Raw genomic sequence first — 57,671 nt, 5'->3', positions numbered from 1 at the left:
GGAGATGTTGTCGGGGAAGCCGCCCGGCCGGTACGACGCCCACTTGTCCTTGTTCGTGGTCACCAGATCCCACCAGAACTGAATGTCCTTCGTGGTGATCGGCTTGCCGTCGGACCAGGTGTTGTCCTTGAGCGTGATGGTCAGCGTCTTCCCGCCGTCGCTCACCTCGGGCGGCTCGGCCAGCGAGCGCTCCGGGTTGATGTTGTCGGGGCTGGATCCGTCGAGCTTGTAGCTGTACAGCTTGCGGTACAGGGCGGTGCCGAAGATGTCGTTCTCGCCCTGGGTGAAGCCGGGGGCCGAGATCGGCAGGATCCAGTTCGGCGTGCGCAGGGCCACGGTCACCGTGTCCTTGGCCTGTGCGCCGCCCTGCTGCGTGCTGCCGCCTTGCTGTGAGCCGCTGCCCGCGCTGCAGGCGGTCAATCCGAGCCCGACGGCCACCACGCCGCACACGATGCGGGTTCTCGTCCCCATGGTTCTCCTCGTCGAGACGTGGACGTGCCCTTCAAGGGCTCTTCTGTCCTTCAGTTCGGAGAATGTATAGAGGGACAAGTAGTAAGTCAATGCGAAAAATCAGCTTTGTTCGGCACACTTATTTCGAGGTAGAGTCCGCGACGGCGGCATCTTCCGATGATCGTCTTCGTGCTCGATGATGAGCATCCGTGGTGCTCGTCTGGGAGGAGAGGCATGTCGGACCCCGCTAGTCTGCGTGAGCAGGCCCTGAGCCTGCTGGCCAGCGGCAAGGCCGCTTCGCGCGCGGATCTGGTGGAGACCCTCCAGGTGGCTCCCTCGACGGTCTCCAGCGTGGTCCGCCGCCTGCTGGAGGAGGGCACGATCCTCGAGGAGGGCGTGGGCGTCTCCACCGGCGGCCGCCGTCCGAGGATTCTGCGGCTGCGCCAGGACGGAGGCGTGTTCGCGGTGGCCGAGCTCGGGGGCCGCCACGCCCGCGTCGGCCTCTGCTCCCCCTCCGGAGCTCTGCTGGCGGCCGAGGAGTTCGCCGTCGACATAGGGGCGGGGCCGAAGGCGATCTTCGACAAGGTCGCCGCGGCCTTCGACACCGTCAGGACCGCCCACGCGCCCGGCCGCCGGCTGCTCGCCGTCGGCATGGCCCTGCCGGGACCGGTGGACTTCCCGCACGGCCGGCTCATCGGCCCGGCCCGCATGCCGGGCTGGAGCGGGTACGACGTCCAGAACGACCTGCGCCGGCGCTTCGAGGTCACCGCGGTCGTCGACAACGACGCCAAGGCCGCGGCGATCGGCGAGCACGTCACCCGGGGGGAGGCCGGCGACATGATCTACATCAAGGCCGGCACCGGCATCGGCGGCTGCCTGATCAGCTCCGACCAGATCTACCGCGGCGGGCGCGGCCTGAGCGGCGACGTCACCCACGTGCGCGTGGCCGACAGCGGCGAGCGCGAATGCTCCTGCGGCAGCCGCGGCTGCCTGGAGACCGTCGCCAGCGGCGCCGCACTGGTGCGCGAACTGGCCGGGCGCGGCCTGCCCGTGGCCAGCACCCGCGACGTCATCGACGCCGTCGACAACGCCGACCCGGCCGTCGTGACCCTCGTCCGCCAGGCCGGCCGGCTGCTCGGCGTGGCCGTGTCGGGCCTGGTCAACTTCCTCAACCCCGACCGGGTCGTCCTCGGCGGCGTACTGTCGAGCCTGGACGTCTACGTGGCGGCCGTCAAAGGCATGCTCTACGAACGTTGCCTGCCCCCGCTGACCCAGTCGTTGTCCATCGAGGCGAGCGTCGCCGGCCCCGACGCGGCCCTGATCGGCCTGGGCCACCTCCTCCGGGAAACCGCCGAAATCCGCCCTTCCTAGAAAGCCTGTGCAGTGTCCCTGCGTATCGCCGTCTGCGGCATCCACATCGAGTCCAGCACCTTCTCACCTCACCTCAGCAACACCGCCGACTTCGAGGTCACCCGCGGCCAGGCCCTGCTCGACCGGTACGGCTGGCGCGGCGACCCCTGGGCGGCCGAGGTGGAGTGGGTGCCCCTGGTCCACGCCCGCGCCCTGCCGGGCGGAGCGGTCGAGCCCGCCGCGTACGACGCCTGGCGGGCCGAGATCGTCGAGGGCCTGGCCGAGGGCCCGTTCGACGGCGTGCTGCTGGACTTCCACGGCGCGATGAGCGTCGTGGGCCGCCAGGACGCCGAAGGCGACCTGATCACCGCCATCCGCTCCGTCATCGGCCCGGAACCGCTGGTGTCGGCGGCGATGGACCTGCACGGCAACGTCTCCGAGACCCTGTTCGACGGCTGCGACCTGCTGACCTGCTACCGCACCGCGCCCCACGTGGACGTCTGGGAGACTCGCGAGCGCGCCGCCCGCAACCTCGTCACCGCGCTCAGAGCGGGTGGCCGGCCGCACAAGACGCTGGTCCACGTGCCGATCCTGCTGCCCGGCGAGATGACCAGCACCCGCGTCGAACCGGCCCGCGGCCTGTACGCCCGCATCCCCGAGGTCGAGTCGAGGCCGGGCGTGATCGACGCGGCCATCTGGATCGGCTTCGCCTGGGCCGACGAGCCCCGCTGCACCGGGGCCGTCGTGGCCACCGGCACCGACGCCGCCGCCACCGAGCGGGCGGCGCGCGAGCTGGGGCAGGCGTTCTGGGACGCCCGTGACGACTTCGCCTTCGTCGCGCCCACGGGCTCCATGGACGAGTGCCTGGACGTGGCGCTGAAGGAGGGCGCGCCCCGGCCGTACTTCATCAGCGACTCCGGCGACAACCCGGGCGCGGGCGGGGCCGACGACGTCACGTATGCGCTGGAGCGCATGCTCGCCAGGCCCGAGATCCGCGACGGCTCGACGCGTGCCGTCTACGCCTCCCTGTTCGACCCCGAGGCGGTGGCGCGCGTCGGCCACCTGCCGATCGGCTCGCCGGTCAGCGTCCGCGCCGGTGCCCGGCTCGACACCCGGGCACCGGGACCGGTGCTGCTGGAGGGCACCCTGGAGGCAGTGGCCGACGACCCCGACGGCGGGCGCGTGGTGAGCGTGCGGGTCGGGGGGCTGAGCGTGTTCCTCACCTCGCGGCGGATGCAGTACCGGCTGCTCTCGTCCTATGGGCGGCTGGGGGTGGACGTCGGCGGCGTGGACGTGGCCACGGTCAAGATCGGATACCTGGAGCCTGAGCTGTTCGAGGCGGCGGCCGGGTGGATGCTGGCGCTCACGCCGGGGGGTGTGGACCAGGATCTGCGGCGGCTGCCGTACCGGAACCTGCGCCGCCCGATCTTCCCCCTGGACCGCGACGCCACCTTCGGCTGAGCCCGCAGGCTCAACCGTGGGGCCAGCACATCCTGGAGTGGAGGCGAAGGGACCGGCCGGGCGGGAGCGGCGGTTCCAGCGACTCGTCCAGGGGAATCCCGGTCCAGTCGATGGACGTGGTGTCCTCGTCGAGACGCTCGTTCAGGTCGGGCCGCCTGCAGCAGGTGGATGTGTGGATCCTGTACGGGCATGGGGCGGATTCTGTCATCGAGTCGTGGCGATTCCCGGGGAACGCGATCATCGAGGGCCGCTTGCCGAAAGGCCGCAGGAGGCCTTCGGACGCTTCGTCAGGCGACGATGTCGAGGGCGTCGATCGAGACGGCCGGGCTGACGGTCAGGAAGGGACGCTCGTCGCCGTCGTCGAGGTCGGTGGTGACGAGCTGCCCAGGCGCGGAGCCGGGGCGGACGACCCGGCCGGCGCTGACGGCGAGGTAGCCGTCGAAGGTGCGCCGGGTGAAACGGCGCTCGCCGCCCGTCCGCACGTCGATCAGGATCAGCGGGCTTTCGTCGTCGGGCTCCGGGTAGACGATCAGCTCGTGGCCGGAGGCCCAGACGGAGTGCGGGCCGGGCAGGGCCACGCGTTCAGCGTAGGCGGCGAGCTCCTTGCCGGTGCGGTCGAGGACGACGGTCGTCAGGACGTCGTCCAGCGTGAGGTAGGTCGCGGCGAGCAGCAGCCCGTCGGGCGACCAGCTGATCGAGGCCTCCTCCCAGTAACCCTCGGCCTGCCAGAGCCGCTGCCGGGTGCCAGTGCCAGTGCCCCCGTCGGTGCCGGTGCCGGTGTCGATCAGCTCGATGCCGGCGAGCTCGTCGCCGACGCCGGGGATGCCGGGGCCGCCGGACAGGTCGGCCAGGACGGCCAGACGGGTGCCGTCCGGCGAGAGCGCCGCGCGCAGGTAGTCGTCGGAGGCGAACTCCTGGCGGGCCCCGGTGGCGAGCGTGTGCAGCACGACGCGCGGCGGGCCGGCGCCGTCGTCCTGGCGCGCGGTGAGCACCAGCCGGGTGCCGTCGGACGACAGCGACACCGTCTCCGGCGCGAGGTGCGCCGGCAGGCCCGGGACGGTGGCGAACGTGTCGCTGTCGGCGTCCAGCACGATCACGTCGGTCCCGCCCGGCCCGGTGGCGGCGAGCACCATGCGGGCCGCGCGCACCGGCCGTGCGGCCGGCGCGTCGAATGCGATCTCCCATGACCGGTCGACGACCACGACACCTCCTGTTGCTGATCTGGTGCGCAGCCTAGTCAAAGATCACCCGGAAAGGGAGGTGGCGATCTCTACCGCTAAACGATCTTTTAGGTGTACGGTCCCGCTGCCAGTCTTATGTCCTCTTTATTCGGGGTGACCGCTTGAGGCGTCTTCGTCTGTTCATGGTGGCCGTGCTCGTGGCCGGGTTCCTCGTTCCCATACCCGACTTCTTATTAGCCAGGTGGGCGGAGGCGGCCACCGCCTGCTCCCCCAACAGCAGCGACTGGTCCAACGGCCGTAGCGGCCAGAAACGCTGCGTCTTCAAGCACATGTACTCCACGCGCCGCCGCATCAACGAGGCGTGCCTGCGCGACCGTCCGGTGCTCGGCACCCACATCTACCAGCAGCCCAACGAGTGCAGCCCGTCCGGCGGCATCGAGGCCATCGGGCAGGCCCGGGCCATCAAGTACCTGAGCGACCAGCTCGGCCGCAGCGGCGGGCTCATCGACCCCGAGATCCAGTGGGAGCCGACCCTCAGCGGCGGCAGCGACCGGCCCGACATCATCTACTACGACCGCGCCGGCAACAACTGGGGCCAGGTGATCGAGGCCAAGGTCGAGGGCAACCCCGACTACTCCGGCTGGGGCGGGCAGGTCGTCCGGTACGTCGGCGTACTGACCAATGACGGTGTCAGGAACGTCACCGCCGGCACGGTGCTCAACCGCTGGGGCAGCTACGACGACTGGTTCCAGGTCTACAGCAAGAACCCCTCCTGCAAGGTGGACGGCAAGGACGGATACCAGCTCTCCACGTACCGGGCGCTGTCGCCCGTTCCCGGCCTGCTGCACATCGAGGAGGTGAAGAAGGAACGCAAGTGCGAGGAGAGCAAGCGGCAGCCCCCGCCGGGCAGCCCGCCCGCCGAGATTCCCGAGGTGGACGAGGACGACGACGACCGCGACTGGCCGATCTCCCCGGGCCTGCGCCAGCTGATCGACCAGCTCACCAGGCCCGGCAACGACTCCGACAACTCCGGCGACTCGCAGAACAACGACGTGGCCAAGTACGGCAGCGCCGCGGCCGCCGCGGCGGCGCTGACCGCCTCCATCATGGTGTTCCTGCGCAGCCCGCAGGGCGCGCTCTTCCTGCGCGCGGCCGGCTTCGCCACCATCGAGATGGCGCTGGCGCTCGGCGTGGGCGCGCTGGTCGTCCTCATCCTGTTGTGGTACTTCTCCGAGCACGGCGGCCTGGTCAAGGGCGAACCGCACTTCACCACCCTGGACGGCCTGGGCTACGACCTGCAGTCCGTCGGCGAGTTCGTCCTCGCCAGCAGCGAGAGGCACGGCCTGGAGATCCACGGCCGGCTCAGCCCCGCCAGCGGCGGCCGGGACGTGTCGGTGATGTTCGACGCCGCGATGGAGGCCGGTGACCACAAGGTCGAGTTCCACGAGGACGACCTCTACGTCGACGGCCAGAAGCTCACGCTCGGCGCCGGCAAGATCCTTTACCTGGGCAAGGAAGCGTTCGTCCTGCGTAAGGACGGCAAGTGGCTGGTCATGTTCGACGGTCTGGAAGGGCCCGTCCTGTCCTGGAGGCGGGGCGCCGCGGGCCTCTACCTGCCGCCGTCCGCCGACAGCGACCTGGAGGGCCTGCTCGGCAACGCCGACGGCGACCCGAAGAACGACCTGAAGCTGCGTGACGGCACCCAGTTGCCCGCCAACGCCACCCCGACCCAGCTGCACACCGACTACGCCAACTCCTGGCGGCTGGACGACACCGAGTCGCTGTTCACCTACGGCCCGGGCGAGAGCACCGCGACGTTCACGGACCTGCGCTTCCCCTCCCGCATCGTCACGATCCACGACCTGACACCCGAGCAGATGCAGCTCGCCTCGGCGCAGTGCGAGGAGAGCGGCGTCGCGCCGGGCGTGCCGTTCAACGACTGCGTCCTGGACATCGCGCTGACCGCGGACACCTCGTTCGCCGAGGCCGCCGCCGAGCAGAAGACGGTGAGCATCGACCCGGCGGCGCAGGCCGTGGACGTCAACGGCGACCTGACGATCGACTTCGAGGGCACGCTGGGCAAGAACACGCTGCCCTCGCGGGTGTCGGCCGACCCCGCGGTGAGCTCGTTCGCCGGGCCGTTCAGCGGCGGCGACTCCTACCGGTTCTTCGTGCAGTCGTTGCCGCTGCACAAGGCCGGCACGCTGAGCTTCGACCTGCTGGCCGTCGGCGACTGGACCTCCGACTCCGACACCGAGACGATCAAGGTCGAGACCGACCGCGACGACCCGCACACGATCACGCCGGGCGAGCTGACGCCCGTCGCGTCCGGCACGCTGGCGAACGGCCTGCCATGGGCGAAGTACCGCGTCACGGTGCCGATCACGCACAAGAACAGCCAGATCGAGGTCAAGGTCTCGGCCACCGGCATGGCGGGCCTGTCCAACCAGGCGTACGGGCTCGACAACGTGGCGCTCGACCTGGAGGTCACCCCGCCGCAGACGTTCCCGGTCTCGCTGCCGTTCACCGTTTCCGACGGCGTGCCCGGCGAGGGCGCGGGCAACCTGGAGGGCGAGGTCGCGGTCGACGAGTACCGGTTCACGCTGGACCAGCCGGCCTCGGTCTTCGTCAACGCGCAGGAGTGCCCCGGGTCCGGCTTCGGGCTGCGGTGGGAGCTGGCAGACGCCGCTGGCGCGAGTGTCGCCACCTCCTACCTGTGCGGCGCCAAGCGCGTGGACGGGCTGCCCGCCGGCGCCTACCGGCTGCGCGTGTGGCCGTGGAACGACGTGTTCGGCCCGTACAAGCTCAGCGTGAACACGCTGGGAGCCGACGTCACCGCCACCGCGGCGATCGACGGGCCGCAGGTGCCGCTGCGGATCACCGACCCGGGCCAGCGGGGCACCTGGACGTTCACGGGTACCGCGGGCCAGAAGGTCTCCGCCGAGCTCGCCGACGGCACGCTGACCTCGCTCAGCGACGCCACCCTGCAACTGCGCGGGCCCGACGGGCAGGTGCTGTCGCAGGATTCCTGCGGCGCGGCCTGCTACGTCGACACCGAGACGCTGCCGGTCACCGGCACGTACGCGATGGTGTGGGACCCGAAGGACGACAAGACGGGCTCGATCGCACTGCGCCTGTACGAGGTGCCCGCGGCGGTCACCGGGACGGTCGCGATCGGCGCGCCGTCCACGCTGACCACCACCGTCCCGGGGCAGAACGCGTCCTGGTCGTTCGCCGGCACGGCGGGCCAGCGGGTCGCGTTCGCGATCAGCGGCCTGGCCGGCACCGCCAGCGCCTCGATCACCAAGCCGGACGGGACCCGGCTGTTCGGCTCCACCCACTGCCCGAAGACCTGCGCCTTCGACACCGTCACGCTGCCCGCGACGGGCACGTACACGCTGCTCGTCGATCCCACCGACGTGCACACCGGGCCCGTCACGGCCAGTGCGATCGAGGGAGACGTCGTCGGCGCCCTGACCGTCGGCGGCGCGCCGGTGCGGCTGACCACCACGGGGCCCGGCCAGCGGGCGTACTGGACGTTCGCCGGCACGGCGGGCCAGCGGGTCGCGTTCGCGCTGACGGACGGCACGTTCAGCGGCGCGTACGCGTCACTGCGCAAGCCGGACGGCACGGACCTGGTCCGCTCCACCTGGTGCAAGACGTCGTGCGCGTTCGACACGATCGCGCTGCCGGAGGACGGCACCTACACCCTCGTCCTGGACCCGACCAAGACCGCTGTGGGCTCCATCAGCGCGCAGGTCAGTGAGGGCGACGTCACGGGCACGATCACCGCGGGCGGTGGCCCGGTCAAGCTGACCACGACCGCCCCGGGACAGGCCGCCACCTGGTCCTTCGCCGGCATGGCGGGCCAGCGGGCCGCGTTCGCGCTGACGGACGGCACGTTCAGCAGCGCGTACGCACTGGTGCGCAACCCGGACGGAACGGAGCTGTTCGAGCGCACCTTCTGCAAGCCGTCGTGCGCGTTCGACACGGTGTCGCTGCCGGCGGACGGCACCTACACGGTGGTGCTCGACCCCACCGGCACGGCGGTGGGCTCCATCTCCGCACAGGTCACCGTGGGCGACGTCAAGGCGGCGCTCACGGCGGGCGGCGAGGCGGTCAAACTGACCACGAAGGGCCCGGGGCAGAACCCGACCTGGACCTTCGACGGGACGACCGGGCAGCGGATCTCGGTGACCTTCTCGGGCGGCACGTTCTCCAGCGCGTACGCGTCGCTGCGCATACCGGACGGCTCGGTCCTGGTGCCGGCCACGTTCTGCCCGAGCTCCTGCTACTTCGACACGACGGTGCTGCCGGAGGACGGCACCTACCAGGTGGTGGCCGACCCGGCCGGCGTCCAGACCGGCTCGATCTCGGCCCAGCTCAACATCGTGCCGCCGGACGTGACCGCGCAGATCACCGTGGGCGGTCCCGCGTCCACGCTGACGACCACCATCCCCGGGCAGCGCGGCCTGTGGACCTTCGCCGGGACGGCGGGGCAGCGGGTGTCGTACGACTTCACCGGCTCGACGTTCACGCTCTCCTCCGACGCCACCGTCAAGGTCGGGAAGCCGGACGGCACCGACCTGATCGCCGACACCAACTGCGGCACCGGGTGCCTGCTGGAGCCGCTCACCCTGCCGGCGACCGGCACGTACCAGGTGGACCTGCGGCCCAAGGGCGCCAAGACGGGCGCGCTGACGCTGCGGGCGTACCTGGTGAACGACGTCACCGCCGCGATCGCGATGGACGGCGGCACCTCGACGCTGACCACCACCACCCCGGGACAGAACGGCACCTGGACCTTCACCGGGACCGAGGGCCGCTACGTCAACCTCGCGTTCATGAACGGGACGTTCTCCAGCACCTCCGACGCCGCGGTCTCGGTGCGCGGCCCGGACGGCACCGTCCTGCGGGAGGACACCTCCTGCGGCAAGCTGTGCGTGCTGGACCCGCTCACCCTGCCGGCGTCCGGCACGTACACGATCCTGTTCGACCCGCGCAAGGCCCTCGCCGGCTCGCTGACCGCGCAGCTCACCGAGGGCGACGTCACCGGGACGACCTCGGTCGGCGGCCCGGCGTCCACGCTGACCACCGTCGGCGCCGGGCAGAAGGCCGTCTGGACGTTCACGGGGACGGCGGGGCGGCGGGTGTCGTACAACTTCACCGGCTCGACCCTCACCAGCACCTACGACGCCTACGTCGCGGTACGCAAACCGGACGGAACCGTTCTGATCGACGACACCCCGTGCGGGAAGAACTGCCTGCTGGACCCGGCCGTGCTGCCGGTGAACGGCAGCTACACGGTCGAGTTCCGGCCGCAGGACGCCACGACCGGCTCGATCACCCTGCAGCTGTACGAGGTCACTCACCTGAGCGCGAACGTCACGCTCGGCGGCTCCGCCTCCACGCTGACCACCACCACTCCGGGCCAGAACGGCACCTGGTCGTTCACCGGGACGGCGGGGCAGCTCGCGTCGTTCAACCTCACGGGCGGGAACTTCGCCGGCTCGGCGGACGCCAAGGTGTCGGTGAAGAGGCCGGACGGCACCACGCTGGTATCGGCCACCTCCTGCGGCAAGAACTGCTTCCTGGAACCGGTGGCACTGCCCGTCACCGGCACCTACACGATCGAATTCGACCCGCAGGACGACAAAACCGGCAAACTAACCCTGGAGGCGTACGCGGTCACCCACCTGCTCGGCTCGGTCACCGTCGGCGGCGCCGCCTCGACGTTCACCACGACGACCCCCGGCCAGAACGGCACCTGGTCGCTCGCCGGGACGGCCGGGCAGGTGGTGTCGTTCAACCTCACCGACGCGAACTTCACCGGCACCACCGGTGCGCGGGTGTCGGTGAAGAAGCCGGACGGCACCACGCTGGTGTCGGCGACTTACTGCGGCAAGAACTGCTTCCTGGAGCCCGTGGCACTGCCCGTGACCGGCACCTACACGGTGGAGTTCGACCCGCAGGACGAGAGGGTGGGCAAACTGACCCTCAGGGTCCACGCGGTCCGCGACCTCGCCCCGGCCGCCGTCACCATCGGCGGCACGGCGGTCACGCTGACCACCACGACCCCCGGCCAGAACGGGAGCTGGACCTTCACCGGCACCGCCGGGCAGCAGGTGACCGTCACCTTCACCGGCACCAGCTTCTCCGCCGCCGCCGACGTCCGGGTCGGCCTGCTGAAGCCGGACGGCACGGCGCTGGGCAACTCGCCGAGCTGCGGACGTAACTGCACCATCGCGGCGACGACGCTGCCTGTCACGGGCACGTACACGATCGTCTTCAATCCGCAGGGCGACAAGGTCGGGTCGCTGACCGCGAAGGTGGCGGTGCCGTGACGAGCTGAACCGCTCAAGGGCACGGCCGGAACCGCTCCGGCCGTGCCCTTTTCGCACCGCCCCGCCGCTTGACGGCAGCTCAGACCACGTCACTTCATATCATTCCGCGCCGGGCGGGGTGAGGCTCGGGAACTCTCGGACGCGGCCCGCTGAGGCTCACGTGTTCCCGGGCGCCGGCCGCCACACGAGAGCGCGCCGCGAACCGTCGGGGGCCACGGCCCATCCGGTGATCTCGCCCCGTGCGTTGACGGAATTGGCCATCGTGGCGATGCCGGTCGCCGGGTCGGGCAGCAGGGCCGGCGCCGCGCCGGGGCCGGTCCAGACCGCCGCGTGGGCGACGGTGCCGGCCTCCGTGCAGGTGTGCGTGCCGGCGATCACGTCGTCGTCGTTGACGGCCTTGGGCGCGGCCAAACCGCCGGCGTCGGGCAGGCGCCGCATGCCCTCTTCAGCGCTCCAGATGTAGCCGCCCGCGAGCACGCCGTCCGCGCCGAGCGCCGACTGGCCGACGATGTCGCCGTCGCCGTTGATCCCCTCGGCCTGGCTCCACTGGCCGCCGAGCGTACCGAGCTCGGTGATGACGCCGTCCTCCCAGAGGAAGGCCTGGTGGGTCCGCAGGCTCGCCGGGCCGGGTGGTTCGAGGCGACGCTGGGTCCCGGCGATCTGCCCGGCCGGGTTGACGGCCGCCGCCTGGCTGCCGGCGACGGCGGCGAGGTCGGTCCTGACACCGTTCTGGATGCGGAACGCCTGGTAGCGGGCCGTGCCATCGGGCAACCGGTACCGATATTCGCCCACGATGACACCCGCGCCGACGTCGTGGACCAGGGTGGGGATGCTGCCGAAGGTGCCGAGGTCGGTCATCGTCCCAGCGCGCCAGTGGAAGGCGTGACCCTTCTCCGTCGCCGTGTAGCTACTGCCGACGACGTTGCCGTCCTCGTCGAGGGCGCCGGCGTAGGCGTGACCGCCGCCGAGGCTGCCCAGATCGATCACCTGCGCGCCGTCCCAGACCGTCGCCCGCTGTTCGCCGGTCGCGCTCACGCTGGAGCCGGCGATCTGTCCCACGTCGTTGATGTCGAGCGCGCTCCCGGTGACGCCCAGGTCGGTGACCTCCCACTGGTCGGTGATCGCCGGGCAGCCGTCCGCCGCGGCCGGGCCCGCGCCCGCCGCCTGCCCGGCCATGAGGAGGATGCTCGCCAGAATGGTCAGGTTCGTGCGTGTGGATCCCATGTTCACCCCGCCGCGGTTCGATGAGCCAGCAAAACGATCACCAACGTATGTGCGCGATCATCGGCTGCCAAGGCATGAAGGGGAACGTCACCGTCCGTTCGTACGCGATTTCATGTGTCCGGTGCCGGAAGTGCTGTGGAGGGTCCAACCTGGTCTTCCAGGCTTCGCTCTCGTGCTGTTTCGACTTCTGTTGAACGCCACTTCGACCAGCGTCGCCCGCATCGAGGTCTGGTACCTCGATGCGGGGGGCGGCAGGCCGTGTCGCTGCTCTTGCGCCGTTCCGTTCGAGATCAGATCCGGGCAGGATGGCCGCCATGCAGGACTGCATGCTGGATTTCGCCGAGTACGTCCGGGAGTTGTTACCTGGGGAATTCGCCGAGCCGTTCATCGCCCTGGCTCGTCCGGCCGTTCGGTTGTCGATCACCGAGGAGGGCGAGGTCGTGGTCGGCCGGCTGGGCGGCCTGCCCCGGCTGCCGAAGGGGGTGCCGTGGCCGCGCGTCGGGGATTCCGCGATGCGGTTCCTCGCCGAACTGGACTGCGCGGCGCTCGCACCGTACGAATCGGACCTCGACCTGTCCGCCGCAGGCACGCTGTTGTTCTTCGCCACCTGGGACTGCACGGCCGCGCAGGTGATCCCGCTGTGGTGCGCGCCTTCGGGAGTCTGGACGCGGCCAGAGAACTGGTGTGGGACCGCATGGTGTACCCGACGATGAGGACCTCGACGACGAAAACCCCGACATCGGGGACGGTGGCGAGACCTTCGCCTGGGAGCTCGGGTTGTACGGCGAACGGCGTAAGAAGCCTGGGCCGAAGCACCAGGTCGGCGGCTACTCCGACGCCCTGCAGGCGCCGATCGAACCCGCGGCCGCGTCCGCGGCGGGGCCGAACCCGGAGGATCCCGGCTTCGCGGAGGAGGCCGCCCAGTGGGTCACCCTGCTCCAGCTTGACGAGGACAACGGGATGACCTTCGGAGACGGGGCCATCCTGATCTTCGGCATCCGCCGGGACCGGCTCGCCGCCCCCAACCTCTGCGCCCGGCGTAGGCGGCGATTCGGCCGATGACGCACTTTCAGACTCTTTGAAGTGAGCCGTTCTCCCGCGAGTACCGGATAGCGTCACGGTTCCTGATCAAGAACAGGTCCTGATCAACGGCAATCGTGGGAGCGACGACATGAAGAGGTTCCCGGTTTACGCCGGCGCGTTGGTGCTGGCGCTCGTGGGCCCGGCGGCCACGGCCGCTGTCACGGCCTCCGCCCAGGCGGCCACGGTCCAGGAGCGGCCCCGTACCACGTGGCTGAACCCGGGCCAGCGACTGCAGGCGGGTGACTCCGTGCGCTCGTCGAACGGCGAGTACGTCCTGCAGCAGCAGAAGGACGGCAACCTCGTCCTCTACCGCGGCACCAAGCCGCTGTGGAGCAGCCAGACCGGCGACAGCCCCGGCGCGTTCGCCGCCATGCAGGAGGACGGCAACCTGGTCGTCTACCGGGGCAAGACCGCGCTGTGGGCCTCCAACACCGGCGACGCGCCCGGCGCGCGCCTGGCCGTGCAGGATGACGGCAACCTGGTCATCTACGACGGCAAGACGCCCCTGTGGGGCCGCCACTCCACGATCGGCGTGCTCAAGCCCGGCTACGGACTCAAGGCGAACCAGTACGTACGCTCCCAGAACGGCGACTACCAGTTCGTCATGCAGGAGGACGGCAACCTGGTGCTGTACAAGGCGAGCAAGCCCCTGTGGAGCACGAAGACGGGTGACAACCCCGGCGCGTCCGCGCAGATGCAGAAGGACGGCAACCTGGTCGTCTACCAGGGCACCACGCCGCTGTGGAGCTCCGAGACCGGCAAGAACCCGGGCGCCAGGCTGGAGGTCCAGAACGACGGCAACGTGGTGATCTACGACGGCACCCGTCCCCTGTGGTCCACGAAGACGGGCCGCTGACAGCGCGTGAGATGACTCGAGACCGCCGCCGTCCCCGAAGAGCCACCGGTGTCGCGACGGCGCGACCACCTCGGTCACCGGACGCACCGCCGCCTCCGGCAGCACCGTCTCGTTGATGGCCTGGTCACGTCCGGCCTGATGAGCGCGGCCCGACCCCGATACCTTCGCCCCCGAGGTCATGGCGATGGGACGGGCCGCCAAGTCAAGGCGGGCTGAGGATGCCGCGGGCGATGGCGGTGGTCACGGCGGCGGTGCGGTCGGCGACCCCGAGCTTGCCGAAGATGCGCATCATGTGGCTCTTCACGGTCGCCTCGCTGATGAACAGCTCCCGCCCCGTCTCCGGGTTCGACAGGCCGCGGGCCGCGCACTCCAGCACCTGGATCTCCCGCGTGGTGAGCGAAGGGGCCTCGCCCCGCATGCGGGTGGCCAGCTTGGCCGCGACCGGAGCGGCGAGCACGGTGCCGCCCGCGGCGGCCGTGCGGACCCCGGCGACCAGTTCCTGCGCCGAGGCGTCCTTCAGCAGGTAGCCGGTCGCTCCCGCGGCGACGGCGCGCAGGATGTCCCCGTCGGAGTCGTACGTGGTCAGCACGACGACCGCCGTGGCGCTCCCGGCGGCGACGATGCGCTCGGTCGCCTCGACGCCGCCCAGGCCGGGCAGCCGCAGATCCATCAGCACCACATCGGGCCCGGCGTCCGCCGCCAGGGCGACCGCCTCCTCGCCGGTGCCGCATTCGGCCACGACCGCGAAGTCCGGCTGCGCGGACAGCACCGCGCACAACCCCTGCCGCACGATGGGGTGGTCATCGACGATGAGCACGCGTACGGTCACGACGGTAGCTCCACCTGGACCAGCGTTCCCGACGGCCTGCCCGGTCCGATGCTCAGCACCCCGCCGACCTCGGCGACCCGGTCGCGCATGCCGCCGATCCCGAACCCGGTGCCGGTCTCGCCGGGGTCGAAGCCCTGGCCGTCATCGGTGATCCGCAAGGTCACGCCCTCGGTCCCGTACGCCAGCACGCCTCCCAACCGGCCCGCCCCGGAGGCATGCTTGCGTACGTTGGCCAGGGCTTCCTGGGTGACCCGCAGCAGCACCACCTCCTCGTTCGGGGTGAGCCGGCAGGGCGTCCCGGTCACCGTGAAGCGAGCCTCCAGCCCGGTCTCCGCCTCGAACCGCTCGATGAGCCCGCCCAGGGCGTCCGGCAGCGAGGCGTCGCGGAGCTGCGGCGGCGGCAGCGCCGCGACCATGGCGCGGGCCTCGGCCAGGTTGTCCATGGCGGTACGGCGGGCCTGGTCGAGGTGGCCGCGAGCGGCCTGGTCGCGCTCGCACGTGCCGGCCTTGGCCGCCTCCAGCAGGAGCAGCACACTGGTGAAGCCCTGCGCGAGCGTGTCGTGGATCTCCTTGGCGAGCCGCTCGCGCTCAGCCAGCACCCCGGCCTCCCGGCTGACCTCGGCCAGTTCGGCCCGCGTCGCCGCCAGCTCCTCCACCAGCCTGGCCCGCTGCCGGCTCTGCTCGATGATCCGGGTGATCCAGACCCCGAGTACGAGGGCGACCACCAGCGCCACCACCACCTGGAGAATCACCGAGGACAGCTCCTGCTCGTACGCGTCGCTACGGAAGATCATCACCGCGGCCATCGACATCACGCTCGCGACTGTCGCGGCCATCGCTTTGCGCAGCGGGAGCAGCGCCCAAATATGCGGGTACAGCATGACCCACATCAGCGCGCCCTCAGGCGCCACCGCGAACAGCGCCGCCGACAGCGGGACGGCGCCGGCCAGATAGACGATTCCCAGTCGGCTGTGGTCACGATGCAGGGCCCGAGCGCCGGTGGCGCCGTACCAGCCGCTCAGCAGCACGAGCACGAGCAGCGCGATACCTCGCTCGGCGGTGGCGAGGCCGTCATCGCCGGTGACGACGAGACAGGCGGTCAGTACGGCCAGCGTGGCGAAGGCGAGATGCCAGCCGGGCACCGTCCGATGCCAATCGTCCTGCCCGGCATCGACCGGGTCTGTGAGGGATCCACCAGCCATCTGACCAGTATCGACGACCGGCGTCGCCGCCCGGTATCCACCTTTCGTCGGAATCAGCATCCCCTCCCCCGGTGGCTGTCCCCGCACGGTCGAGTTCGGGCACGCTCAGCGGCCATGAACGCGAAACTCTCCGCACGGGCCCTCATCGCCCTGTCCATCGTCTACGGTCTGACAATCGGCGTCCTGGCCGTGCTCCACGTCGCCGATTCCACGACGACGACCTTCATAATCGTCGGTGCCATCGTCATCGGCGCCCTGTGGGCGATACGCGGCCTGCTCACCGGACGCGGCCGATCATCCTGAAGCGGAGATCCTGCACGCCGCCGACATCGATCCCATGTCCCGCGGTCCCGGGCCGCGGGGGCAGCATGGAATAGCCTGCGGTCAGCCGTGACGCCCGCGCCCTTTCGAGTGTGGACCACCCCCCGCCTGCCTCCGGAGCCGACCATGCCCTTCGCGGCGCCCCCACCTGCTACTACCGCCAAAGCGCGGTGCTCGACGCCCCGCGTTCTGGGCCAGATCGGCCTGCGACTGGGTGGTGCACACAGATGGCTATGACGAGTGGGGGTCTCACCTCACGCTATTGATCAAGGACAGGATCCCGCGCCGGGCTGATCACCTTGCCGTCAAGGCGATGGGCTGGTGGGCCACCCATACGAACGGCGGCCCACCAACCCTGCTATACGCCAGTTCCGTCGTTGTGGTTCGTGCGGTGGCCGGCGCCGGGGGTAATTGGCCGCAGGCGCTCCCGCCCTCCACAAGACCGAGCGACAGTGACGTTCTCGAACGAGCTCTCCGTAGATGCGTAAAGCCCGACACCCCCACTACGCACAACAGTGTCGCGACCCTTCAGGATCTCGACGCCGTTCAACGTCACGGTGATGCGGTCGCCATGAATCACCGCACCCAGTCGCACGGGACCTGTCAACGGGTTGCTGATGTTCGTCTTGGCCACGGTCACGGGACCCGACGCGTGGGCCTCGCGGATGATGCTCGCGTACTGGGTTCCGTCGCTCGTCTTGCCGACGTGGATCCGGTACCCGTACGCGTCCGTACTGTCTCGCAGCGAGATTCCCGCGTTACCGACGGATCCGTCGAGCGTGAGCGTGGTCTCCGCGACATAGTCGCATGCCTCCGAGAAGCGCGCCGGCAGGGTCGAGTCGGCCAGTACGTGCGCCCGGCCACCGGCAGGCGGCGTGAGGCGCAACTTGCCCGAGGCGACGGACACGGACCCGGTCATCCCTCGCCAATTGGCCTGGTCGAGCCCTTCCCTGATCACGATGTCGTCGAAGGTCGCGGCCCGCCGATGCGTGTAGGCGGCGGCGCCACCCGTCGGCAGCTGTGTGTCGTCCGCGGCGATCGACGTATCGCCGATCTTGGCGCTCAGATGCCGCCCGATCGCGGACACGACCAGCTTGTGCGGGACGTTGGCGCCGGTCGGCAGTTCGGTCTCCGCGAGGATCTCGGTGTTCGAGTCGTAGATCTTCACGAGCTTCAGCGTCGCTCCCGACGCGGAGTTGAGCACTTCGGCCCGGTAGTAGTTGCGGGAATTGTGGTAGCGGAACGCGAGACCGGTGCGGGACGTCGTCTGGCCGCGTGGTCCGGGAACGATGTCCGCGGCCATGACCACGTCATCGGGTACGTCCTGCAGCGCCGCGAACGACACCATGTCCGCGGTCGAGGTCTGTGCCAGCTGCCCGCCGGTCACCGTCCAGGTCCCCTGGACCGGCGTCCAGCCGCCGAAGGATGCGTTGAAGTCATGGACGGTGCGGTCCAGGCCGGCATCGTCGAACTCCTCGTTGAGCACGGGCGCCGGGGCGAAGCGTTCCTCGAGTGACACGGTGATGAGGTCGCCCGCGCGGGTGAACGCGGTTGGGGTGCCGTTCACCGTCACCGCGTTCGCGTTCGGCGCGTGGAGGGAGAGCGTGCCGGTGAACGGGTCCCCGAGCGAGATCCGGGCGGTCGCGCCGCGCAGTTCCACACTGACATCGGACACCGGCGCGGACGCGCTGATGACGGTGGTGCCTGCGTCGATCAGCGACGACCCTCTGGTCAGCGCGTACCTGGTGAGCCCGCCGCCCGAAGCACGCTCCAGGTATGCGGTCTCGCCGTTGGTCGTGGCGGCCCCGAACGCCCTCGACGAGGGATTCGCCTCGCGCGAAAGGTAGAAGCGCCCGGTCGCGCCCGGCAGGCCGACCTCCAGCGCCGTCGCCACGGAATGACTCACTCCGGGCATGGCGATGCGCTTCGCCGTCACCGAGGGCGCCGCGCCGGCCGGGCCGGGGAAGACGACCGTGTCCACTCCCGTCGGGCCGGTGGCGGACCAGTCGTACGACAGGTAGTCGACGTTGGTGAGCACCTGCTCGCCGACGCGTACGGCGCCGTCGTCGTGGACCGTGGGGGTCACCGCGGCGCCGGCCGCCGCCACCGGGATGAGCCGCACGCCGGCGCCGGGTGCGGCTCCTGGCACGGTGTCGAACCCGACCGTGGCGACCTTCGTCGTCGGATTGACGGTCACCGGATCGCCGGGGAAGTGCCAGAGCTGCCGGTAGTCGTGCGCGGCGGTGGCACCGGTGAGGTCGTCGGAGACCACCCAGAAGCCGGGCTTGACGAAATAGACCGCGCGATCGTGCTCGATCGGCCGGTAGCCCATCGTCGCACCGCGGTAGATGTCGAGGCCCGCGTTCGAGCGCCACAGCGACGTCGTGCGGGGGACGCCGGCGGTCTGCGCGGCTCCGTCGACCTCGATGGTGTTGTGCGCCGCGGTTTGACGGCGCATCCAGTCGTTCGTCGGAGTCGCGCTGTAGTCTCCCACCCCGGAGTCGACGATCAGCGGACGCCCGTACGCCGCCATCACCAGGCTGAGGTCGTCCGGATGCCGATGCGAGGCGGTGTAACTGGAATTCTGGTTGTTGATCAGCATGTACCGGGCATCGGCGTCCCACCCGGAACGCTGGACCGCGAAGCTGATCGGATACACCGTGGACGACAGCGTCGGGGCGGTCCCCTGCGTGCGGCCGGAGGCGACCCAGGTGAAATCGGGCCAGGAGTTGCGTACGCCGCTCCTGCGAATGGCCGACGTACCCGCGGTGTTGTTCGGCGTGTCGCCGATCGCCGCGGGTTCGAGATTCGGCTGACGGGTCGCGAACAGCGAATCCGCGATCCAGTCCGCCGCCTGGACGAGGTAATCGGGAACGGTCCGCCCGTTGGCGTCCGCGACTGCGATGACGGAGTTGAGGAGGTCCGCCACGTATGCCTGATAGTTGAACGCCGGCTCGCGGTACACGCCGTCGCCCTTCAGGTACGCGCGCAGAAACCGCTCGGCTGAGCGCACCGCAAACCACTCCGAGCCGGACGATGCCGAGAACTCGGGCAGGAACACGGCCGCCGCGTGGACGGAACGGGCCATCGACATGTACCAGTTGTTTCCGACGTGACCCTGCATCACGCCGACGAGGAAGTCCGTCGTGAAGTGCACGCCGGACAGGTACTCCACGAGATCGCCCGGGTCGATGCTGGGATCGGTCCTGAACACGGAGAACCCGCTGACCAGCTGGGAGAGCCGCTTGGCCGCCGACAGGTTGCGGCCCTTCGGCCAGCTCTGATTGTCGGCGAAGAAGTCCAGCGAGATGTCCATCCACGCCTTCGCGTACGCCGCCCGCTTCGCCGGGTCGCTCTCGGACACGTACGCGAATGTCAGTTTGGGCATGAACGTCAGGTCGCTCATCAACGTCTGCGCGCCGCCCGGGGTGGTCTGCGTCCCACCCCAGGAGTCCTGCCAGTCGATGTCGATCCGCTGCTCGGCGCTGTCGTAGAAGGTGCGGGTCTCGGCGCCGAACCGGAAGATCCCCGCCGCGAGCTCGTCGGGGCCCGAGTCGCCACCGCCCAGGCCAGCGGCCGGAGCCGGGTAGTGGACGTCGGTGCGGCCCGCGTAATACGCCTTGAGCTCGCTCGCGGCGCCCGCTTCGTCACCGGCGGCCAGCTCGGCCGCCACCGCGGCGAGCCCCGGGCGCGTCAGGTCGAGCAGCCGGCCGAGATCCGACATGTCGGCGACCGCGGCCCGGCCCGGCGACAGAGGCGCCAGAGGCGACAGGAACGCCGCCACCAGAGCCAGTACGACCGCCGCACGGGCCCGGCCACGCGTGTACCAACGTAACGTGCTCCGTCTCATGACTGCTCCTCGTACTCGGCCTTGATCTTGTCGCCCACCCGATCCATGAACTTCTTGATGGCCGGCTGCCACGCCGAGACGGGCTTGTTGCCCAGCTGGATCTCCAGCAGCACCGCGTCCAGTTCCTGCTGCTCGCTGGCGGCCTTGCTGGCGGCGGTCTCCGAGTACCGCCCGAGGGTCGGGTCGGCGACGGCGAGCGGGACGCCGGCGACCTGGTGGTCGTGCTGGTCCTGTACGGCCTGGCGGTTGCCCGGCTCGTAGATGACGGGCGATGCCTCGGCGAGGTAGCGCACCGGCAGGAACACCTGGCTGCGCCCGCCCTCGGTGAGGGTCGGGTCGGAGCCGTCGCGGGTGAACGTCTGGCCCTCGACGCCGTACCGGAGGGCCAGGTACTCGCTGCTGCCGAAGGGTGAGCACAACCAGTCGAGGACCTTGAGGATCTGCTTGATCCGGTCGGCGTCGTCGGTCCTGGCGATGGCGGTGAAACTGGACAGGGTCGGGCCGGGCGTGCGTACCCGCGTCCCTTTGCCGTCGCGGGTGGGCGAGAGCATGCCGGTCAGACGGAAGCCGGACACGTCCTTCGCCTGACCGTAGAACTTGCCCCACCCGGCGTACCCGCCGATGGTGAACGCGGTCGTGCCGGCCAGCATCCACGCGTTGCGCTTGGTGTTGGGCGCGCCCGCATGGTCGGGATGGATCACCCCCGACTTCACCAGCTCGACGGTGTCCTCAAGGGCCTGCGTGAACTGCGGTGTCGTCCCGGAGTGGGTGAAGACGCCACCCGCTGCCTGCCAGACGCCGACGCCGCCGGGCCAGTTGCCGGTGATCCCGTTCATCTCCAGGATCGTGTTGAACGGGATCTGCCCGAACGCCCACCGACCGGCCCGCTCGTCGCTCAGCGCGGCCGCCAGCTCCTTGAACTCGGCCCACGATTCGGGCTGGAGGCTGAGTCCTGCCTTGGCCAGCAGGTCGGCCCGGGTGTACAGCACGGTGCCGATCCGGGCCCGCGGCACGGGGACGCCCCAGATCCGCTGGTCGTAGACGGTGCCGCGCCAGGCGTCGGTGGGCAGGGCGGCGAGGTTCGGGTAGGCGAGGACCGCGTCCCCGGACAGGTACTCGGTGAGGTCGGTGAACGTCGCCTTCAGCATGGCCGGCATCTGCTGGACGACGCCCTGGATGGCCACGATGTCGGGCAGATCGCCACCGGCGATGGTCGTGGCGACCTTGCTCTTGTAGTCGGTCGAGGGGACGTACGTGATCTTCAGCTCGGTGCCGAGCTTGCTGTTGAGGTTCTGCCAGTAGGGGTTCGAGCCGAGCGCGGGGGCGATCGGGTCGTAGGTGTACGTCAGTGCCGTGACGGCTTCGCCCTGCACCGGTTGTGATGCGGCGCTGGAGGCGGTCGGGTAGGTGAAGTATCCCGGCGACACCCCGGGCGGCTCGGCGGCCAGGTCCGGCGTGGCCGCGGTGACGGGCTTGTAGGTGGGCAGCTTGACCGGCCCGGTCGAGCTGTTCGGCGCACTCGGGCCGCCGTCGCCGCAGGCCCCGAGCAGCGGGGCCAGCCCCGTTGCCGCGCCGAGTGCCAGGAGGCGGCGGCGGCTGAAGGTGGGTGCCATGACGTTCCCTTTCCACATGGCGTGGACGATCGGTCAGCCCTTGACGGCGCCGACCATGAGTCCTTTGGCGAAGTGCTTCTGAATGAAGGGGTAGACGAACAGGATGGGCAGGACGGAGATGACGAGAATCGCCATCTGGACGGAGATCTGTGGTGGCAGGTTCTCCAGGTTCGAGCTGAGCTGGTCGGACCCGATCGGGGTGTTGTTGACGACGTAGGTACGCAGCACCAGTTGCAGCGGCCACTTCTCGGACGACTGGAGGTACAACATCGCGGAGAAGAAGGCGTTCCAGTACGCCACCGCGTAGAACAGCCCGATCACGGAGACGACCGCCTTCGACAGCGGCAGGACGATCCGCAGCAGGATGCGCATCTCCCCGGCACCGTCCATGTGGGCGCTCTCCCGCAGCTCGCGGGGGATCTCCTGGAAGAACGCGCGCATGACGATGACGTTGAACGCGTTCACCAGCACCGGCAGGACCAGTGCCCAGTAGCTGTCCAGCAGGCCGAGCTGTTTGACCGTCAGGTACATCGGGATGATGCCCGGATTGAACAGCAGGGTGAACACCGTCATCAGCAGGAGCGGCTTCTGCAGCAACGAGCCCGGCCGCGACAGCGCGTACGCCAGAGCGATCGTGGCGACGAGGCTGAGTGCCGTGCCGACCGCGGTGACGCCGGCGCTCACCAGCAGCGCACGGGTGACGATTCCGCCGGACAGGACGGCCCGGTAGGAGTCCAGCGTCGGTGCGTTCGTCCACAGCACGAAGCCGCCCGCCCTGTTGACCTCCTCCGGGGAGGCGATGCTGGTGATGAGCACCGCCCAGAACGGCACCAAGACCGCCAGGCAGCCCAGGCCGAGCACGAGTCCCCGCGCACCGACCCCCAGTTTGCTGGACTCGCCCATCCAGACCGGACGCCGACTGCCGGCCAAGCGTGGCCTGTGGCGCGCTACGGACACCCCTGTCGACGCAGGTCGGCTCGTCATTTGGCGTACACCCCCTGCTCGCCCAGAGCGTGGGCCAACCGGTTGGCGCCGAGCACGAGCGCGACACCGACCATGCCTTTGATCAGCCCCACAGCGGCCGCGGTGCCCCAGTCGCCGCCGACGATCCCGTGGTTGTAGACGTAGGTGTCGAGTACTTCGCCGGCACCGGCACCGACCTGTGCCTGCTGCAGGATGATCTGCTCGAACCCGACGGACAGCGTGTCACCGAGCCGCAGAATCAGCAGCAGGACGATCACCGGGCGGATGGCGGGCAGGGTCACGTGCCACAGGCGGCGAGCCGCCGAGGCGCCGTCCACCACCGCGGCCTCCATCTGCGCCGGATCCACTCGGGACAGCGCGGCCAGGAAGATGATCGTCGACCAGCCGGTGTCCTTCCAGATCACCTGTGATGTGATCATGAGTTTGAACAACTCGGGCACGCCGACGACGGTGAACGTGGACAGGTCGGCCGAGCGCAGCCAGGCGTTGAGCATCCCGCCGTTGCCGAACATCTGCTGGAACAGGGCGACCACGATGACCCAGGACAGGAAGTGCGGCATGTAGAGGATCGACTGGGTGAGGCGCTTGAGCCGTTCGCTGATGGTCGCGTTCAGGATCAACGCGAGGCAGATCGGCAGCGGGAACACGAAGACCACCTGGATCAGCGTGATGATCAGCGTGTTGACGAGTGCGTTGAGGAACACCGGGTCGCCGGTGAGCACCGGCTCGAAGTTGTCCAGCCCGACGTACGGGCTGTGCCAGATGCCGAGGAACGGCTGGAAGTCCTGGAACGCGATGACGTTCCCACCGAGCGGCAGATAGTGGAACAGCAGCAGCACCGTGACCCCGGGAAGCGCCAGCAGCAGCAGGACCCGGTCACGCCGCCAGCGGTCGCGCAGGCTACGCATCGCCGGTCCCCGCCGCTATGGGCCGGCCCGCTGCGCAGGCTTCCACCGCCGCCCGCAGCCGGTCGTCGGCGTTGGCCGCGACCCTCCTGCTCCGGTCGACCGCGGGCGCCGGGTCGGTGGCGATGTCGGTGACCGCCGCGACGACCGTCGCCGCGGCACGATGGTCGAGCTCGATCACCAGGTCCGGGGCGCCGAGGTCGGCGAACATCTGAGACTTCGTGGTCTCGGTCGGCTGCCGGAGGTAGATGGTCGGGATCGCATGTCGTGCGGCCATGATCGGCGAATGACACTCCATGCTGACCACCAGCGACGAGAGGGCGTAGACCCCGGTCGCCTCCTCCAGCGGCCAGTACCGGTCCAGGATCCGGACCTGACCGAGCGTCTGTGGGCTGAGCAGGCTGGGAAGCTGCTCGTGGGCGAGCTCGACGGCATAGCTCATCTCGGGCACCACGACGGCCGGCAGGCCGCTGACGCGTACCCAGGTCTCGATCGCCGCCGCCAGCACCGCCAGGTCGTGCGTCACGGTGGCCCGGTTGACCGCGTCGCGCCGCATCTGCTCGCGGGTCGGTTCCGTGCCGTAGATCTTCGCGTACGGGGCGAAGCGCAGCCGCGGAACGAAGCAGGCGAACCCACCGGGCCGCAGGCCGAACTCCTCCAGCAGGCGAGCGGCGGCGACGTCGTCGGTGTGGTCGAACGCGAACGTGCCGTCCGGCCCGAAGGCGAGGTCGGGCCCGGTGATCTTCTGGCCGCGCAAGGTGGCCAGGGTCAGCGTTTCGCGGCAGTACACGAAGTCGGCGCCGTCGAAACGGTCCTTGACGTCGTCCCCGAGATAGGAAGGTGGGAGCAGATCGACCATCTGAGCCAGCTCCGGCAGCGTCGCCATGGTCGGTGGGCACAGCGGATCCACGGTGATGCCGAAGTACCCGTACGGGCGGCCCACGTGCTCGCGCCACCAGTCGATCTCGGTGGTCTGGAAGGCGTCGGCGCCCGATCCGTGCATCAGGACGTCCGCGCCGTCGATGGCGGCGGCCAGCTCCGGGGTGCTCGGCCCGTCCCCGCCGAGAGTGCCGTCGACGACGCGCAGGTCAGGGAACGCGTGCCGCAGCATGGATCGTTCGCGCTCCTCCAGCCGCACCGGCCAGAGGACGACCTCGACCTCGGGGGCGAACCGCTGAAACGCCCGCACCACCCCAGGGGAGTGAGCCACGTCGCCGATGTTCACCGTCGCCCAGGAGGACCGCAGGAGGACGGTGCGACGTACCGATGTCATATGTACTCCTTGTTGACGTAACGTTAATTCAAAATAGGGATGGTGAGACGTTACGTCAAGAACCGAGTAGGCTTGCACCATGGCAACGCAACGTGACGTCGCACGGGCGGCCGGAGTGTCACTCGCTGTGGTGTCGGCGGTGGTCAACGGCACGAGCCACACCCGGATGAAGGAATCCACCCGCACCCGGGTGCTCCAGGCGATGCAGCAATTGAACTACCAGCCGAACCAGACGGCGCGCTCGCTGCGGCTCAACCAGACCGACATGATCGCGATGATCCTCAACAAGCTCGACAACCCGGTCTACGCACCGCTGCGGCATGGGGTCTACGAGGCGGCGGCGGAGCACGGCGCGACGGTCCTGCTGGGCGATGCCGAGACGATGCGCTCCGGCAGCCAGTTCCTGACCCGGCTGCTCAGCCAGGGCACGGTCGACGGCATCCTGATCCGCGGCGAAGGGCTGCTGGACGACGACGTGATGGCCGAACTCCGCGACCACCCCAAGCCGATCCTCATCCTGGAACACGCACTGGAGCATCCCTGGATCGACGTGGACGATCTCCGCGCGGGCGAGATCGCGACGCGGTTCCTGATCAACCTCAGCCACCGCCACATCGTCTTCGTCGGGGGCTCTGGATACCTCTCCCAGCAGCGCTACCTGGGCTACCAGCGGGCGATGGACGCCGCCGGCCTGACACCGGCTCCGCACCTGGCCACCGGGTTCGGCGAGCAGGCCGGCGCCGACGGGCTCCGCCAGACCATGCAGGCGGCGACCGCGCCGACCGCCATCGTCGTCAACAACATCATGAGCGCGGTCGGGGTCCTGGCCGCCGCACACGACCTCGGCATCGCCATCCCCGACCAGCTGTCGGTGGTCGGCATCCACGACGTCGACCTGATGCGACACCTGCGCCCGGCCGTCACCGCGGTCCGGATGCCGATGTACGAACTCGGCCGGGCCGGCGTCGAGGCGCTTTACGACCTGATCGCGGGGCGGCCGAGCGCGGGCGGTGTCATCACCGATCCTGAACCGGAACTGGTGATCCGTGACTCAGCGACCGCTCTGACCCGGGTCCGCGATTAGCGGCCGCATGCTCGGCCGCCCTGTCTTGGAGAGACCCCTCACGGACCGACGGTCCGAGTCAAGAGGTGCGTGAGGCACCCGCCGGGCCCGCCGCCACCCGCGAGTTTCGGTGCCACGATGGGGAATGCGGCACTCTTCGCCCGGATGCCGGCCCGCGGTGTGCGTGATGGTACGTCTTCGATCAGCGGTCGATGGCGGCCATGTTGTCCGCGTCGTAGCGCTCGCCGGAGGCCGGGGGCAGGTCGTTCAGGCGGGCGACGTGGCCGGCAGTGAGCTCGATGTGGTCGGCGGCGGCGTTCTCCTCCAGCCGGGCGACTCGCTTGGTGCCGGGGATGGGCGCGATGTCGCCACCCTGGGCGAGCAGCCAGGCCAAGGCGACCTGTGCGGGCGTGGTGCCGATCTCGGCGGCTACGGCCCGGACCTCGTCGACGATTCGCAGGTTGCGTTCCAGGTTGCCGTCGGCGAAGCGGTGGTTGGTGCGGCGCCAGTCGTCGGCGCCAAGATCGTTCAGGGAACGGATGTCGCCGGTCAGGAAGCCGCGGCCGAGCGGGGAGTAGGGCACGAAGCCGATACCCAGTTCGCGCAGGACGGGCAGGATCTCGGCCTCCGGGTCGCGGGTCCACAGCGAGTATTCGGACTGGACCGCGGTGACCGGATGCACGGCGTGAGCGCGGCGAATCGTGGCGGGGCCGGCCTCCGACAGGCCGATGTGGCGGATCTTGCCTTCTGCCACCAGTTCGGCCAGCGCGCCAACGGTCTCTTCGATGGGTGTGCCGGGGTCCACCCGGTGCTGGTAGTAGAGGTCGATGTAGTCGGTACCCAGGCGCTTCAGTGATCCCTCCACGGCCAGGCGGATGTTGGCCGGGCTGCTGTCCGGTGCCGAGCCACCGGTGTGGGCGATCAGTCCGAACTTGGTCGCCAGCACGACCTCGTCTCGGCGCCCCCGCACGGCCCGGCCGACCAGCTCCTCGTTGATGAAGGGGCCGTACACCTCAGCGGTGTCGATATGGGTGACCCCGAGGTCCAGAGCGCGGTGGATCGTGTGAATCGACTCGTCGTCGAACTGGCCGGCGCCGGCGTAGAACGCCGACATTCCCATGGCTCCGAGACCGATGCGCGAGACCTCGAGGCTGCCGAGCGAAATGGTTTTCATGGCGCGGACTTCCCTTCCCATTAGTTAAGTACCGGTCGGTGCAGAACTCTAGCACATCAAGACCGATCGGTACTGAATTGCCTGGGCGGGATGAAACTGCTGGTCAGCGTAGATCTGTACCGAGGGGTACGCTTGTGGCATGAGCGACTCCCGCAGGGCCGTCATGGGCCGGCCTCGAGGATTCGACATCGACCAGGCGCTGGAACGCGCGATGCGGGTGTTCTGGGCGCGGGGTTACGAAGGCGCAAGCCTCGCTGAACTGACCGGCGCCATGGGTATCACCAAGACGAGCATGTATGCGGCCTTCGGCAACAAGGAGCAGTTGTTCCGCAAGGCCCTCCAGCGCTATGGCGCGGGGCCGGCCGCCTACGCCACGCGCGCCCTGGAGGAGCCCACCGCACGGGCTGTGGCCTTGGCGTTCCTCCGCGGAGCGGTCCGCACCACGACCCCTCCCCGCGGGCCCTCCGGATGCCTGACCGTGCAGGGTGCGCTGGCGTCGAGCGACGAGAGCCGGGCCATCCACGACCTGCTTGTCGACTGGCGCAACGACGCGGGGGTCCGCCTCGAGGAGCGCTTCCGGCGCGCCGTCGACGAGGGTGATCTTCCGCGCGACGCCGACCCTCGGCGTCTTGCCCGGTTCATCATGACGATGGGTTTCGGCATCGCAGTGCAGGCCGCCAACGGCCTCGGTCCTGCCGAACTCGATGAGATCGTTGACACGGCGTTGCTCGGCTGGCCCGCGTAGCGGCCGCCATCCTGGCCGTCATCGAGCACGCCACCAGGCGCGTCCATGTGCTCGGCACCACCGCGCACCCGAGCACGAGCTGGGCCACCCAGGCGATGAACGCAGGCGGACGGTCCCCGCGCCGAAGCGGCGCGGGGACCCCGGTTTCGAAGACGTCTAAGCGACTTTGTTGATGTGCCAGCTCTGGTTCTCGCCGCCCCAGCAGCGGGCCTGGACCACCCTGGCGCCGTTGGCCTGGTCCACATTGGCCACGTCCAGGCACAAACCGCTGTGCTTGGCGATGACCCGGTAGGTGCCGTCGGCGTTCTTCTTGAGCCGCCACCGCTGGTTGGCTTTGAAGCTGCAGGTCGCCTGGATCACGGCCGCCGCGCCCGCGGTGCTCGCGAAGGCGACATCCAGGCACTTGCCGCTGTGCCTGGCGACGAACACGTACGCCCCGTCGTCGAACCTACGGGCCTCCCACCGTTGACTGAGCACTTGATCCAGGCACCGCCACTGGTGCGTCGGGGTGGCGTGAAGCTTGCTCCCGTGCAAGACGTCCAGGCACTTGCCGCTGTGCTCGACGACGAACTTGTAGTAGGCGGGTCCGGCGTGGGCGACCCCGGTCCCGGTGAGGGCGAGGCCGGCGGCCGCGGTCAAGGCGACGACGAAGGCGCGGCGGACTGTTGCGAAGGACGTTGCAGAGAGCATGGTGACACTTCCTTTCATGTGCTTAAGAGTCGGTGTGACGAGCGGATTCCGCATGAGTCGGGCCTACTCATTTCCGGACCCATTCCGGGATCCCGGGGTGCTTGGCGCCCAGGCCAGGGCCAGGCTGAATCGCCTCGACGAAAGGACATCTGCGTGCGAGAAGGGTCGATCTACGTGCTGGTGAACGTGAACACCGGCACGTGCCTGGATGAGAACCAAGGCAACCATTGGGTCAGAGCGTGGGGGCCCAACGGAGGCGACAATCAGAAGTGGGAGGTGAATCGGGATGGCCCCGGCCAAAAGTGGTGGCTTCGGAACATCGGGTCTGGCCGCTACCTTTGCCCCGAACTCACAGCTCGGGGAGGCGCACTTCGCACTGAGGAGGAGCCCTTCCGGTGGCATATCTCGTCCGACGAACAAGGGACCCGTTTGCAAGTCGAACACGACGTCGATTTGCATGTCGACGTAGAAGACGCTTCTAGCGACGACGACACAGCAGTCCTGTCGTGGAAGCACAGGGGCAACAACCAAGTCTGGCGCTTCGAAGAGGTATAAGGGGCGTTTAGTCCTTTCTGATCCTGGGGTTCAGGCGCCGCGCCAGACTGCCAACCGACTGTATGGGCGTGTCGGCTTCCAACAGCGGGAGGTCACCGGTTCGGGCTGCCGGCAGCCACGACAGGACCTCCCCGACCGTCCCATGGGCACCCCCCAAACCGACGCCTCGGTGCGGACCATCGCTCTGGGCACCGACACGGCAGCACGAGCCTGGGATGGGGGCGGCATCGCGGTAGATGTTGTGACTGGTCGCGCGGCCGGACGGCAGGTGCATGGTCTCCGGCGGCAGCAGGACGTTGTGCGCATCGGCCGGCGACTCGTCACACGACAGCTCCATCTCCAGGCGGTGGCTCGGCCTGAAGTCATTCGGGAGAGGCAGAGGTGTACCACGCACTCCTCGATCTTCCCTGGCTCGACCGGGCCGGGCGGGTGTGCGGGTGGCAGCTCCGTCAGCGCGTCCCGCTTCGGCCTTCCGTGAGGTCTTCACAGCTGAAGGGCTACGGAGCATCACTACGCTGCCGCGGACGCCGAGGATGAACGCGATCCGCGAGCGGGTCATCAGCTCAGGCGACCTTGGGGGTGGCGCGCATGCCGACGTACGCGCAGGCCGTGCCGTCGGCCAGGGTGGAGAAGACGACGGGCATGTAGTCCTCGCTGAAGGACGGGCCCGCCCCCGTGGCCGCGAAGACGGTGTCGGTCACCGGGAGCAGCTCCATGTCCAGGGGCGGGGACATGTCCTTCATGCCGTCCACGAACTCGTAACGCATGCGCAGGCCACCACCGGCGCCCTGGCTGTCCTGGCTGTCCTGGCTGACGGTGATGACGACGCCGGCGCGCCGGTAGGTGCCGATCAGCGGGGTGACGTCCACGGCGGGCGGTTCGGCGGGCGGGCCGAAGGGGGCGGGCATGGTGACGCCGGCGAGCTCGGCAAGTAGGTCGCGGAACAGGTCGGCGTACAGGAGCCGGGCGCTGCCGCCGTTGGTCAGCAGGACCAGGGCGAGGCCGGCGTGCGGGACGACGCGCAGGTAGGCGTACTGGCCGATGGCGGCGCCGTCATGGCCGAAGCCGGACACGCCGTTCCAGTCGTACAGGGTCCAGCCGAGCCCCCAGCCGTCGGCGGAGACCGTCCACTTGTCGGGCACGTCGGTCTCGCGGCGCTGCATGGCGGCGACCGCCTCGGCCGACAGCACCGGGCCGCCGCCGGCCAGGTGCATGGCGGCCAGGCGGGCCATGTCGCCCGCGGAGGTGATGACGCGGGCCGCGGGGCCGACGGAGCGCGGCATGAGGTCCCAGGCGGGGGCCGGTTCCGGGTCGGCGCCGGGCTCGCCCAGGTGGCTCATCGCGGCCGGGAAGCGCAGCGCCTCCTCCGGCAGCGTCATCGAACGCTCCATGCCGAGCGGCGTGAACAGCAGGTCCTTGAGTGCCTGGTCCCAGGTGCGGCCGGTGAGGACCTCGATGAGGCGGCCCAGCACGATGTAGCCGAGCCCGCCGTAGGAGATCGCGGTGCCGGGTGGGCAGTCCAGCGGCACGTCCCGGGCGGCCTCGACGTAGCGGGCCAGGCAGTCGTCGCCGCGCCCGCCGTCGTAATTGAAGTCGTTGGTGACGCCGCCGGTGTGCGACAGGAGCTGGCGGACGGTGATCGTCCGGGTGGCCTCGAGGTCGGGGGTGGCGAACTCGGGCAGGACGTCGGCCACCCGGGTGTCCAGCGTCAGCCGGCCCTCGTCGATCAGCAGCATCACCAGGGTGGCCGTGTAGACCTTGGCGATCGAGCCGGACAGGAACACCGCGTCGGTCGTCACCGGCACGCCGGTGCCGCGGTGCAGGACGCCACTCGCCAGCTCGTGCACCTGCCCGTTGACCAGCACCGCCAGGGACGCGCCCGGCACGTGGTGCCGCCGGCGCAGCTCGTCGAAGCGCGCCTGCCAGCGGGCCAGGTCGAAGGTCTGTCCCTGCGAGCCCGCACTCCCCCAGTCACCGCCGGCGGTCCAATCGCCCTGCTCGTTCCACTGCACGTTCGTCGCCATGCTTTCCTCCGGTACGCCGTTCTCTCGATGCGCACACTGTACGCATATGGAATCGGCGTTCGCAACCGCGCACGGTCTCCCAGGCGGAAGTGGCGAGCAGACCCAGCGGTCCAGCCGTTCGTTAGGTACCGCGACACACGACCGGGCTGTCGTACAACTTGGCGGTTCAAGGGCCGCACAGTGGGGCGAGACGGTCGTGCGACCGCGCACCAGTACAGCCGTGCCGCCAGCCCCGCCGCCGTGAGTCCATTGACACCTGATGGCCGAGATCGCTGTACGCACCTTGCGAACGCCGTACGCTACGATGGCCGTTCAGCAAGGAGGAGGACTGAATGCCGGCCGAGAAGCAGCCCATCCCCTCGGTTTGGGCCCGCCCGCGTCCCAAGCGGGAGCAGCCGTCGCTGAGTCGCGACCGGATCGTGTCCGAGGCCATCCAACTCCTGGACGCCGAGGGCATCGACGCCCTGAGCATGCGCAGCCTCGGCGCCCGGCTCGGCGCGGGAGCCACATCCCTCTATCGCCACGTGGCCAACAAGGACGAGCTGATCGAGCTGGTCGTGGACGAGATCTACGGCGAGGTGCGGGTGCCCGCCGCCGACCCCGCACACTGGCGGGCTGCCGTCACCGACTCCGCGCACAGCCTGCGCTCGATGGTGCTGCGTCATCCCTGGGTCGTCTCCGTGCTCGGCCAGGTCGGGCTCGCCTATCTCGGGCCCAACCTGATGCGGCAGTCGGAGCGCATGCTCGCCCTGTTCAGAGCGGCGGGCTTCGCCGCTGACGAGGCCGATCAGGCCATGAAACTGCTCATCGCCTACGTCATCGGGATGACCACCAGCGAGGCCGCCTACCTGTCGGTGCTCGCCCGCAGCGGCCAGAACGAGCAGGACTGGCTGGAGAGCCTGCGACCGACCACCGAAGAGGCTCTGCAGGAGTATCCGCTCCTGCGCGACGGGCGTGCCACGGCGCAGACCAAGGACCCGGAGCAGCTTCGCGCGGATTCCTTCGTCTACGGCGTCGAGCGCATCCTGGACGGCCTGGAGAGCAGGCTCGGCCGCACCTCTGCCCGGTGAGAACCGGAGGGAGGGCGGCGGACGGCAGCCGTACGCGCCAGGCGGGGACTCCGGACTCCAGGGACGGGAGCCTGCCGGGGTGTCTCGGCCGGTCGTTGCCGAGTTGCTCGGCGGCCTTGGTGTAGAGCTCGGCCACCCGGCGCTCGGCGGCGTCGTGCACGATGTGCGCGGCGTGCGCGATGGCCAGCTCCTGGTGGCGCCGGCGGCGTACAGCCGGCAGTAACGTCACCGCGGCGCCGACACCGGCCCCGGCCTCCAGCGCGATCCGAACGGCCTTGACGGCCGTCCCGCATACGACGGCTTTCGGGACGGCTGACTGACACACACCTGGGCCATCAGTCCGAACTCCTCATCGCCGGGCCGCGCGGTCCAAGGCCGCGAACAGCCGACATACTTCACAATGAGAGCGATGTCAGCTCACCTCCTTGCACGAGCCACAGCCTCACTCCATGGCTTGGCTCTCGGCGACGCCTTCGGTTCCCAATTCTTTGTTCCGGCCAATCGTCACGCCTTCTCCTCTCGCTCTCTTCCGCCAGGCCCATAGCAGTGGACGGACGACACCGAGATGGCGTGCTCCATTTATCGCGTCCTGGCGGATCACCGCACCATCGACCAGGACGAGCTCGCCATCAACTTGGGTGTGTCCAGTCAGTGGTGTATCTCGATCTTTCTTGATTAGCGGGTGGTCGGGGTCAGGCGGCCTTCGAAGGTGATAGCGAAGGCGTTCAGGGCGGCTTTCCAGCGGGTGATCCAGCGTTTGCGGCCCCTGCCGGTCGGGTCCAGGCTCATGATCGCCATGTAGACGCACTTGAGCGCGGTCTGCTCGTTCGGGAAGTGGCCGCGGGCCTTGACCGCCCGCCGGATGCGGGCGTTGACCGACTCGATGGCGTTGGTCGAGCAGATCACCCGGCGGATCTCGGTGTCGAAGTTGAGGAAGGGCACGAACTCGGCCCAGGCGTCCTCCCACAACTTCACGACCGCCGGATACCTGCCGCCCCACGTCTCGGCGAACTCGTAGAACCGCTCCAGCGCGGCCGCCTCGGTCGGGGCGGCGTAGACCGGCTTGAGCGCTTTGGCGATGGCGTCCGAGTGCTGGCGGGCGGCATACCGGAACGAGGCGCGCAGCAGGTGAACGACACACGTTTGCGCCACCGCCTGGGGCCAGACGCTCTCGATGGCCTGGGGAAGGCCCTTGAGCCCGTCGCAGACCACCATCAGCGCATCGCCGACCCCGCGGTTCTTGATCTCGGTCAGCACGTGCAGCCAGAACTTGGCACCCTCGCCACCGTCGCCGGCCCACAAGCCGAGGGTGTCGCGCTCGCCGTCCACCGTGACGGCCAGCGCCACGTAGATCAGCCGGTTGGCGACCTGGCCCTCGCGCAGCTTGGCTCTGTCGCAGATTGCGTGATCCTCGGTTCGTCGGTCTGGTTGCGGGTTCCCGGCAGGAATAACGATCTTCGTGTCTTGCGCAGTGGATTGACGTTCTGCTTCCGCACCTGACGGTGCTAACCGTGGAGGATGCCAAACGCGAAGGCGGGATAGTGAGTATTCGTGCTCGGGTAAGCGGGACGCGAGCGGCGTGCACGAGCTGTGGCGGGGTATCGGCTCGGGTTCACGGCAGGTACGTGCGCCGGCTCAAGGACGCCGTGGTGGGTGGTGCCTGCGTGATCATCGAGTTGGTGGTCAGGCGGTTTCGCTGTGTGAGCGTCACGTGTCCGGTGAAGACGTTCGCCGAGCAGGTGCCGGGCCTGACCCGGCCGCATGCGCGCTTCACCGACGCCCTGCAGCGGGTGCTGGCATCGATAGGGATGGAGCTGGCGGGCCGGGCCGGCGTTCGCCTGGCAGCCTCGCTGGGTCTGCAAGTGGGCCGGGACACCCTGCTGCGCCGCATCAGGGCTTTGCCTGAGCAGCCGATCGGACACGTGCGAGTGCTGGGTGTCGATGACTTCGCCACACGTAAGGGGCACCGCTACGGCACGATCATGGTGGATCTGGAAACCCGCAGGGTCGTGGACATGATCGACGGCAGGGACGGGGACGCTCTGGCAGCGTGGCTGCGTGACCACCCGTTACCGGAGATCATCTGCCGAGAGCGAGCAGGCGGCTACGCTGACGGGGCACGCCAAGGCGCACCCGACGCAGTGCAAGTGGCAGACCGGTTCCATCTGTGGCAGAACCTCGGCCAGGCCGTGGAGAAGGACGTCGCCACCGCCCGCCACGATCTCGCAGCAGCGCTGGCCGCCGAGGCCGCAGCCGCCTGCACCGCCGAACCACCACCCGTGGTGCACCACCGCGAGCTCAAAGTCGTCACCCGGCTGCGTCGACATCACGCCGCCGTGCATGAGCTGCTGAAACAGGGTCTCAGCAAGGCAGCTATCGGCCGAGAGCTCGGCCTGCACCCCGCAACCGTCCGCAAGCTGGCCAGCGCCGCCGAGGTTGACACCGTGATTGCCATGAGTCAAAACCGTGCCAGCATCCTGGACGGATACCACGAACACCTGCACCGCCGCTGGAACGAGGGCATTCGAAACGCCGCCCAGCTCACCCGGGAGATCACCACGCTCGGATACTCCGGGACCGAGCAGCAAGTGCAACGCTACCTACGGCGTTTTCGCACCGGTGCCGGTCAGATCGCCGTCCCCGCGCCCAGGCCGCCATCGGGCCGCGACATCACCCGCTGGATCATGTCCAACCCCGACAACCTGAGCTCCGACGATGCCGGTCAGCTGCGAACCCTTCGCAAACGCAGCCGCGCTCTGAACCGGCTGGCCCGGCACGTCCAGGACTTCGCCCTCATGATGACCCAGCTCCACGGCCACCAGCTCGACGCCTGGATCTCCGCAGCCGAAAAGGACTCATTCACCGCGCTGGCTTCCTTCGCCCGCAACCTCCGCCGGGATCTCGACGCTGTCCGCAACGGCCTGACACTGCCGCACAGCTCCGGCCCTGTCGAAGGGCACGTCAATCGCGTCAAGATGCTCAAACGCCAAATGTTCGGCCGCGCGAAACTCGACCTGCTACGCAAACGCACCCTGCGTTCCGCCTAGATCACGCAATCTGCGACAGAGCCCGCAGCTTCACATGGATCGCATCGATGAAGATCACCGGATACGCCGCTTGAGTTCTATCGGTGATTGCGAACGTTCTTGAGAAGGGACCGTTCCGATGCCTCGATGGGCGCACAACAAGATGCCGCTCTCGGCGAAGAAGCGCTACTTCGAGCTGCTGCGGGAGGGGGTACAAGGGCGCGGCGTCCTCCAGGTCAACTCCGTCGATGCCTGGATCACAGTACTCATCAGGTGTGTTCTCCTTGATCAGGAGTTACACCAGTGACCGTACAGACCCGTATGGGTGGGGTGTTAAGGGCTGATCCGTTGTGGGTGGAGACGTTCACTGGGCTGCCGATGAGCCGGTTCCAGCGGCTGCTGCGAGTGGGGCGGGAACGAGGCGGTGAGGGGCCCGGTAAGGGCCGCGGCAGAGGGCGTCCGTGGTGCCTTGCGCTGCCGGAGCGGGTGTTGCTGGTGGCCGTCTACTACCGCACCAAGCTGACGATGCGACAACTCGCGTCGTTGTTCGGGATCTGCCCGGCCACCGTATGCCGGGTCATCCAGCGCCTGGGCCCGCCGCTCGCCCTGGAGCCGGCCGCGCGCCCCGCCGAAGCCGTGGAACGGCTGTGGATTGTGGACGGCACCCTGATCCCGGTACGGGACCGAACCGTCGCCGCTTCCAGCAAGAACTACCGCTTCTCCGCGAACGTGCAGGCCATCATCGACGCCGACACCAGGCTGGTGGTGGCCATCGGCCGCCGGCACCGGGCAACAAGGCCGACGCTCACGCCTGGCGGGATTCCGGCCTGCAGGCCCAGTGCGAGGATGTCACCGTCTTGGCCGACGGCGCCTATTTCACACCGGCCTGGTCGTCCCGCACCGAACACGAGCGGGACGACCTCTGCTACGGGCCAGGCGGAAGACAACGCTGAACGCCAGCGCATCCGCGCCCGTGTCGAGCACACCTTCGCCCGGATGAAGAACTACAAGATCCTGCGTGATTGCCGGCAGCAAGGATCCGGACTCCACCATGCGGTCCAAGCCGTCGCACAAATGCACAACCTCGCCCTCACAGCATGAGCACCACTGCCGCAGAACGGCACTGACCTGCTCACACACGGACTTCTGCACAACTTTAAATGCCGTTGCAGTACTAAAGAGCGGGGGCGGCCGGATCACCATACGAGCCTCAACCATCCCGGCCGGACGCCGGCCCGGTCAGCTCCAGGTGGCAGTCACGGCGTAAAGCCGCACCGGCCGACATCGGTGAGCACCCCGGGCCGTTCGTGGTCGCGGACCGGCCGAGACGACATCGTCAGCGCGGATGCTCACCGTGGGGCTTCCTCAACCGCCGGCTGAGGTGGTTCTCGTACCCATCGATATCTCCTCATCGCCGGGGCGATCAGAAGAGTCGGTGATCCACATCCAGTTCTCGTTCAGGATCACATGAGTCTCGTTCGATTTGACCGGGGCACACGGCGATGTCGTGCCATGGTGAGGTGTCCAGGAATGGCGCGGCTTCTTCCCCGGCTTGCCCGGCTTGCCCGGCGTGCAGTGCTGCGGCCCCTGCACCACCTGGATGGTGGCCGTGGCCGGGGCGGAGGTCAGGTCTCCAGCTCTGGCCACGGCGGTGTTGGTGATGGAGTAGCGGCAGTCGTTCCCCTTGCACTTCCGCTGGCCGCCCGTGCTCCTCGGCACGGTGAACGTACCCGTGCAGGTCGTCACGGCGCCCGGGTCAAGGGTTGTGGTCTGGCAGGTGATGTCCCGTACGTGGCTGTCCTCGACCCGCAGGTCGTTCACCCCGCTGCGGGAGTTGTTCGTGACGGTGTATCGGTAGACGACTGTGTCGCCAGGACGGTACGGGCGGGAGCTGTCGACGCTCTTGTCCAGCTCCAGCACCCCCTCTTCGCCCGCGACCTGGATCGTGACCCGTGATTCGGGCGAGGTGACCTCCGTCGAGTCTGCCCTGCCGGTCGCGGTGGCGGTGTTGGTGACCGAGCCGCGCTCGGCGTCTTGCGGTGTGACGGTGTGGGAACCGCGGCAGATGATCGTGTCACCGACCTCCAGGGTGGTCTGCGGGCAGGTGACCTCCTCCACCACGTCGTCGCTCACGGCCAGGTGGGTGATGTTCATGTTGCCGCTGTTGGTCACCACGTACTCGTACGGCACCGTGGTGCCCACCGGCACGGGGTCGGGCACCGGCGAGTCCTCCGCGACCCGCTTGACGAGCGTCAATTCCGGCTCCTCCGCCACCGGGCGGACGACGACGTTACGAATCAGGTGGACGTCGGTGAACAGGCCGGTGGAGGCCGCGAACCCGAACTTGTACGTCGAGGGCACCGGTGTGGGCGCCGGCGTGGACAGCACCTGCTGCATGCCGTTGCCGTCGTTGAAGTCGATCGACACGGTCAGCATGGGGTCGGGCGCCGGGGTGATCCGGACGTTCACGGTGCGGCGCGACGGTTCGAGTGCGGCCTGCGCCGCCTGAGGGTCGTCGGGGACCGTCGTGGTGGGTCCGTGGAGCTGTCCAGGCAACGTCGAGGGCCACGGGCCGGTGGTGGTGAAGTTGCTGGTGGTCGCGGTCAGGAAGCAGTAGCCCTCCGTTCCGTCACCCGGCCCGCGCACCGTCACCATGTTGGCCCCCGGAGCCGGGATCCGGAACTCCGTGCCGGCCGGTGAACGCTCGGCGCATCCGCGGCCGCGCTGTTCCCAATCGCCGAAGTAGTTGCCCAACACGTCGAGGCCGACGCCAACGTAGCCCTGGTTGACCCCGGGCTCGAACGCGTTGGTGGGGTTGTCGTCGGGCAGTTTCTGCGCGTATCCGAGGCTGCCGCCGAAGGCGCCTGGCCGGTCGAGCGTGGCGGCGCCGTTGATGAGGAAGAAGGATATGCCGTCGGCGGGCGAGAACTGCGGCGTGGTGGTGCCGTACTGCCATTGCTCGAAGGTCACGTGCAGGCCTTGTTCGGCTGGGATCGGCTCGTCGTACAGGACGGCTGAGGTCTGGTCATTGTCGGCGCTGGTCAGCTGGAGGTAGCCGTACGGGGCGGCTCCGGTCGGGGGCACGGGACCCGCGGCGTTCTCCGGGCATCCCGCAAGAAGGCGGTTTCCCGGCCCCGGCGGCGCGGCGGTCGGCGCACCGGTCAGGCAGGCGGACCCCACGGCCCGGAATTCCGGGATCGCGGTGGCCCCCGTGAAGTCCTCCTCGACCAGCGGTACCGGCTGTGCTGCGGCCGGCTGGGCCGGTAGGAGTGCGGCCGACAACATGCCCAGAAGCGCCACGCCGGACACGGCCCGCCGCTTCAGGCTGTATTCGATATTTCTCGATCGAGTGATAGCAGATGGCGTTGTCACAGACACCCAACGTAGGTGGAGGTGCTCGGACATCGATCGAGCGACATGGCAAACGATCCGCCATCTGCTGACAGCCCTCGCTGTGCGCGTGCGATCTTCGCCTGCGACTATCTCAGCAGGGCCTCCGGCCTCCTGTCCGACCTGCACGCCTCGTGCCATGTCATGCGCCAGACCGTGAGCCGCCTGCTGATCCGCGCACAGGAGAGCGGGCAGGTGCGCCCCGAGGTCGACTCGCTCGACCTGGCCGCTCTGGTCAACGCCGTCGGGTGGTTCTTGGCACAGGCCCCGGCCCTCGCCGCCCGGCAGGAGCGACTGCTGGGCTTCGTACCGGACAGGATAGGCCCAGAAGCGGGAGCCGTGGCCCCGGTGGTCTGTTCGTGTGATAGTCCATGCCTGGGGAGGTCAGTGCATGCTCTGGGCAAGGAGGGGCGGGGCAGCGAGGTCAGGAGCGCGGCGAGAAAGGCTCGGTCCTCGGGTGCGAATCTGACTCTGGTGTCGGCGCCGAGTTGGCGCTCAAGGACGGTGATCTGGTGGCGCAGGGCGAGAATCTCCACGTCCTTATCCCGATCACCCATGGGCAGCAACCGCAATGCGGCGAAAGCGTTCGTGACGGCGCGGTAGACCAGGCGAAGGAGCACGGCCGATCATCATGCCGCACTTGGTTCCGTCTCCCTAGGTAGCCGGAGCTCGCACCACCACGCGCAGCCCTCGCAGGATTATGACCTGGGCGGATGTGATTATCGGCAGGCGCAGTGCTGCTGAAACCCGGCGGGAACGGTCGGCTCACCCTACCCGGCGCTGAGCCGTTGACATCCTCCTCCCGCCTGCAGGCGGGGATTCAACAGCAGCGACCCCACGAGGCACCGTCCGCAGCAGCTCGGTGAGCGCGTCGGCTCCTTGTTGAGCAACCCGATGAGGATCAGGCTCCGTTCGCCGCCGACCCGGTTCAGCAGCGGCCGGACGACATCGAGGCCGTGCTCGCTGTGCCCCCTAGGCCGCCCAGGGGCGCAGCAGTCTGTCCGCCTCGGCCTGCTGCGACACGCCCTCCACTGTCCCTGTCACCTGTATGTGACCAGGTCACGTTGCTGTTACCGGCCGTCGAAGAGTACATCAGTAACCAGAAGTAACTCCCTGAAAGGTGACGTGTCATGCAGGAACGGACTATGCCAAGCTCAGCAGCCCCGGCGGACATCGGAGGTTACCGCCTGGTGCGACTGCTGGGCGAAGGCGGGCAGGGAATGGTCTTCCTCGGCGAGGCACCCGGAGGGCGGCAGGTGGCGATCAAAATGCTGCACTCCTGCTTCGCGGCCGACTCGCACGTCAGACAGCGCTTTCAACGGGAAGCGGAGATCGCGCAGCGGCTGGCCACCTTCTCCACCGCACGGGTAGTGGAAACTGGCTTCACGACAGAACGGCCGTACATCGTCAGCGAGTACGTGCCGGGACCGTCACTGGAGTCGCTGGTCAAGGAGGACGGGCCGCGCGACGGCAGCGGGCTGGAGCGGCTGGCGGTCACCACGTTGACCGCCCTGTCCTCGATTCACGCGGCCGGGATCGTGCACCGCGACTTCAAGCCCAGCAATGTCATCATGGGCCCAGAAGGGCCCGTGGTGATCGACTTTGGGATCGCGTTCGCGCTCGACACTGCCACCGCCTCCACCCGGCCAGCGGGCACGCCGGCGTACATGTCGCCGGAGCAACTGGACGACCAGTCGCTCACACCCGCCTCCGACATGTTCTCGTGGGCGGGCACGATGGTCTTCGCCGCGACCGGGCGGCCGGCCTTCGCTGGTGGTACGGTGCCGGCAACGCTCAACGCCGTCCTGACCGCCGAGCCTGACCTGTCCGGCCTACCCGACGCGCTGCGCCCACTGGTGGCGGCCTGCCTGACCAAGGACCCGCATGGCCGCCCCGCGGCCGTGGACGTACTGTGCGTACTCATCGGCGGAGATCCCGCAGCCGTCCGGCGCACCGCAACCACACAGAATATCCCGTCCCACAGCCGGAACCGCCATCACCGTCGCACCGCAACGTCAATCCGTGAGCTGATGCCCGTCATGCGGCAACGTCGCCGCGACGGCGCCTTCGCCCATGAGACCAGCCGGGCGCGAGTGGCGGGCAGGCACGCCGCGTCGACGGCGCCCACCTCTCCAGCCTCCTCGAAGGCAGACGGCCGGGGCCGCGGCGTCGCGCTCGTGGCCGCAGGCGCGGCTGTGGCCGTGACGGTCAGCACGCTGCTCTTCTCCTCGGTGTCCGGCGGTCCGGCCGACGCGCAGCAAGACTGGACGCGCAGTCCCGCCATGCCGGCGATCTGCGCGAGCGGCGTTCCTGACGACCCCGCGCCCCCGCGGGCCCCCGCGCCCTCCAGGCACGCCTCAGCCGATTGCGCCGAGGAAGTCGCCGCTGTAGCCCCATGACGCCATCAGGTGCCCGCACCAGGGTGTATTCACGTCAGCTCGGCGCCGTGACGGCCGCGGTCAGCTCGGCGACGTCCTCCTCGGTCAGTTGGAGACCCGCCGCGGCCACGTTCTGTTCGAGATGCTCCACCGACGAGGTCCCAGGGATCGGTAGGACGACCGGTGAGCGGTGGAGCAGCCACGCGAGCGTGAGCTGTGACGGCGAAGCCGACAGCCGGGAGGCGACGGCCTCGATCGGTCCGCCGGGCTTCACCAGCCCGCCGGTGGCCAGCGGAAACCACGGGATGAACGCAACGTGGTGACCCTCACAGTAGTCGAGCACGTTCCCGGCCGTGCGGTTGGCCAGGTTGTACAGGTTCTGCACGGACGCGATCGGGGCGATGGCCCGGGCCTGCTCGATCTGCTCGACGCTCACCTCCGACAGGCCGATGTGCGCGATCTTCCCCTCCTCCTGCAGCGCTTTGAGTTCGCCGACCTGGTCTTCGAGGGGCACTTCCGGATCGACGCGGTGCAACCGCAACAGCACGATCCGCTCCAGGCCGAGGATGCGCAGGTTCATCTCGCACTGCTGGCGCAAGTAGGCCGGCCTGCCGGCGGGAATCCACTGGTCGGGGCCCTGCCGGGTGAACCCCGCCTTGGTGGCGACGACGATCTCGGTGTATGTGGCCAGCACGCGCCGTAACAGCGGCTCGGCGACCATCGGCCCGTACGAGTCGGCGGTATCGAAGAGGGTCACACCGAGTTCCGCCGCCCGGCGCAGCACCCGCACGGCCTCGTCCGGACGCCGCCACGACAGGCGCCCTCTCTGGTGTAGGCGAAGCCTCGCACTGAAGGCACCCTCGTGACGGCCGCGCTGGTGCTCGAGGTGCCTTCAGAAGATGACGCGCTTCCCATCCCCAGACGAGATCCCTGGACGTGGTAGACGAGCATGTTCGGCGCTGCCGGGAGTTGGCCGAGGACATCTGGCCCGACCACGGCCCTTGCCGGGCGCGAAGGCGCATCGCAGGCCACTGCGTTGTCTCGCCCATGGGAGGGGGTGTCGAAGCCGACGTTCATCACTGTGGCTGGCACCGCTGCTGACCTGCGGTGCGAGCCCACATACACCACGTGGAAGGAAGCCGGTCCTGGCGCCGACGGCGCGGGATTTTGACTTGCCTTCTCCGGTGGTCTACTTTCGCAACGAATAGACGACCGGTTGTCTACTAAATCTTTGGGGAAGGTCATCTTGAGTTCTCAGAAAGTCACCATCGTCACCGGTGCCTCGCAGGGCATCGGCGCCGCTGTCGTCGACGCCTACCGCAAGCTCGGCTACGACATCGTCGCCGTCTCGCGCACGATCGCCCCCTCCGCCGACCCGGACGTCGTGACCGTCCAGGGCGACGTCGCGGACCGCGCCACCGCCGAACGCGCCGTGGCCGGCACCGACGCCCGGGTGCCCGGCCCGGACCCGCAGCGCCGCAGCTACGGCTCGTTCCTGTCGTTCAGCGACCCGGACGGCAACGGCTGGGTGCTGCAGGAGGTCACCACCCGGCTCCCCGGACGGCTAGACCCGTCCGTCACCACGTTCGCCTCAGCCTCGGGCCTTGCCGCAGCGCTGCGCCGCGCCGCGGTCGCACACGGCGAGCATGAGGCCCGCACCGGCGCCGAAGACCCCGGCTGGCCGGACTGGTACGCCGACTACCTGGTACGCGAGCAGGCCGGAAGCGAGCTGCCGGCATGAGCGGCCCCACCTTCCGCGCCTCCACCCCTCCCGCCTCCCCTGGCCAGGACTCCACCTACCGGGCCTTCACCGTCACCGGCCGGCGGCAATTCACCCTCGTCGAGCGCGAACGGCACGAGCCGTCACCCGGTCAGGTGCGCATCCGGGTCGAAGCCTGCGGCGTCTGCCATACCGATATCCTCGCCGTGGACGGGCTGCGGCCCGATCCCTCGGCACCGGTCGTGCCCGGCCACGAGATCATCGGCGTGATCGAGGCCGCGGGCGACGGGGTGGACCCGTCGTGGCGGATCGGCGACCGCGTCGGCGTCGGCTTCCTCGGCGGCCAGGACAACGCGTGCGAATCGTGCCGGCGCGGGGACTTCGTCAACTGCTCCGACCAGCCGCAGACGGGTACCGCCGTCGACGGCGGCTACGCCGAAGTGGCCTACGCGCGGGCGACCGGCCTGGTGCGGATCCCGCCCGGCCTCGATCCTCTCGCCGGCGCTCCCCTGCTGTGCGCGGGCCTGACCGTGTACAACGCGTTGATCTCGGCCTCGGCGCGGCCCGGTGCGCTGGTCGCGGTGCAGGGCCTGGGCGGCCTGGGCCACCTCGGCGTCCAGTACGCCCGCGCGCTGGGCCACCGGGTCGTCGCCGTCGCGAGAGGCGGCGCGAAGGCCGAGCTGGCCGCGCAGGTCGGCGCGCACCACTACATCGACAGCACGCGCACCGATCCGGGCGCCGAGCTGCGCCGCCTGGGCGGCGCGGCGGTCATCGTCGCCACCGCCGCCTCGGGCGCGTCGATGTCGCCGCTGGTGCAAGGGCTCGGCCGGCGTGGCGAACTGATCGTCGTCGGCGCTGCTCCCGACCCGATCCAGGTGACCACGAGCGACCTCATCTTCGGCGAGCACGTCATGCGGGGCAGCCTGACCGGCACCGCGATCGAGAACGAGGACAACCTGCGCTTCGCCCTCGACCACGGCATCCGCTCCCACAACGAGGTGTTCCCGCTGAGCGAGGCGCCCAAGGCGTACCAGCACATGCTCTCGGGCGACGCCCGCTTCCGCGTCGTCCTGGACTCCACGAAGTGAGACATCCATCTCCGATCTACCCCTGGACGGGATAGGCCCAGCAGGCGGCATCACGCATCGTGTTAGAACCTTTTAGCGGGTAGCGGGCCGGGCAACGACGGCGACGGCGACGGCGACGGCGACGGCGACGGTCAGGACGAAACCAATGACGGGCCCTTCCCCGGGGGAAGCCCCGGCTGCCGACCAATGCCGTCGACGCCGAAACCGCCGCTCGAGCGGTGCTGTCGCAAGAGGCCGCCGCCCTTGACAGCCAAGACCGGCGATGGCCCCGTTGAGATGATCCGCATGCTCGCCGTCGCCAGAGACTCGGCGGTCAAGGCACGTACTCAGACCATCAACCAGCTGCGTGCGTCCTGATGCGCGCCGACCCAACACTGCGCGACGCGCTGGCCGCTCTGGGCCCAGTCACCCTCATCCGCACCTGCGCGTACCTGTCCGCTGCCGTGTCAGCGCCTCGGCTGATGTCGCGTTGAGGAAATGGAAGGTGGTGTCGGCCAGGGTGAAGGACGGGCGTTCGTGGTGGGTGAGCACGAATACCGGTGTGTGGAACGGGGGGTGTCTCCCCACCATCCCTGCCACTCGTGGTTCTCCCAGGGCCGCGCTGGGGGGCCGAACTTGCGGTGCCGCCCGCCCAGGGCCGAAGCGGGGTGGGGTCCGCGTGGCCGAGGGGCCGATCCAAGCTGTCCCTCACCGGTACCGAACCCGTCCTGCGACACGTTGAAGCACTGCACCCTCAACACCTGCGACATGCGTCCTCCTTAGGGAGCTGACAAGCAGCTTCTGACGGAACGCCCAGGTCAGGCGGGCCTTCGGGGAGGTAGGCGGAACAGTCGGGAGATTCTTGCGGTTCGGTACCGCAAGAATGCGGCACCGGTGTCGACTTCATGGTGAACGGCGCCCCAGGGGTGCGGCTCGACCATCGAAGTAGACGACATGAAATTCTTGTTGATCATGCATAACTACCCGTAGATCTGGGATGCGCTGACCGGGGAGGAGCGCAACGAGGTGATGAGGGGCCACGGCGCGTTCGTGGAGACCGTCACAGGCCAAGGAGTACCTCGGCGGCTACTACCTGGTGGAGTGCGAATCTTTACCTGACGTGGCGGACCCACCGGGCGAAGGGTTAGACCATGAGGAGTTCTTGGCCGCGGCAGGGGAACTGATCAGTGCCCACGAGTTCGCCGATCCTTCCATCAGCGCCACCATCAGGGTCAGGGGCGGCGCACAACAGGGTGCTGAGCTGGACAGCGTGCTCAATGCCTGATGGGGCCGAGCGATGCTCGACACGGAATCTGATCGCGACCGAATCCACGCAGCAGCCGAGGCAGGGACCCTGCCAACCACGTCGATGGACGAAGTCCAACGCCGGCGGCGGGAGCTCAACATCCAGTGAGCGAGGATGACCGCGCCCCCGTTCAGGCAAGGTTTCCGTCTACGCGTAGCTGTTGATGCGCTCAAACGGAGGCTGGCTGCCGGGGTGTGCGACAGCGGCAGCTCCGACGGCACACCCTATTTGCAGGGCCTCTTCCTGTGAGGCTCCGGCGCGCAGTGCGATCGTGAGGGCGGCACAGAACGCGTCCCCGGCACCGACCGTGTTGACCGCCGCGGTCCGGAACGCAGGGACGCGGGCAGTCTCGGCTCCGTCGGTGATCAGCGCTGCTCCGTCACCGCCGTGGGTCACTGCGACGAGCTTGGCGTACTGCAGTTCGGGCATGAGTGCGTACTCGGTCTCGTTCACGATGAAGAGGTCGACACGCTCTACCAGCTCGGGCGGGAGGGGCTGGGCGGGGGCCGCGTTCACGGCGATGAAGCTCGGCGCCCGGGCGACCAACTGGACGACGAGATCGAGGTTGACCTCGAGCTGAGTCAGCACGGTGTCGTCCTGCGCGAGCTGCAGTCCGTCCAGAGTGACCGAGGCGTTGGCACCCTGGCACACAACGATCTGATTTTCGCCGTCGCGGTCGACGGCGATGAGAGCGGTCCCGGTCGGCGCTGAGGTGACTCGGACGCCGGTGGTGTCCACGCCGGCCGATCGCAGGCTGTCGAGCATCCATACGCCGTCAGCGTCGTTCCCGACTGCGCCGATCATCCGGACGTGCGCCCCAAGGCGGCTGGCGGCCACGGCCTGGTTCGCGCCCTTGCCTCCAGGGTCTCGATACAGTGTTCCGCCGCCGATGGTCTCCCCTGGGGTCGGCAGGCGGTCGGCCAAGGCGGTCACGTCGACATTGATGCTCCCGACGACGACGATGTCCGGCAGGTCGTTCATGGTGAGGCCTCCTTCGGTCAGCTCGGCAGCGGGCTGGACTGAATGACGGACAGGCTGCCTACGTGCGAGGAGACGATGCACTTCGCCAGGTAAATCGGGGTGCCGTGGTGCTCGACGGTCTGGGTCAGGACCAGCACGGGATCGTTCTGCCCTATCTGTAGCAGGCCGGCACGCGTCGGCCCGGCGACGTTGGCGGCGATCTGGCAGACACCGGCCTCGAAGATCGGGCCGCACTTGCCTATCAGGGTCGCGAGCAGGGTGGCCGGCTCACCGGAGGCCGCGTCCAGGTGTGCCGCGACCGCCGGGCTGATGTCCGTCAGGTACTTACCTGCCGGCAGATGCTCCTGGACGATCGCGATCGGGTCACCGGCACGGTGGGCCACGCTCTCGCGGAACCATGTGTTGGCCGCTGAGTCCAGTGCGAGCCTGTTGGAGATGAAGTCAGTCGTCGGCTGGATCTCGAACTGGTGCGTCCTGAGTTCGACGGGCCTGCCGGACTCGGCCAGCACGGCGTCGAACGGCTGGAACACCTCCAGTCCTGACCGAGGGATCGCGTCGGCCACGAACCGGCCCACTCCACGCTTGGTGCGGATGAGCCCGTCCTCCTCCAGGAGCATGAGCGCTTCCCGCACCGGTGTGCGACTCACGCCCATATGGGCGGCAAGCTCGGTCTCGCGCGGCAGCATCGCGCCGAGAGGGAACACCCCTGACCGGATCCCGTCGGCCAATCGGCAGTAGACCGCCACGCGCAGCGGCTGCCCTGCTGGAGTCATGAGCTGCTGTCCGAGGAAGTCGGCGGTGCTCGTGCTCACCAAAGCTCCTTTACATGCTGAACGGCGCCGTCGAGCGCTCCGCCACATTGAACCACGCTCCGACACCCATTGAATATGTCATACACGAGAGGTATAACTTCATACTCATCAGGACTCTCCGAGGACTTCCCCCAGGCAGGAGCCACCATGGGCGTGCCGAACGCACCCGCCACCGCTACCAGAACCCCACCAGATACTCCGGTCCTGACCGGAGGACGCGCCGTCGGCCTGGTGGCCACGCTGATCCTCGGCGTGCTGTCCTATCAACTCAACGCGAGCATGCTTGCCCCCGCCCTGCCGGACATCGCCCGCGAACTCCGCACCGACGTCGCCGTCGTCTCGCAGGTCACCTCACTGTTCTTCCTGGCCGGAGCCATCGGCGGCGTGGTGCTCTCCCGTTGGAGCGACTACATCGGCCGTCGCCCCGCCCTGATCGTCGTGCTCGTCGTGGCGACCGTCGGCACGATCGTATGCGTCCTCGCCCCCAACTTGTCGCTGCTGCTGACGGGCCGCGTGCTGCAGGGCGCCTCGAGCGCGGCCTTCCAGCTCGCGTACGTCATCCTGAGCGAGTCACTGAGCGCCAAGGTCTTCGGCACCACGCTCGGAGTCATCACCGCCGTGAACGGCGGGGCCGGCGGACTGGACGGCTGGGTCAGTGGTCTGCTCACCGACAACTTCGGGTACCGCTCGGTCTTCGTGGTGATCCTGATCTTCGTAGTGCTATCCCTGCTCGCCGTGATACTCGTCGTTCCCGCGGGCGGGCGACCCACCCCCACCGGGCGGATGGACTGGTGGGGGGCAGCAGTGCTGTCACTGAGCTTGATCTGCATGACCTACTTCGTGTCACACGGCGCTTCGGCCGGCTGGCTAGCCCCGGTCACGCTCGCCTACCTCGTCGGCACGCTCGTGTCGTTCACCTCGTTCTGGATGATTGAGAAGCGCCGTGCGTCGCCGCTGATCGCGGTGCGCCACCTCCGCTCGCGGCAGGTGTGGCCCGTGATCATCTCCACCATCCTGACGCTGAGCGGCATCTTCGCTGTCATCAACTTCACCGTGGTACTGCTAGGCCAGAACGCCGAGGTCGGGTACGGGCTGGACGCCGCAACGTCTGCGCTGTTCTTTCTGGCCCCGGCGGCGCTGATCGGCGTCGCCGCCGCGCCCTTGTCCGGGTGGCTGGCCGACAAGCAGGGCTGGATCCGCATCCTGCGCATCGGGCTGGTCCTGAGCCTCCTGGCGCTGGTGGTCATCGCCGTGATCCCGACCCACCAGGGAGCGGTCATCGCCTGCGTCGCGGTTCTCGGCATCACCTACAACGGCCTCGTCCTGACCACTATCAACGGCCTGGGCGTGCTGCTGTCGCCGTCGGAAGCCCCCGCCGCCCTACCCGGCCTCAACGGCGCAGGGTTCGGCATCGGCGCCAGCCTCGGCATCGCCATTGTCGCCCCGTTCACCGCGGCGGGCACGCTCGACGGCTTCACGACCGCCCTGTGGGTCTCGATCGCGATCACCGGCCTCGCCCTGGGTGCAAGCCTGCTGATCCGTCCGCGCCCCGGGCAAAAGCTCTGACCCCAGCGACCGTTACCGCATGAATCGAGTACTCATGAGCACCACCTCCCGCCGGCCCGTCTATCTCGACTGCGACACCGGGATCGACGACTCCCTCGCACTCGCCTACCTCCTGGCCTCCCCGGAGATCGAGCTCGTCGGTGTCGGAACCGTTTGCGGTAACACCAGTGCCACCCAGGCCGCCCGGAACACACTGGACCTGCTCGCCCTCGCCGACCGCCATGACATCCCGGTCGCCGTCGGAGCGGCAGACTGGCTCACCCGCGCGTTCGACGGCGGTGTCCCGCAGATCCACGGCCCACACGGGGTCGGCGGCATCCAGTTGCCCCCATCCGAAACCGTGCCGGTTGACGAGGCCGCCGCCGAGCTGCTGATCCGCCTGTCGCACGAGTACGCCGGGCAACTTCAGGTCGTGACCGTCGGCCCGCTGACCAACATCGCCCTGGCCCTCACAGCAGACCCCACCCTCGCCGACAGGGTCGCCTCGGTCACGACGATGGGCGGCGCCGCGCTCGTGCCCGGCAACGTCACGGCCGTCGCCGAGGCCAACATCTGGAACGACCCAGAAGCGGCCCAGCACGTCATCGCCGCGCACTGGGACATCACGCTCGTCCCGCTCGACGTAACGCTGGAGAACACCCTGGCTGAGAAGGATCGCCAGCAGCTGCTCCAGTCGGCTGATCCCCTGGCCCGAAGCCTCGGCGAAATCCTCGACTTCTACTTCGACTTCTACCTCTCCTTCTACCGCCAGCGCGGCTGCGCCCTGCACGACCCGCTCGCCGCGGCGATCGCCGTCGGCGGGGTCCAGGCCACCACCGCCCCAGCCATACCAGCGCAGATCGACACGACCCACGGCCCCAGCCGCGGACAGACAGTCCTGGACCTGCGTGAACAGCGCCACGGCCCTGTCGACCACCCGGGCTGCCGCACCCGGGTGGTCCTCGCCACGGACCAACCCCTCGGCCCGCACCTCATCCAGCGCCTGACCACCCCCGTCGCGACCCTCGCCTAGGAGACCTCGTGCTGATCAACCTGCACACCCACCTCGAGGGTCGGGTCCGCCCCGAGACCGCAGCCGAACTCGCCCAGCAGTCCGGCCTCGCACCCACCATCGACTGGCGCGAGGCCCTACAGCTCCAAGCGCCGTCCAACCTCACCACCTACCTGAAGAAAGTATCGTCGTCCTACCCGTTCTTCGCGAGCCGCGAATCCCTCACGCGGATAGCCCGGGAGGCAGTCGAGGACGCACACGCCGACGGCGAGCATTACCTAGAGCTGCGCTTCGGGCCCGCCTCGCACGTACGCCATGGCTTCGGACTGGACGAGGTCATCGCCGCGGCCAGCGAGGGCGTACAACAAGGCACCGAGATCACCGGTATGCCCGCAGGAATCGTTGTTGCCGCATTGCGACTCCACGACACCGAGCTGAACAACGAGGTCGCGCACGCCGCTGGACGGTACGCCGGCCGCGGCGTCGTCGGGTTCGACCTGGCGGGCGACGAGGCCCGCTTCCCCGATCTCGAACCCTTCATGGACGCGTTCGCCATCGCCAAAGCTGCAGGACTGGGACTGACATGCCACGCGGCCGAGGCTGCGCCGGGCCAGGCAGCGATCGACGCAGTCAATCTGTTCGGCATGACCCGGATCGGGCACGGCGCGCACATTGTTGACGACCCCGATGTCCTCGCACGCTTTCAGGACCTCGGGGCCGCGGTGGAGATCTGCCCCACCTCCAACCTCTACACCGCCGCCATCACGAGCATCTCCGAGCACCCGGCACCGCGGCTACGCGCCGCGGGCGTGCCCGTCGTACTCGGCGACGACAATCCCCGCCAAACCGGATCACCGCTCAGCTACGAGTACGAGCTGCTCTCCTCTCGGCTCGGATTCGACACCGCCGCACTGACGAAACTCGACGAAGACAGCGTACGTACGGGGTTCATGGAAGAGCACACGCGCACTGAACTCGCCAACCGACTTGGTTCCGCATCAGGCAACGTTCGCCCGGAGGCGCGCGCCTGAACGACCCTGCCCCGTGGCCATCGATGATGTGGCCGCAGTGCTGCGCTGGGCGCGCCCAGGGGCGGAAGCGGGCGACAGCGCGAGCTGCCTGAAGCCACCATCTCTCCCATCCATCCGGTCCTTGCGGGGGGTGTTCGTGAGACAAGAGGTGTTCTCCGCAGAGCACGCAGCGCGCGTCTTGCCGGTCGAGCACCCTGATGGTGTAGGCGTCGAGCGGGGTTTCACCCGTCGTCGCCGCGCAGTCCAAAGGATCTTGACGGGTAAGGCAAAAATCCGCTCTGCCCGGCCTTGCCAAGGCCTCATCGCGTACCGCTGGCCGGCGTGTGCTGCGGAGTCGGCCGGGCTGGTGGGTTCTGCGGGTCAGTCGGGCCGCAGCCAGGCCTCCCCCGGCGCTGCCGCCGGCGACGATGATCTGCTCGGGATGGAAGCCCTGTTCCTGGGCGTGTTCGGCAGTCCAGACCAGACCGGCGTAGCAATCCCCGACCGGACCGGGGTGCGGGGTCTCCGGCGCCAGCCGGTACTCCACCGACACCACGGCCGCGTCCACCCCCTGGGCCAAGTCGAGCATCTCCGGGACCTGTGACCGATTGTCGCCCATGACCAGCCCACCGCCGTGTACGTGGTAGATCACTGGAACAGGTCCAGCGGCCACCGTCGGTGAGCAGATCAGCAGGGAGATATCCGGAGCGTCCTGAGGTCCTGGCACCGTCTGCTCTTCGACGGTGAAGGCGCCACCCTTGGTGAACGCCTCGTCCGGCGCAGGCTGCATACCTGGAGGGCCCTGGCGCAAGGTCGCGATCTCGGTGAGCGGCCAGCGCCAGGTCGGCCCGCATCGCAGCCGAATTCCGTCCCTTGCCCGTGTGTGCGTCCAGCAGCTCGCGCGCCAAGGAGGGGCCCCGCGCGGACCGCCTCGACACCGCGCCCGACCTCCTCCTCGGCACCCGCGTCCGCCGCCCGGGCGGGCCGGTGACCGATCACCCCGGCAGCCGGCGACGACTTGTCGGCCGCCGCCGGTTCGTAGAACAACACCCGGCATGTCCGGATCTGTGGGCTGGTGGTCCTTGCGGACATCTCCGACGACCAGCGAGGGTGAAGGAGTGGAAGATGTGGTTGTGGCCGTCTACGACGGCGTGGTGCTGCTGGACGTGGCCGGCCCGGTGCAGATGCTGCACGGATCTCGCGGCTACCGGATACGGCTCGCCTCGCTCGATGGACAGTCCGTGCGCACGGACATCGGTGCCCCCTTAGGGGTCGACCTGGCGTTGGCCGACGTCGAGTGGCCGGTCGGGACGTTGCTGGTACCGGGTTACGCACACCCCGACGGCGATCGCCCCGGCGAGGCGTTCCTGAACCGGCTGCACGACATCAGTCGGCGCGTGCGCCGGGTGGCATCGGTGTGCACGGGCGCGTTGCTGCTGGCGGAGGCGGGGCTGCTCGATGGGCGGCGCGCCACAACGCACTGGGCCGTCTGCGCTGAACTGGCGTCCCTATTCCCGCAGATCACCGTGGAACCCGACGCCATCTACGTACGTGACGGGCCGGTGGTGACCTCCGCCGGCGTCACCGCCGGCATCGATCTGGCGCTCGCCCTCGTCGAGGAGGATTACGGTCCGGAGCTCGCACGGGCCGTGGCCAAGCACATGGTCGTGTTCCTGCAACGCCCGGGCGGCCAGTCGCAGTTCAGCGTTCGCGGAGCCGTGGCCACGCCACGGCACCCCGCGTTACGCCGGCTTCTGGACGCGGTCACGGCCGATCCGGCGGGAGGGCATACCCTCGCCGCGATGGCGGACCGCGCCGCAGTGAGCGAACGGCATCTGACCAGGCTGTTCCGCCGCGAGATCGGGCTCACCCCCGGCCGGTACGTCGAACGGATCCGGGTGGAGGCGGCACAGGCCCTCCTGGAGAGCGGTACGGCGGGCGTGGACTCGATCGCCCGCACGTGCGGCTTTGGGTCTGACGAGACGATGCGCCGGGCGTTTCTGCAGGTTCTGGGCACGACGCCGACCGAGTACCGCCGGCGCTTCCGCACCTCCCACGCCATCCCGTTCACCAAAGACGTGACCGTCTCTAAGGAGACCCCATGAGCTCATTCCCGCCCCGCCGCACTGTGCTAGGCGCCGGCCTCGCCGGCGTAGCGGGTTTGGCGGTCGGTACACCGGCCGCTTCAGCCGCCGGCACCGGAGATCAGAACACTGATCTCTCCTTTCCCACCACGCGCGTGGCTCGGGCAGCCCACCGGCTGGTGACGGACGCACAGGAGCCGTACCTGCGCAACCACAGCCTGCGCAGCTTCCTGTTCGCCCGGGCGGCCGCCGCCCAGGCCGGTCGCCGCCCGGACCGCGACTACGACGCCGAGGTCATGTTCCTCATCTGCGTGCTGCACGACATGGGACTGACCGAACGCGCCGCCACCAGCCAGCGGTTCGAACTCGACGGCGCCGACTTCGCCGCCCGGTTCCTGGGGGAACACGGGATCACCGACCGCCGCGTCGACACCGTCTGGGACGGCATCGCCCTGCACACCTCCTACGGCTTCCACCAGTCGCCGGTGTTCGCCCGCCGCCGCCCGCCGGAGATCATGATCGCCCAGGACGGCATCGGCATCGACCTGACCGGCAGCCCCGACCAACTGCCCGCCGGATACGCCGAACGCGTACACGCCGCCTATCCCCGCCACGGCGGGGCCCGCACCCTGACCGACGCCATCATCACCCAAGGCCTCGCCGACCCGCGCAAGGCGCCGCCCATGACCCTGCCCGGCGAGATCCTGCACCAGCGGCATCCCGAGGCCCCCTACGCCACCTGGGACAACATTCTCGACACCAGCGGCTGGGACGACTGACGGCGACCCCACAGCCCGCCGAGCCGCTGCCGTTGTCCGGCTCCTGCATTCGACCACCTGGCGATCCATCGAAGGCTCGGTGATGCTCACCTACATCGCTTCCCTCGACCACCACGCCGCGCACGTCCCACCGCATGGCCGGCATCCCCGGCGATCAACCCCGTGTGGGCCGCGACCGTCGGCCCGCCCCTACCCCACGCGCCCGTAGCAGCACCGGCACCGCGCGGCGCTGACGTGCTCTCGCACGGCCTTCGACACCTGGAGTCGTGGCCGTCGTCCCAGACGATGGGATCGAACACGACTTGCGCGCATTTGAGCAGACCGTGGGGCCAGGGCAGGCTCGATGGTTATCTGGGGTTGTTGACCTCTCCTCGCAGGTCAAAGCGAGATGATCCTGTCAGGCACGTCAGGCACGTCAGGCACATGGCCGCTCTCCAGCATGTGCGCGGGCATGGGCCACGCGGGTGTCGAAGTTCGGCACAGCCGACGACATCCGCGCCCTGACCGCACGGTTTCGGGGCCTGCGCAGCCGCCGCCTGATCATCACCGGCGGCCCCGGCACCGGCAAAACCACCCTGGCCCTGCAACTCCTGCTGGCCCTCCTCGCCACCCGCGGCAGCGACGAACCGGTCCCGGTGATGTTGTCGATCGCCGGCTGGGACACCACCCGCCCCCACCGCCTGGAGGAGTGGGTGGCAGCCCGGCTGGCCACCATCTACCCCACGCTGCGCGCCTTCGAGTACGGCGGCGACGCCGCCCCCGCCATGCTCGCCGCGCACGGGCACATCCTGCCCATCCTAGATGGCCTGGACGAACTACCGGCGCCAGCCCGCGCCTGCTCAGCGAAGGAGGCGGCCTCGGCCTCGCCGAGGCCGCAGGCCGCGTTGGCCAACCCGACGAAACCAGCGGCCTTGGCGAAGAAGTGATCGTCACCAGCCATTTTCACCGCTCGGTGATGGTGTTCCATAGCCTGGGTACGGTGGCCGGTGTGCTCGTGCACCCTGCCCAAGGCGTTTTGCGCCAACGATTCGGCGAGGCGGTCTTCTATGTCGCGGCTGCACGCCAGCGTTCGTTCCCCGAGGTCCAGTGCTTGGTCACTTCGGCCGAGGTCGCAGTAGAGATCGGTGAGGATGACAAGGCAGTAGGGTTCGAGAGCCTGGTTCCTGGTTTGCTCGAGTCGAGGCAGCGCCCGATTGAGATATTCAAGCGCTTCGTCGAACCGTCCCTGCAGGTAGCAGACCTCTCCGAGGTTGATTTCGATGTTGCCGTCAAGGCCGCCATGAAGCTGAAGGGCCTCGGTGAGGTGGTGATACGCGGAGTTCAACTGGCCCAGCTGAGTACAAACCACACCGAGGTTGGCGTGCTTGACGCCCAGCCAGGCCAGTCGGCCATCCTGCTCATCCAGCTTGACGCCCCCTTTGAACAAGCGGGCAGCATCATCCAGTTGCCCCAGGAGCAAGGTAGGTGCCGGCGAGGTTGTTCCGGATGGACGACATGCCCTCCTTCCAGTCGCCCTGGTCGGCGAGCGAGAGGGCTTGGCTGTACAACGAGATCGCATCGGGCTGTCCTCGATGCGTATGCGCGGACGCCAGGACGAGCAGGGCTGCAGCCCTTGCTGTCGCATCGCCTTCCTCTCCGGCGACGGTGACGGCTGCCTGCGCGCAGGAGAGCCAGTCGCCCATGTTTCTTCCTGTCTAGAAATGGCTGCGCATGGCGTCGGTGAGCAGCCACACCCGCTTGACGCGGACCAGCTGAGACCGCCTGGTGGATTGCGGCGACAAGGTTGCGATGCTCGCTGGTCAGCCACGCCGCCGCCGATGGGAGATCAGCGAAAGATGCCGCTGTCACGTCGCTGCGGCTCAGGGTTAGCGGCAACCTGGCCCAGTGCGGGTGGCTTTGTTCGACGGCGGCTCGAACGCTCAGCAGATACCAGTCGTACAGCCGCTGCTTGGCCTCCGCCAGGCCCTCCAAGCTCTCCTCCGCGTGGGCACGTTCGGCGGCGTACAGGCGCAATAGGTCGTGGAACCGGTAGCGGCCGGGCGCGTATTGGTGGATCAGGTGTGCGGTGGCCAGTCGGTTGAGCTCGTCCTTCGCCTCGTCCGTGGTAGACCCGCTGAGGGTGGCGGCGGCCTCGATGGTGAAGTCCGCGCCGGGCACGACGCCGAGCAGCCGGAACACCCTCTGAGGGCTGGAAGCCCAGCTTTCGGGTCCGAGCTGGGGGCACGTGGCGAGACGTTCAGGTGGGCGTGTCTCTAGGCGGGGTGTCGCTGCTGATCGGCGGGTAGGGCGGACGGACTCGATGACCTTGTTCGGGGCGGAGATGTCGAGCTTGGCGAGCAGGGCGTATTGGGGCGGTTTCGATGAATGCGATGAGCAGGTGGGCTGACGGTTTCAGGTGCTGTCCAGATAGGCGAGTACGGCGAGCACCCGGCGGTGGCCTCCTTCGGCGGGTGGCAGGCCGAGTTTGGTGAAGATGTTGCCGATGTGCTTGTGCACGGCGTTGTCGGTGATGAACAGCCGCTTGCCGATGTCGCTGTTCCCGAGGCCTTGGGCCATCAGGGTGAGCACCTCACGCTCGCGGCCGGTGAGTGTGTCGACGGCGCTCGTGCCACCGCTCGCCAGGAGTTGGGCGATGACCTCAGGGTCCATGACAGTGCCGCCTTCGGACACCCGGCGCAGGCCGTCGACGAACTCGCTGACCCGGCTCACCCGGTCCTTGAGGAGGTAGCCGACGCCCCCGCGGCCGTCGGAGAGCAGCTCCCGTGCGTAGACCTTCTCGACGTACTGCGACAGGACGAGCACCGGCAGGCCGGGATGCGCGCGCCGAATCTCCAGCGCGGCCCTGATGCCCTCATCACGGAAGGACGGCGGGAGCCGGACGTCGACGATCAGTGCGTCCGGCCGGTGCCGGTCCACGGCCTCGACCAAGGCGGGATGGTCGGTGACGACGGCGGCGACCTCGATGCCCTTGGTGCCCAGGAGGAGTTCGAGACCCGCGGAGAGCAGCACGTTGTCCTCGGCGATCACGACTCGCACGGCAGCTCCACCGATACGGCGGTCGGGCCACCTGGCGGGCTGGTGACGATCATGGTGCCGTCGAGTGCGGCGACCCGGCGCCGGATGCCAGTGACGCCGGTGCCACGGGATTCGTCGACCCCGCCGATGCCGTTGTCGGTTACCTCGATCAGCAGCCATCCGCGATCGCGGGTGATCCGTACCTGTACCTGGGTGGCGCCGCTGTGCTTGGCGGCGTTGGTGAGCGTCTCGGCCACGACGAAGTAGGCGGCTGCCTCCACGGCGGCGGGTAGGCGGCCCAGATCGCCGAGGTCGATCTCGGCGGGCACGCCCGACCGTGTGGTGAGCGCCGCCAGCGCTCCGGGGAGTCCTCGGTCGGCGAGGATCGGCGGATAGATCGAGCGGACCACGTCACGCAGCTCCGTCATGGCCTCCTCCGTGCCCTCGTGGGCCTCGCGCAGCAGGTCGGCCAGGTCGGCGGAACCGTCGGTGAGGGACTCCCTGGCCACCCCCAGCCGCATGGCGATGGCGACCAACCTGGCCTGCGTGCCGTCGTGCAGGTCTCGTTCGATGCGGCGGAGTTCCGCGCCGTGGGCGTCGAGCACTCCCGCGCGGCTCTCGGTCAGCTCGCCGACCCGCTCGGTGAGCTGATCCTGCGCCGAGGGCTCGAGCGCCGCCAGGCACCTGCTCGCGTGGAAGGCCGCGAGCCGGGGCACCGCCCAGTACGCCAGGGCCGCGAAGCCCACGATCTGAACGGCCCCCATGCCCAGCGCGCTGCCCCAGCCGGTCACCGGGAACGCACCCAGCAGTCGCAGCGGCGCGTCGGCAGGGAACAACCACCACAGCGGAGCCGCGAACGCGGTGAACAGCACCGAGCCGACGCAGGCCAGCGCGGCGAACCCCGCCGGCACGCCGGTCACGACGTGCCGGAGCACCCAGCGGACGTCACGCCTGGTCTCCGGGTCGTCGAGCACCTGGCGCCACCGCGCGCGAATCCCCTTGCCCAGCGTCATCTGCCGGGGGGACACCTGCCTGCCCAGCAGAGCGGCGGCGCGACGGCGGTGCCACTCGGCCCAGCGCCGCAGCAAGGCCATCGCCCGGGGAAACAGGACGAGCCCGATGCCGCCGAGCCCGGTCGACAACGCCGTGGCCGCCAGAAGCGGCAGCGCCATCATCGTGGCCATCGCGGTCGGCAGGCCGAGTAAGAGATATCTACTGGCCCGCCAGGTCTTCTGCCATCTTTCCTGCACGACGTTCAGTCTGGTGCAGCGCGGCCGGTGGGCGCACTACAGCGGACTG

The 57,671-nt window shown here is 69.0% G+C and carries 43 protein-coding genes and 4 pseudogenes (1 of these 47 only partly in view); 23 read left to right on the top strand and 24 right to left on the bottom strand.

Features of this window, described 5'->3' with window-relative positions; genetic code table 11:
• Positions 1–471, bottom strand: the 5' portion of a protein-coding gene (locus AB0C28_RS42165; protein ID WP_357862104.1) for a peptide ABC transporter substrate-binding protein. Its footprint begins 1,272 nt before the window's first position; only the first 471 of its 1,743 coding nucleotides appear in the window; its start codon is at positions 469–471; its stop codon lies beyond the left edge, outside the window.
• A 213-nt stretch (positions 472–684) separates the two neighbouring features.
• Between AB0C28_RS42165 and AB0C28_RS42160 the strand changes: the two genes are divergently transcribed.
• Together AB0C28_RS42160 and AB0C28_RS42155 are read left to right on the top strand one after the other, a co-directional pair.
• Positions 685–1,821, top strand: a complete 1,137-nt coding sequence (locus tag AB0C28_RS42160) for an ROK family transcriptional regulator (protein WP_357862102.1) — start codon at positions 685–687, stop codon at positions 1,819–1,821.
• Positions 1,822–1,833: 12 nt separating this feature from the next.
• Positions 1,834–3,261 carry a M81 family metallopeptidase gene (locus AB0C28_RS42155; RefSeq protein WP_358081154.1) on the top strand — a complete coding sequence of 476 codons (1,428 nt, stop codon included), beginning with the start codon at positions 1,834–1,836 and terminating at the stop codon, positions 3,259–3,261.
• 287 nt (positions 3,262–3,548) lie between these two features.
• Here the strand turns inward: AB0C28_RS42155 and AB0C28_RS42150 are convergent, their stop codons facing one another.
• A complete protein-coding gene (locus tag AB0C28_RS42150; RefSeq protein WP_358081151.1) occupies positions 3,549–4,463 on the bottom strand; it encodes a hypothetical protein in 915 nt (304 codons plus the stop codon).
• A gap of 140 nt (positions 4,464–4,603) precedes the next feature.
• On the opposite strand from AB0C28_RS42150, the gene AB0C28_RS42145 reads away from it, so the two are divergent.
• A complete protein-coding gene (locus tag AB0C28_RS42145; RefSeq protein WP_358081148.1) occupies positions 4,604–10,786 on the top strand; it encodes a VWD domain-containing protein in 6,183 nt (2,060 codons plus the stop codon).
• Between the two features lie 156 nt (positions 10,787–10,942).
• On the opposite strand, the gene AB0C28_RS42140 is transcribed toward AB0C28_RS42145, so the two are convergent.
• Positions 10,943–12,010, bottom strand: a complete 1,068-nt coding sequence (locus tag AB0C28_RS42140) for a hypothetical protein (protein WP_358081145.1) — start codon at positions 12,008–12,010, stop codon at positions 10,943–10,945.
• A 305-nt stretch (positions 12,011–12,315) separates the two neighbouring features.
• On the opposite strand from AB0C28_RS42140, the gene AB0C28_RS42135 reads away from it, so the two are divergent.
• The 3 genes from AB0C28_RS42135 to AB0C28_RS42125 all read left to right on the top strand — a co-directional run bounded on the left by AB0C28_RS42135 (position 12,316) and on the right by AB0C28_RS42125 (position 13,949).
• Positions 12,316–12,723: a DUF1963 domain-containing protein gene (locus AB0C28_RS42135; RefSeq protein ID WP_358081142.1), complete on the top strand. Its 408-nt coding sequence runs from the start codon at positions 12,316–12,318 to the stop codon at positions 12,721–12,723.
• Positions 12,695–13,072, top strand: a complete 378-nt coding sequence (locus AB0C28_RS42130) for a DUF1963 domain-containing protein (RefSeq protein ID WP_358081140.1) — start codon at positions 12,695–12,697, stop codon at positions 13,070–13,072. Before AB0C28_RS42135 ends, AB0C28_RS42130 begins: the two co-directional genes overlap by 29 nt.
• 109 nt (positions 13,073–13,181) lie before the next feature.
• Positions 13,182–13,949 (top strand): hypothetical protein, encoded by a 768-nt coding sequence (locus AB0C28_RS42125; protein ID WP_357862089.1) that lies wholly within the window; start codon positions 13,182–13,184, stop codon positions 13,947–13,949.
• A gap of 202 nt (positions 13,950–14,151) precedes the next feature.
• Here the strand turns inward: AB0C28_RS42125 and AB0C28_RS42120 are convergent, their stop codons facing one another.
• Together AB0C28_RS42120 and AB0C28_RS42115 are read right to left on the bottom strand one after the other, a co-directional pair.
• Positions 14,152–14,778 (bottom strand): response regulator transcription factor, encoded by a 627-nt coding sequence (locus AB0C28_RS42120; RefSeq protein WP_357862087.1) that lies wholly within the window; start codon positions 14,776–14,778, stop codon positions 14,152–14,154.
• Positions 14,775–15,980, bottom strand: a complete 1,206-nt coding sequence (locus AB0C28_RS42115; RefSeq protein ID WP_358081137.1) for a sensor histidine kinase — start codon at positions 15,978–15,980, stop codon at positions 14,775–14,777. The genes AB0C28_RS42120 and AB0C28_RS42115 overlap by 4 nt, the downstream gene beginning before the upstream one ends.
• 114 nt (positions 15,981–16,094) lie before the next feature.
• Between AB0C28_RS42115 and AB0C28_RS42110 the strand changes: the two genes are divergently transcribed.
• Positions 16,095–16,283 carry a hypothetical protein gene (locus tag AB0C28_RS42110; protein WP_357862083.1) on the top strand — a complete coding sequence of 63 codons (189 nt, stop codon included), beginning with the start codon at positions 16,095–16,097 and terminating at the stop codon, positions 16,281–16,283.
• Between the two features lie 376 nt (positions 16,284–16,659).
• Here AB0C28_RS42110 and AB0C28_RS42105 read toward each other — a convergent pair whose 3' ends face one another.
• Genes AB0C28_RS42105 through AB0C28_RS42085 form a run of 5 tightly spaced genes read right to left on the bottom strand, consistent with a single transcriptional unit; the run spans position 16,660 to position 24,926 of the window.
• The gene (locus AB0C28_RS42105; RefSeq protein WP_358081135.1) at positions 16,660–20,151 is read right to left on the bottom strand and encodes an alginate lyase family protein; all 3,492 of its coding nucleotides are present in this window, start codon (positions 20,149–20,151) and stop codon (positions 16,660–16,662) included.
• Positions 20,148–21,764 (bottom strand): extracellular solute-binding protein, encoded by a 1,617-nt coding sequence (locus AB0C28_RS42100; protein ID WP_357862079.1) that lies wholly within the window; start codon positions 21,762–21,764, stop codon positions 20,148–20,150. Before AB0C28_RS42100 ends, AB0C28_RS42105 begins: the two co-directional genes overlap by 4 nt.
• 33 nt (positions 21,765–21,797) lie before the next feature.
• On the bottom strand, positions 21,798–22,694 hold the full coding sequence (locus AB0C28_RS42095; RefSeq protein ID WP_357862077.1) for a carbohydrate ABC transporter permease: 897 nt from the start codon (positions 22,692–22,694) through the stop codon (positions 21,798–21,800).
• A gap of 50 nt (positions 22,695–22,744) precedes the next feature.
• The gene (locus tag AB0C28_RS42090) at positions 22,745–23,656 is read right to left on the bottom strand and encodes an ABC transporter permease subunit (protein ID WP_357862076.1); all 912 of its coding nucleotides are present in this window, start codon (positions 23,654–23,656) and stop codon (positions 22,745–22,747) included.
• Complete coding sequence (locus tag AB0C28_RS42085; RefSeq protein WP_358081133.1) at positions 23,649–24,926, bottom strand: polysaccharide pyruvyl transferase family protein; 1,278 nt, start codon at positions 24,924–24,926, stop codon at positions 23,649–23,651. Before AB0C28_RS42085 ends, AB0C28_RS42090 begins: the two co-directional genes overlap by 8 nt.
• A 79-nt stretch (positions 24,927–25,005) precedes the next feature.
• On the opposite strand from AB0C28_RS42085, the gene AB0C28_RS42080 reads away from it, so the two are divergent.
• The gene (locus tag AB0C28_RS42080; RefSeq protein WP_358081131.1) at positions 25,006–26,010 is read left to right on the top strand and encodes a LacI family DNA-binding transcriptional regulator; all 1,005 of its coding nucleotides are present in this window, start codon (positions 25,006–25,008) and stop codon (positions 26,008–26,010) included.
• Positions 26,011–26,191: 181 nt separating this feature from the next.
• Here AB0C28_RS42080 and AB0C28_RS42075 read toward each other — a convergent pair whose 3' ends face one another.
• Positions 26,192–27,163, bottom strand: a complete 972-nt coding sequence (locus AB0C28_RS42075; protein WP_357862070.1) for an aldo/keto reductase — start codon at positions 27,161–27,163, stop codon at positions 26,192–26,194.
• A gap of 139 nt (positions 27,164–27,302) precedes the next feature.
• Here AB0C28_RS42075 and AB0C28_RS42070 point away from each other — a divergent pair, with 139 nt between their 5' ends.
• Positions 27,303–27,908 (top strand): TetR/AcrR family transcriptional regulator, encoded by a 606-nt coding sequence (locus AB0C28_RS42070; protein WP_357862068.1) that lies wholly within the window; start codon positions 27,303–27,305, stop codon positions 27,906–27,908.
• A 156-nt stretch (positions 27,909–28,064) separates the two neighbouring features.
• Here AB0C28_RS42070 and AB0C28_RS42065 read toward each other — a convergent pair whose 3' ends face one another.
• Positions 28,065–28,598 (bottom strand): RICIN domain-containing protein, encoded by a 534-nt coding sequence (locus AB0C28_RS42065; RefSeq protein ID WP_357862066.1) that lies wholly within the window; start codon positions 28,596–28,598, stop codon positions 28,065–28,067.
• Here AB0C28_RS42065 and AB0C28_RS42060 point away from each other — a divergent pair.
• Positions 28,500–29,153 carry an RICIN domain-containing protein gene (locus AB0C28_RS42060; RefSeq protein ID WP_358081128.1) on the top strand — a complete coding sequence of 218 codons (654 nt, stop codon included), beginning with the start codon at positions 28,500–28,502 and terminating at the stop codon, positions 29,151–29,153. The two genes, AB0C28_RS42065 and AB0C28_RS42060, sit on opposite strands and share 99 nt — an antisense overlap.
• A gap of 563 nt (positions 29,154–29,716) precedes the next feature.
• On the opposite strand, the gene AB0C28_RS42055 is transcribed toward AB0C28_RS42060, so the two are convergent.
• Complete coding sequence (locus AB0C28_RS42055) at positions 29,717–31,177, bottom strand: serine hydrolase domain-containing protein (protein ID WP_358081125.1); 1,461 nt, start codon at positions 31,175–31,177, stop codon at positions 29,717–29,719.
• A 332-nt stretch (positions 31,178–31,509) separates the two neighbouring features.
• Between AB0C28_RS42055 and AB0C28_RS42050 the strand changes: the two genes are divergently transcribed.
• Positions 31,510–32,247, top strand: a complete 738-nt coding sequence (locus tag AB0C28_RS42050) for a TetR/AcrR family transcriptional regulator (protein ID WP_357862061.1) — start codon at positions 31,510–31,512, stop codon at positions 32,245–32,247.
• Positions 32,248–32,922: 675 nt separating this feature from the next.
• On the opposite strand, the pseudogene AB0C28_RS42045 reads toward AB0C28_RS42050, so the two are convergent.
• Positions 32,923–33,633 (bottom strand): annotated as a pseudogene (locus AB0C28_RS42045) (IS256 family transposase); the annotation flags it as partial.
• Between the two features lie 116 nt (positions 33,634–33,749).
• Between AB0C28_RS42045 and AB0C28_RS42040 the strand changes: the two are divergent.
• Positions 33,750–35,294: an ISL3 family transposase gene (locus AB0C28_RS42040; RefSeq protein WP_358081122.1), complete on the top strand. Its 1,545-nt coding sequence runs from the start codon at positions 33,750–33,752 to the stop codon at positions 35,292–35,294.
• Positions 35,295–35,594: 300 nt separating this feature from the next.
• A pseudogene (locus AB0C28_RS42035) lies at positions 35,595–36,374 on the top strand (transposase family protein).
• A gap of 264 nt (positions 36,375–36,638) precedes the next feature.
• Here AB0C28_RS42035 and AB0C28_RS42030 read toward each other — a convergent pair.
• Complete coding sequence (locus AB0C28_RS42030) at positions 36,639–38,573, bottom strand: hypothetical protein (protein WP_358081119.1); 1,935 nt, start codon at positions 38,571–38,573, stop codon at positions 36,639–36,641.
• 117 nt (positions 38,574–38,690) lie between these two features.
• On the opposite strand from AB0C28_RS42030, the gene AB0C28_RS42025 reads away from it, so the two are divergent.
• Both AB0C28_RS42025 and AB0C28_RS42020 read left to right on the top strand, forming a co-directional pair.
• The gene (locus AB0C28_RS42025) at positions 38,691–39,266 is read left to right on the top strand and encodes a hypothetical protein (RefSeq protein ID WP_358081222.1); all 576 of its coding nucleotides are present in this window, start codon (positions 38,691–38,693) and stop codon (positions 39,264–39,266) included.
• 587 nt (positions 39,267–39,853) lie between these two features.
• Positions 39,854–41,062 (top strand): serine/threonine-protein kinase, encoded by a 1,209-nt coding sequence (locus AB0C28_RS42020; RefSeq protein ID WP_357862055.1) that lies wholly within the window; start codon positions 39,854–39,856, stop codon positions 41,060–41,062.
• 34 nt (positions 41,063–41,096) lie between these two features.
• Here the strand turns inward: AB0C28_RS42020 and AB0C28_RS42015 are convergent, their stop codons facing one another.
• The gene (locus tag AB0C28_RS42015) at positions 41,097–41,831 is read right to left on the bottom strand and encodes an aldo/keto reductase (RefSeq protein WP_358081116.1); all 735 of its coding nucleotides are present in this window, start codon (positions 41,829–41,831) and stop codon (positions 41,097–41,099) included.
• A 456-nt stretch (positions 41,832–42,287) separates the two neighbouring features.
• On the opposite strand from AB0C28_RS42015, the gene AB0C28_RS42010 reads away from it, so the two are divergent.
• Together AB0C28_RS42010 and AB0C28_RS42005 are read left to right on the top strand one after the other, a co-directional pair.
• On the top strand, positions 42,288–42,782 hold the full coding sequence (locus AB0C28_RS42010; RefSeq protein WP_357862051.1) for an SDR family NAD(P)-dependent oxidoreductase: 495 nt from the start codon (positions 42,288–42,290) through the stop codon (positions 42,780–42,782).
• The gene (locus AB0C28_RS42005) at positions 42,779–43,849 is read left to right on the top strand and encodes an alcohol dehydrogenase catalytic domain-containing protein (RefSeq protein WP_357862049.1); all 1,071 of its coding nucleotides are present in this window, start codon (positions 42,779–42,781) and stop codon (positions 43,847–43,849) included. The genes AB0C28_RS42010 and AB0C28_RS42005 overlap by 4 nt, the downstream gene beginning before the upstream one ends.
• 471 nt (positions 43,850–44,320) lie before the next feature.
• On the opposite strand, the pseudogene AB0C28_RS42000 reads toward AB0C28_RS42005, so the two are convergent.
• The 3 genes and pseudogenes from AB0C28_RS42000 to AB0C28_RS41990 form a co-directional block, all read right to left on the bottom strand.
• Positions 44,321–44,598 (bottom strand): annotated as a pseudogene (locus AB0C28_RS42000) (deaminase); the annotation flags it as partial.
• 683 nt (positions 44,599–45,281) lie between these two features.
• Positions 45,282–46,115 carry a ribokinase gene (locus tag AB0C28_RS41995; RefSeq protein ID WP_358081114.1) on the bottom strand — a complete coding sequence of 278 codons (834 nt, stop codon included), beginning with the start codon at positions 46,113–46,115 and terminating at the stop codon, positions 45,282–45,284.
• Between the two features lie 17 nt (positions 46,116–46,132).
• Positions 46,133–46,927, bottom strand: coding sequence for a GntR family transcriptional regulator (locus AB0C28_RS41990; RefSeq protein ID WP_357862045.1), 795 nt, complete (start codon positions 46,925–46,927; stop codon positions 46,133–46,135).
• Between the two features lie 147 nt (positions 46,928–47,074).
• Between AB0C28_RS41990 and AB0C28_RS41985 the strand changes: the two genes are divergently transcribed.
• From AB0C28_RS41985 to add, 3 genes are read left to right on the top strand one after another with little or no spacing between them, the layout of a single operon-like run.
• Positions 47,075–48,493 (top strand): MFS transporter, encoded by a 1,419-nt coding sequence (locus AB0C28_RS41985; RefSeq protein WP_357862043.1) that lies wholly within the window; start codon positions 47,075–47,077, stop codon positions 48,491–48,493.
• Positions 48,494–48,512: 19 nt separating this feature from the next.
• Complete coding sequence (locus AB0C28_RS41980) at positions 48,513–49,505, top strand: nucleoside hydrolase (protein ID WP_358081111.1); 993 nt, start codon at positions 48,513–48,515, stop codon at positions 49,503–49,505.
• A gap of 8 nt (positions 49,506–49,513) precedes the next feature.
• Positions 49,514–50,515: an adenosine deaminase gene (gene add / locus AB0C28_RS41975; RefSeq protein ID WP_358081108.1), complete on the top strand. Its 1,002-nt coding sequence runs from the start codon at positions 49,514–49,516 to the stop codon at positions 50,513–50,515.
• On the opposite strand, the gene AB0C28_RS41970 is transcribed toward add, so the two are convergent.
• Entirely contained in the window at positions 50,433–51,284 is an 852-nt protein-coding gene (locus AB0C28_RS41970; RefSeq protein WP_358081105.1) for an alpha/beta hydrolase, read from the bottom strand. The two genes, add and AB0C28_RS41970, sit on opposite strands and share 83 nt — an antisense overlap.
• A 328-nt stretch (positions 51,285–51,612) precedes the next feature.
• Between AB0C28_RS41970 and AB0C28_RS41965 the strand changes: the two genes are divergently transcribed.
• From AB0C28_RS41965 to AB0C28_RS41955, 3 genes are all read left to right on the top strand, one after another.
• The gene (locus AB0C28_RS41965; protein ID WP_357862036.1) at positions 51,613–52,599 is read left to right on the top strand and encodes a DJ-1/PfpI family protein; all 987 of its coding nucleotides are present in this window, start codon (positions 51,613–51,615) and stop codon (positions 52,597–52,599) included.
• Between the two features lie 158 nt (positions 52,600–52,757).
• The gene (locus tag AB0C28_RS41960) at positions 52,758–53,357 is read left to right on the top strand and encodes a hypothetical protein (RefSeq protein WP_358081103.1); all 600 of its coding nucleotides are present in this window, start codon (positions 52,758–52,760) and stop codon (positions 53,355–53,357) included.
• 464 nt (positions 53,358–53,821) lie between these two features.
• Positions 53,822–54,283 carry an NACHT domain-containing protein gene (locus tag AB0C28_RS41955; RefSeq protein WP_357862032.1) on the top strand — a complete coding sequence of 154 codons (462 nt, stop codon included), beginning with the start codon at positions 53,822–53,824 and terminating at the stop codon, positions 54,281–54,283.
• Between the two features lie 245 nt (positions 54,284–54,528).
• Here the strand turns inward: AB0C28_RS41955 and AB0C28_RS41950 are convergent.
• From AB0C28_RS41950 to AB0C28_RS41935, 4 genes and pseudogenes are all read right to left on the bottom strand, one after another.
• Positions 54,529–54,705 (bottom strand): annotated as a pseudogene (locus tag AB0C28_RS41950) (tetratricopeptide repeat protein); the annotation flags it as partial.
• Between the two features lie 88 nt (positions 54,706–54,793).
• Entirely contained in the window at positions 54,794–55,039 is a 246-nt protein-coding gene (locus AB0C28_RS41945; RefSeq protein ID WP_357862030.1) for a hypothetical protein, read from the bottom strand.
• Positions 55,040–55,748: 709 nt separating this feature from the next.
• Complete coding sequence (locus tag AB0C28_RS41940; RefSeq protein ID WP_357862026.1) at positions 55,749–56,393, bottom strand: response regulator transcription factor; 645 nt, start codon at positions 56,391–56,393, stop codon at positions 55,749–55,751.
• The gene (locus AB0C28_RS41935) at positions 56,381–57,622 is read right to left on the bottom strand and encodes a sensor histidine kinase (protein WP_357862024.1); all 1,242 of its coding nucleotides are present in this window, start codon (positions 57,620–57,622) and stop codon (positions 56,381–56,383) included. Before AB0C28_RS41935 ends, AB0C28_RS41940 begins: the two co-directional genes overlap by 13 nt.
• Between the last annotated feature and the right edge of the window lie 49 nt (positions 57,623–57,671).

The organism is Nonomuraea sp. NPDC048892 (genome assembly GCF_040649735.1).
Taxonomy (GTDB): Bacteria; Actinomycetota; Actinomycetes; order Streptosporangiales; family Streptosporangiaceae; genus Nonomuraea; species Nonomuraea maheshkhaliensis.
This window is presented reverse-complemented; position numbering and strand designations above follow the sequence as displayed.

What these genes read in the sequence shown, in the direction of transcription:
- AB0C28_RS42160 (WP_357862102.1), top strand. Translation starts at nt 685, where the DNA reads ATGTCGGACCCCGCTAGTCTGCGTGAGCAGGCCCTGAGCCTGCTGGCC.
- AB0C28_RS42140 (WP_358081145.1), bottom strand. Translation starts at nt 12,010, where the DNA reads ATGGGATCCACACGCACGAACCTGACCATTCTGGCGAGCATCCTCCTC.
- AB0C28_RS42135 (WP_358081142.1), top strand. Translation starts at nt 12,316, where the DNA reads ATGGCCGCCATGCAGGACTGCATGCTGGATTTCGCCGAGTACGTCCGG.
- AB0C28_RS42125 (WP_357862089.1), top strand. Translation starts at nt 13,182, where the DNA reads ATGAAGAGGTTCCCGGTTTACGCCGGCGCGTTGGTGCTGGCGCTCGTG.
- AB0C28_RS42115 (WP_358081137.1), bottom strand. Translation starts at nt 15,980, where the DNA reads ATGGCTGGTGGATCCCTCACAGACCCGGTCGATGCCGGGCAGGACGAT.
- AB0C28_RS42110 (WP_357862083.1), top strand. Translation starts at nt 16,095, where the DNA reads ATGAACGCGAAACTCTCCGCACGGGCCCTCATCGCCCTGTCCATCGTC.
- AB0C28_RS42105 (WP_358081135.1), bottom strand. Translation starts at nt 20,151, where the DNA reads ATGAGACGGAGCACGTTACGTTGGTACACGCGTGGCCGGGCCCGTGCG.
- AB0C28_RS42100 (WP_357862079.1), bottom strand. Translation starts at nt 21,764, where the DNA reads ATGGCACCCACCTTCAGCCGCCGCCGCCTCCTGGCACTCGGCGCGGCA.
- AB0C28_RS42090 (WP_357862076.1), bottom strand. Translation starts at nt 23,656, where the DNA reads ATGCGTAGCCTGCGCGACCGCTGGCGGCGTGACCGGGTCCTGCTGCTG.
- AB0C28_RS42085 (WP_358081133.1), bottom strand. Translation starts at nt 24,926, where the DNA reads ATGACATCGGTACGTCGCACCGTCCTCCTGCGGTCCTCCTGGGCGACG.
- AB0C28_RS42080 (WP_358081131.1), top strand. Translation starts at nt 25,006, where the DNA reads ATGGCAACGCAACGTGACGTCGCACGGGCGGCCGGAGTGTCACTCGCT.
- AB0C28_RS42075 (WP_357862070.1), bottom strand. Translation starts at nt 27,163, where the DNA reads ATGAAAACCATTTCGCTCGGCAGCCTCGAGGTCTCGCGCATCGGTCTC.
- AB0C28_RS42070 (WP_357862068.1), top strand. Translation starts at nt 27,303, where the DNA reads ATGAGCGACTCCCGCAGGGCCGTCATGGGCCGGCCTCGAGGATTCGAC.
- AB0C28_RS42065 (WP_357862066.1), bottom strand. Translation starts at nt 28,598, where the DNA reads ATGCTCTCTGCAACGTCCTTCGCAACAGTCCGCCGCGCCTTCGTCGTC.
- AB0C28_RS42055 (WP_358081125.1), bottom strand. Translation starts at nt 31,177, where the DNA reads ATGGCGACGAACGTGCAGTGGAACGAGCAGGGCGATTGGACCGCCGGC.
- AB0C28_RS42050 (WP_357862061.1), top strand. Translation starts at nt 31,510, where the DNA reads ATGCCGGCCGAGAAGCAGCCCATCCCCTCGGTTTGGGCCCGCCCGCGT.
- AB0C28_RS42025 (WP_358081222.1), top strand. Translation starts at nt 38,691, where the DNA reads ATGGCAAACGATCCGCCATCTGCTGACAGCCCTCGCTGTGCGCGTGCG.
- AB0C28_RS42005 (WP_357862049.1), top strand. Translation starts at nt 42,779, where the DNA reads ATGAGCGGCCCCACCTTCCGCGCCTCCACCCCTCCCGCCTCCCCTGGC.
- AB0C28_RS41995 (WP_358081114.1), bottom strand. Translation starts at nt 46,115, where the DNA reads ATGAACGACCTGCCGGACATCGTCGTCGTCGGGAGCATCAATGTCGAC.
- AB0C28_RS41985 (WP_357862043.1), top strand. Translation starts at nt 47,075, where the DNA reads ATGGGCGTGCCGAACGCACCCGCCACCGCTACCAGAACCCCACCAGAT.
- AB0C28_RS41980 (WP_358081111.1), top strand. Translation starts at nt 48,513, where the DNA reads ATGAATCGAGTACTCATGAGCACCACCTCCCGCCGGCCCGTCTATCTC.
- AB0C28_RS41970 (WP_358081105.1), bottom strand. Translation starts at nt 51,284, where the DNA reads ATGCAGCCTGCGCCGGACGAGGCGTTCACCAAGGGTGGCGCCTTCACC.
- AB0C28_RS41945 (WP_357862030.1), bottom strand. Translation starts at nt 55,039, where the DNA reads ATGGGCGACTGGCTCTCCTGCGCGCAGGCAGCCGTCACCGTCGCCGGA.